Genomic DNA, 56402 nt, shown 5'->3' on the forward strand with positions numbered 1-56402 from the left:
CCTCGGCCAGTTCCGTGAGGGCCGTGAGGCTCTCGGGCGTGGACGCGACGACCAGGCCGCCCTTCGGCTCGTACTCGTAGGCGGGGCCGTGCTCCTGCGCCAGGTCGGTCCACAACCGGGCGGAGAGCAGGGCGAGTTCGAGTTCCGGGCCGGGCTCCTTGTCGGAGACGAGGAGGTTCCCCTCGCCCGCGCCGGTCGTACCGCCGGCCACCGGGCCCCGGTCCACCACGACGACGTCGAGTCCGGCCCGGGCGGCGTACAGCGCACAGGCGGCGCCGACCATGCCGGCACCCACGACCACGACATCACAGCTGGACTGCTTGGTCACGGCAGTAATATGTCACACACCACTCAGGGGTGAAATACCCCGAACGTCAGGGTCGTGGAAAACCTGGAGGTGGGCGGGGCGGCCGGGACGGCATCATGTCCTGGTCAAGGGGATCACCACGGGGGTAGGGCATGACCGTCCAGAACATCCTGCTGTCCGGCGTCGTCGGCTCGACCGCGTACGGGCTCGCCCGCGAGGGCTCCGACATCGACCGCCTGGGCATGTTCGCGGTGCCCACCGAGGAGCTGCACGGTCTGCACCGGCCGAAGGAGTCCCACGTCACGACCGCGCCCGACCGCACCCTGCACGAGGCGGGGAAGTGGTGCCGCCTCGCCCTCTCCGGCAACCCGACGGTGATGGAACTCGTCTGGCTGCCCGACGAGTTGTACGAGACACGGACCGGCCTCGGGGACGAACTGATCGGCATCCGGCGGTCGTTGCTCAGCGCCGGGCGGGTCCGTGACGCCTATCTCGGGTACGCCACCGAGCAGTTCAGGCGGCTTCAGAGGCGCGGGGACGGGTCGTTCCCGGCGGACACGCGGAAGCGGACCGCCAAGCACGCGCGGCATCTCAAGAGGCTCTGCCGGCAGGGGTTCGAGCTGTACAGCACCGGGCGGCTGACCGTCCGCGTCGAGGACCCGGAGAGCTATCACCGGTTCGGTGAGGAGGTCGCCGCCGACGCCGGCGCCGCCCTGCCGGTGCTGGAACACTTCGAGGAGGCGTTCGCCGCGACGCGTACGGTGTTGCCGGCGGAGCCGGACGAGCGGGCTGTCGAGGCGTGGTTGCGGAAGGTGCGGCGGGAGTTCTACGCCGGGTAGCCGGGGCCGGAAAACCGTGTGACCCGGTTGCCGCTTCCTCCCTACACTCACGTCTGTCGTCGCGCCGCCCACGGCAACGGGCGCGCGTTCACCGAGTCACGGAAGGGGAGTTGGCCATGTGTGAGCACACCGCTGTCGCCACTCCCCGCGCCCGGTACGAGGTGATCCTCGTGTCCTGGGGTGTCCGGTGCCCGCTGCGCGCCCGGCACCGGCCCCTGTGACGAAGCTCTGAGTACCGTCAACTTGCTCGCTTTCGTAGCAGTTTGACGTTCCGTCACGTCTGTTTCCGCAGGCGGGACTTCGTCCTTCCATCGCGCCGCCCCTCACTCGGACGCACCTCGAAAGGCCACAGGGCCATGCGCGACAACCTCGACCGCCAGCTGTCCGCCGTACGCAATCTCGGCATTCTCGCCCACGTCGACGCGGGCAAGACCACCGTCACGGAGCGGATCCTCTATGCCACCGGAACCACCCACAAGCGAGGGGAAGTTCACGACGGGACGACCGTCACCGACTTCGACCCTCAGGAACGCGACCGGGGCATCACCATCTTCGCGGCGGCCGTCAGCTGCGACTGGGACGGGCATCGGCTCAACCTGATCGACACCCCCGGGCACGTCGACTTCGCCGACGAGGTCGAGCGTGCCCTGCGGGTGCTGGACGGGGCGGTCGCCGTGTTCGACGCGGTGGCCGGTGTCGAGCCGCAGAGCGAGTCCGTGTGGCGTCAGGCGGATCGGCACGGGGTGCCGCGTATCGCCTTCGTCAACAAGCTCGATCGCGCGGGCGCCGACCTCGACAAGGCCGTCGCCTCGATCCGTGAACGCCTTCACCCGACGCCGCTGGTGGTCCAACTGCCCATCGGTTCGGAGGAGTTGTTCACCGGGGTCGTCGACCTCGTCCGACTGCGGGCGCTGACCTGGGCCGACGGTGACGACGGTGTCGTATCCGCCGAGATCCCCGGGGAGTTGCGGGACGAGGCGCTGCGCCGGCGGCGGCTGCTGGAGGAGGCCGTGGCCGAGCGGCATCCGGTGGCGCTGGAGGAGTTCTGCGAGCGGGGCACGGTGTCGGCGGCGACGCTGGTCGCCGCGCTGCGGGACCTGTCGTGCAGCGGGGACGGCGTGGTCGTGCTGTGCGGCTCCGCCTACCGCAACCGGGGCATCGAGCCGTTGCTCGACGCGGTGGTCTCGTACCTACCGTCGCCGGCGGACGTGCCGGCGGTGCGAGGGCTCCCGGTGGACGGCGGGCGGCAGGCGACGCGCGACGCGTCGCCCGCCGGAGGGCCCGGCACCGGCGAAGTGCCGGTGCCCGACCCCGTCTTGGCCCTCTCCGAGTCCCGCCCCGCCGACCCCTCCGCTCCGTTCGCCGCGCTCGTGTTCAAGGTCGCCGTCACGCCCACCGGGCGGCTGACCTACCTGCGGATCTACTCGGGGACCATCGAGAAGGGGGACGTCGTGCGGGACGCGACCGCCGGGCGCAGCGAGCGAGTCGGACGGATTCTGCGGGTGCAGGCCGATCGGCACGCGCAGCTGGAGCGGGCCGTCGCCGGGGACATCGTGGCCGTCGTCGGCGTCAAGTCCGCGCGGACCGGGGCGACTTTGTGCGCGCCGGACACTCCGCTGGTGCTGGAGCCGCCCGGCGTGGCGGAGCCGGTCGTGTCCGTCGCGGTCGAGGCGTGCCGGGGCGCGCAGACCGAGAAGCTGGCGTCCGCGCTGGCCCGACTCGCCGAGGAGGACCCGTCGTTGGCGGTGCGGACCGATCCGGAGACGGGTCAGACCGTGCTGTCCGGCATGGGGGAACTGCACCTGGAGGTCGCCGTGGAGAAGATCCGCGCAACCCTCGGGGTGGACGTCACCATCGGCCGCCCCAGGGTGACGTACCGCGAGACCGTCGGGCGAGGTGTGTCCGCAGTCGTGTACCGGCATGTCAAACAGGACGGCGGCGCGGGGCAGTTCGCCCAGATCGTGCTCGAAGTCGAGCCGTACGACGGGGAGTTCGCCTTCCGGTCGGCGGTCGTCGGCGGGCGGGTGCCGCAGGAGTACGTCCGTGCCGTCGAGGCCGGCTGCCGCGACGCCCTCGCCGAAGGGCCGCTCGGCGGGCACCGGGTGACCGGGCTGCGCGTCACGCTCACCGACGGGGCGACGCATGTGAAGGACTCGTCCGAGCAGGCGTTCCGTACGGCGGGCAGGTTCGGGCTGCGGGAGGCGCTGCGGGGCTGCTCGATGGTCCTGCTCGAACCGGTCGCCGAGGTCACGGTCACCGTGCCCGAGGCTGTCGTCGGCGCGGTCCTCGGGGACCTCGCCGCGCGGCGCGGGCGGGTCGGCGGGTCCCAGGTGCGGTCCGGTTCGGCGGTCGTCACGGCTACCGTTCCGCTCGCCGAACTCTTCGGCTACGCGGGGCGGTTGCGGGGGCGGACGCAGGGACGGGGCACGTTCACGGCCCGGCCCACCGGATACGCGCCGGCGCCGGCCGCTGTCGTGGAGGCCGGTAAGTAGGAGGGAGCGCCCCTCGCCCGGTCAACGGAAAATCGGATGTCACCCTATCGAGTGACATTTCGATTTCTGGGCACGTGTTCGAGGGGCGGTCCGTTGGCCGGGTGTCGGGAGATTTTCCCGGCACCCGGACCAGACGGAGGTAATGAGATGGGCCTTCTCCAGTGCAACCCGCAGAGCCCGCCGCCGACCCCAGGGCCGCACCGGTTCGTGTTGATGCACGAGGAGTTCGAGGGCGGTTCCTTCGACGACGAGCGGTACGAGGGGCTGAGGGCTGACCCGCCCGACGGGTGCAGGCCGATCGACGGGGTGTGCTTCGCCCTCGGCTGCGAGCGGCCCGGCCCGACGATGCTCGACGCGATCACCGAGACCCTCGCCGAGATCCGCCGTGAGCACGGACTCGTGATGAACAGTCTCGGGATCGAGCCGAAGGAGTGGATGGACGACGGGAAGGACGGGTTCGGGGCGCAGATCGTGGCCCACCTGCTGCTGATGGCCCGCTACCGCGCCGCGTCCCTCGGGTACGGACGCGCGGAGCTGGTGCGGCTGCTCGATGCGACGGGGGTGTGAGGCGCCGGTTCAGCAGTCCCGGAACTCCGGGGACTGGTTGAGCAGCTGGGAGCGGACGGAGGTGAAGCGGGCGTAGGTCTCCCCGGTGCGGGCGTCGGGGCGGAAGGCCGCGACGCGGTGGCAGTTCTGGAAGGCGAGGGCCACACCGAAGTGGCGCTCCAGGCTGGTGCGGATGGCGTCGCTGGCGAGGGCGCGCAGGAGCTGGCCGCGCTCGTGCTCGGAGGGGGGCGGGGTCTGGTTGTCGGTGAACTCGGCGGTGCCGCTGCCGAGGTCGGCGGCGAGGGAGGCGATCAGGTCGTAGGCGTAGGGGAGGGAGGTGCGGACGGTGTCCACGAAGTCCTCCTCGCGGACGTCACCGGCTTCGGCCTGGGCGAGGAGGGTGGGGGAGACGTCGAGAGACATGGGGGTCCTGTTCGAGAGAAGGGGGTGGGAGAACGAGGGTGTGAAAGAGCGGCGGGGCGAAGGAAGGGCGGGTGAAGAATGAGGGGGTGAGGGGGGAGGCCGCTCTACGGCGAGGGCGTGAGGGCGTGACGGCGTGACGGCGTGTCCCGGTCAGGCGCTCGGGAGTCTGCCCGGCACGTACTCCGGGTCCACCTGGGCCGCGAGGTCCCGTCCGGTCGCGGCGTTCGCCCAGGCGCGGGCGTTGCGGAGATGGAAGTCGACGGCGTGGCGGTGCAGCGCCGGCCAGTCCTTCGGGCGGGCGTCGACCTCGGCGCGCAGGACGTCCAGGGCGTGGCGGTTGGTGTCCTCCAGCTCGCCCTGGGGGGTGCCGCGTTCCGCGGAGCGTACCCAGGAGGAGTGGGTGAGGTAGGTGAGCAGGTGGTCGCCGGTCTGCTCCTTGAGGAAGAGGCGGTCGTCCTCGCCGGTCACCTTGTTGCCCACGACGGCCAGGGGGATGCCGAACTCCTGGGCGTGGTCCCGGTACTGCCGGTACACGGAGACGCCCCGCCGGGTCGGTTCGGCCACCAGGAACGTCATGTCGAACCGGGCGAACAGGCCCGAGGCGAAGGCGTCGGCGCCGGCGGTCATGTCGACGACGACGTACTCGCCGGGGCCGTCCACGAGGTGCCCGAGGTACAGCTCCACCGCGCCCAGCTTGGAGTGGTAGCAGGCCACCCCGAGGTCGCTCTCGTCGAACTCGCCGGTCACCATCAGGGGGACGCCGCCGACCCGCTGGACATGGCGGGCGTGGAGTTCGTCGTCACCGAGGAGGCTCAGCAGCCGGGAGCCGCGTCCGGGCGGGGTCGTCTTGACCATCGCCTCGCGGGACGGGATCAGGGGGTTGGTCCCGCGCAGGAGGTCCTTGATCTCGCCGATGTGCCCGGCGAGCGGGGGCGCGGTGAACGGCTCGGCGTCGGGGTCCAGCGCCTCGGCCAGGTGCTGGTTGATGTCACCGTCCACGGCGAGGACGGGGGCACCGGTTCGGGCCAGGTGTCGGGCGAAGAGGGCGGAGAGAGTGGTCTTTCCGCTACCGCCTTTGCCGACGAAGGCTATGCGCATTGCTGGTGGCTCTCTATGGGGCGGGGGTGGAGGGGCGAGGCGAGATGGGGGTGGAGGTGGAGGGCTTGCGCGGCGGGGTGGAGGGGAGGGGTGAGGCGGAGATGGAGGGCTTGCGCGGCGGGGCGGGGGTGGAGGGTCCGCGCGGCGGGGTGGAGGGGAGGGGCGGGGTGGAGGTGGAGGGCCTGCGCGGCGCGGTGGTGTCGAGGTTGGCCGGGGCGGGGGTCGTGGGTGTCGTCGGCGGGGTGGTGGGCGCCGGACGCGGGGATGCCGGGGGCGCCTGGCGGGTGATGCGGGGCCCGGGGCTCGGCGGGGTGGTGTGGGCCGGGGTGGGGCGTGGGGTGGGCCCGCGTCCGGCTGGCTCCCATCGCGGGGCTCGGTCGGGCAGGGCGTCCGGTGTGGGCCGCCCGTCGCCGTACCCCGCCCGCCGGGAGGCGCGGGTGTGGTCCGGCCCGCTCCTCGACCTCCTTGAGGAGGCCCGGCGTTTTGAAAATGGGTTTCATGTGACTAGGTTTTAGGAGGACGGATGAGGGCTGTCAAATCGAGGGGCGGGAGCGGCTGCGGGCACCCTTGTGATCGCACTGGCGTGCTAACTGCGTATGATGTGCAAGTGCGTGAATACTGCATAAGGTCGGCCGGACCGGAGGACCTCGACGAGGCGCGGGCTGTCATGCTCGACACGGTGTACCGGGACTTCGGTACCGGGTACGTGCCGAGATGGCACGGGGACATCATCGACCTGGCCGGCGCGTACCTGGTGCCGGCGCGGCACACGCTGCTGGTCGCGGTGGACGACGCGGGCGAGGTCGTCGCGACCGGCGCGCTCGACTCGCGCGGCCCCCTGCACCCGCCGAACCCCCGGCACCTCGCCGAGCGCTACCCCTCCGGGACGACCGCGCAGCTCAGGCGGATCTACACCCGGCGTGACCACCGCCGCAGGGGACTGGCCCGGCGCCTGGTCGCGGAGCTGCTCGACTTCGCGGCGGCGGACGGCGGCTACCGCTCCGTGTACCTCCACACCGACCCGTCGGTGGAGGGCGCCGAGGGCTTCTGGCGCTCGCTCGGCGAGGTGGTCCTCGACGAACGGAACCCCACCGAGGGCACGGCCCAGTCGGTCGTCCACTTCGAGGTCCCGTTCGACGCGGTCCGCCCGGGCAGGCCCCTCACGCACCAGGCCCGCACAGCCCAGCCCTCCACGGGCGGAACTCCGGCGAACCGGCCCACCGCGACCCTGGCCACCGCAAGCCGTGCCGACACGGACAGGGTCCCGGCGGGCCGAGCCTCCGCACCCCCGGTCCCCGCGGACCAGGCCCTCCCCGGCGGGGTCTCCACGAACCGGGCCCCCGCAGGCCAGATCCTCGCGGACCAGGACCTCGCGGACCGGGCCCTCGCGGACCGGGCCCTCGCGGACCGGGTCCCCGCGGACGAGGTCCCCGCAGGCCGCGTCCCTGTGGGCCAGGCCGTCCCCGGGAGGGTCTCCGCGGACCGGGCCCTCGCAGACCGGGCCCCCGCAGACCAGGCCCCCGCAGGCCGCGCCCCCGCGGACCCCGCCCCCACGGGCCGACCCCCCGCGAGCCGCCCCGCCCCCGGCCGGGCCCCCGCCAGGCCCCGCACAGCCGCTTCCCCGTCCCCCCTCCTGACAGACCGGTAGATCATGCGCATCCCCCACGGCCACCGCCTCCTCGTCGCCCTCTTCGCCCTGCCGCTGCTCGCGGGCTGCTTCGCGTCGGGCGGTGGCGACGATGACGACGCGTCCGGCGCGCAGGACGGTGCCCGCCTCCGGGTCGCCCTCGCCTTCCCGCCCACCGAGAAGCTCTCCCCGTACGGCGCCGACGCGACGATCCTCAGCAGGCTCGGGGTCACCGAAGGGCTGACCGCGCTCGACGCGAACGGGGCGCCCGCGCCGGCGTTGGCGCAGTCCTGGAAGCGGGTGGACGACCGGACCTGGGTGTTCACCCTCAGGGACGCCACCTTCCAGGACGGCACCCCGGTCACCCCCGCCGCCGTCTCCGGCTCACTCGGGCACGCCGCGCAGGCCAAGCCCGCCCCCACCGCGCTCACCGGAGTGACGCTGAGCGCCAAGGCCGAGGGTGCCGACGGCGTACGGATCACGACGACCGTCGCCGATCCCGTGCTGCCGTTGCGGCTGGCCAGTTCGAGTCTGGCGATCCTCGCGCCGAAGGCGTACGGCGCGCAGGGCGCGGCGAACCCGGTCGGGACGGCCACCGGGCCGTTCGAGATCACGAAGGTGAGCGGCACGACGGCCGCCACCCTGAACCGTTTCGACGACTACTGGGGCGGACGCGCCCAGGCGTCCGGCATCGACGCCCGCTTCATAGCCGACGGCACCGCGCGCGCCAACGCCCTGCGCACCGGCGAGGCCGACATCGCCGAGGCGATCCCCGTCGCGCAGGCCGCCACCCTCGACGCCGCGACCCGCAAGGAGACGGCGACGACCCGCACCACCAGCCTCCTGCTGAACAGCAGGACGGGCCCCTTCAAGGACCCGGCGCTCAGGGCCGCCGCCCGCGCCGCGGTCGACACCTCGGCGCTCGCGAAGGGCGTGTACGAGGGCCACGCGGACGCGGGCACCGGCATCTACGGCCCCGCCGTCACCTGGGCCGCAGGCAAGCGCGTCGCCCCCACCGGCCGGGCCACCCCCGGCAAGCCGAACGGCGCGGCCGTCACCCTCGCGACGTACGACAACCGCCCCGAACTCCCCGAGGCCGCGCAGGTGCTGAAGCAGCAGCTGGAGAAGGCCGGCTTCAAGGTCACCCTGGAGGTCAGGGAGTACTCGCGGCTGGAGAGCGACGCGCTGGCGGGCAAGTTCGACGCGTTCGTGCAGGCCCGCAACACCCTCCTGGACACCGGCGACCCGGTGGCGGTCCTGGCCAGCGACTACACCTGCGACGGCGGCTTCGACATCGCGCAGCTGTGCGACAAGAAGGTCGACCAGGCCGTCGCGGCGGCGCAGGGCATCGCCGACACCGGCAAGCGCCAGGACGCGGCGATGACGGCCGAGGCCGCGATCCTCGGCACGGACGCGGTCGTCCCCCTCGTCCACCAGCGGGTGATCACCGGCGTCGGCGCGAAGGTGCGCGGCGTCCTCCTCGACCCGTACGAGCGCACGCTCGTCGGCATCGGCACCCGGCGCTGACCGCGTGGCACGGGTCACGGCGCTCCTGTGGCGGGCGGCCCTCGCCGCGGGCCTGGTCTGCGGCATCGGCCTCCTGCCCTGGCTGACGGACACGGACCCGGCGCTGACCGTCCTCAAGGCCCGCGCCGTCGACCGCGAACCCACCCCGCAGGTCCTGGCGGACATCCGCGGGCAACTCGGCCTCGCCGACGGCCCGCTGCACCTCCTCGGCCAGTGGCTGTCCGGCCTCCCGCGAGGCGACGCCGGCCGGTCCTGGATCTCCGGCGAGGAGGTCACCCCGGCCGTCCTCCAGGCGCTCGGCGCGTCCCTGCTGCTGGTGACGGTCGCGCTGGCCGTCGCGGCGGCCACCGCCACCCTCGTCTGCGCGCCCACCCTCCGCCGGGGCGCCCGCCGCACCCTCGCCGGGCACGCCCCGGCCCGCTCCGGCTCCGCGATGCTCGCCGCGCTGCCGGAGTTCCTCACGGCGTCCGTGCTCGCCACGGTCGTAGGCGTCCAGCTCGGCTGGCTGCCCGCGCTCGGCTGGTACGGGCTCCAGTGGACGATCCTGCCCGCGCTCGCGCTGGGGCTGCCCGCCGGGGCCGTGCTCGGGCGGCTGCTGGACGACCTGCTGCCGGGCGCGTTCGCCGAACCCTGGGCGAAGGCGGCCACCGCGCGCGGGGTCCCCGGCGGGAGGATCGCCCGGCACGCGGTCCGGCGCAGCCTGCCCGGACTGCTGCCCAACCTGGGCCTGTTCGCGGTCGGGCTGACCGGCGGGTCGGTCGTCGTGGAGCAGATCTTCGACATCCCCGGCCTCGGCCGCACCACCCTCCAGGCGGCCCTCGCCCAGGACCTCCCGGTCCTCCAGGCGGGCACCCTCGCGCTGCTCCTGTTCGCCGCGCTCGTCACCGGCGCGGCCCGCCTCGCCGCCCGCCCCCTCCTCGGCCCCGCCCTGCGCGACGGCGCCCTCCCCACCCTGCACCGCCCCGACCCGCCCGCGCGCAGCCTCCCGCCGCTGCTGTACGGCGGACTCCTGCTCGCCGTCGTCGCGGCCGGACTGCCCCGCGACCCCCTCGCCGTCGACACCACCCGGCGCCTCCAACCACCGTCCGCCGCGCACCCGTTCGGCACCGACGCCCTCGGCCGCGACCTCCTCGCCCGGGTCGCGCACGGCGCGCTGGACACGCTGCTGCTGGCGGGCGGGATCAGCCTCGCCGCGTACGTCATCGGCGTCCTGCTCGGGCTCGTGCCGAGACTGTCGGCGCCGCTCGTGGACACCGTCAACGCCGTACCGCCCGTCCTCGCCGCGCTGCTGGTCGCCGCCGTGTGGGGGAGCGGCACGAGCACGCCCGCGCTCGCGGTGACCGCCGTCGCCTGGGCGCCCCTCGCCGCGCACACCTCCGCGCTGCTCGCCCAGGAGAAGGCCGCCGTCCACCTCGCCTCGACCCGCGCGCTCGGCGCCGGCCGCGGCCACCTCCTGCGGCGCGCGCTGCTGCCCGCGATCCTCCCGCCCGTCGCCCGGCACGCCGCCCTGCGGCTGCCCGGCAACGCCCTCGCGCTCGCCACCCTCGGCTTCCTCGGCCTCGGCGCCCAGCCCCCGTCCCCGGAATGGGGGCTGCTGCTCGCCGAGAACCAGCCGTACGCCGAGCGCGCGCCGTGGGCGGTCCTCGCGCCCGCCGCCGCGCTCGCCGTCCTCGGGGCGCTCGCGGTGACCGCCGGAGGGCTGCGCGGACGCCGGGCGAACGACCCCGGCGACGACCCGCAGATACCCGAACTCCCCGAACCCGTACGAGAGTTGGTGGCCACCCGATGAGCGTGACGACCAAGGCGCGGCTCTCCCCGCTGCTGCGCCTGCTGATCCTCACCCAACTCGCCTTCAACGTCGGGTTCTTCGCGGTCCTGCCGTTCCTCGCCGAACACCTCGGGACCGGCATCGGGCTCGCGGGCTGGCTCGTCGGGTTCGTGCTGGGGCTCAGGACGTTCAGCCAGCAGGGCCTGTTCGTCGTCGGGGGCGCGCTCACCGACCGGTACGGGGTGCGGCCCGTCGTCCTCGTCGGCTGCGTCCTCAGGATCGCCGGGTTCGCCTGGCTCGGGTACGCCGACCACATCGCGTCCGTCATCGGGGCCGTCCTGCTCATCGGGTTCGCCGCCGCCCTGTTCTCCCCGGCCGTCGAGAGCGAGGTCGCCCGCCAGGCCGTCCTGTGGGAGGAGGCCGGGAACGGCCCCCGCACCCGGGTCCTCGCGCTGCTGACCGTCGCCGGGCAGGCCGGGGCGTTCGTCGGGCCGCTCATCGGGGCGCTGCTGCTGTCCGTCGACTTCCGTACGGTGTGCCTGGCCGGGGCCGGGGTCTTCGTCCTCGTCCTCGCCGGACACGCGTGGCTGCTGCCGCAGCACATACCCGGACGCCAGAAGACGCGGGTCAAGGGCGGAGTCGGGCCGATGCTGCGCAACCGGCGCTTCCTCGCGCTGTGCTGTGCCTACGGGGCCTACCTCCTCGCCTACAACCAGCTCTACCTCGCGCTGCCCGCCGAGGTCGAGCGCGCGGCCGGGTCCCAGACGCCGCTGTCGTGGCTGTTCGCGCTCTCCTCCGCGCTCGTCGTCGCCGCGCAACTGCCCGTCACGCGGTGGGTGGGGGAGCGGCTCAGCCTCCGTACGTCCATGGCGGGCGGGCTCGCCCTGATCGCCGCCGGGTTCGCGGTCGTCGCCGCGGCGCTGCCCGCGCGGTGGGAGGGCAACACCGGGCTCCTGCCCGCCGCCGGGTTCGTCGTCCTGCTCACGCTCGGCCAGATGCTCGTCGCCCCGGCCGCACGCGCCTGGGTACCCGACCTCGCGGCCGAGGGACGGCTCGGGCTCTACACGGGCGCACTGTCCTCGGTGTCCGGCCTGATCGTCCTGATCGGGAGCTCACTGACAGGAACCCTGCTGGACACGGGGCTGCCCGCGGCGGTGCCGTGGCTGGTACTGGCGGCGGTCCCGCTGGCGGCGATCACGCTGCTGCCGCGCATGGAGAAGGCGACGGGGACGGAAGACGCCTCGCCTGCGGAGGCCCCGGCCCGCGTGGAGACTCCGGCGGGCGCGGAGACTTCGGCCCGCGTGGAGGGCGCTGACCACGTGGAAGACGCGGCGCGCGCCGAGATCCCGGTCCGCGCGGAGGCCGCCGTACGCGCGGACGGCGCCGCCGACACCGTCGTCCGCGCCGAACCCGTCGAAGAGTCCGCGTCGATTCCCAAGAACAGCCAAGGCGGGTGAAGCGGCGCGCGTGGGCGTGGCAGGATCCCGGGACATGAGCGCGTCGCCGGGGGTCCGCGGGTTGCGTGCCGCCGTGTTCGCGGCGGTGTGCGTGCTGCTGGCTGTCGGGGCGCACCTGGTGGCGGTGGGGGAGACGCCGCCGGCCGGGGTGCAGGGGCTCGGCTTCTGTGTCGTGTTCGGTGCCGGGTGGGTGCTCGGGGGGCGGGAGCGGAGTCTCGTCGGGATCGGTGGGGCGACGCTGGTGGCGCAGGGGGCGCTGCACGCGGGGTTCGGGGCGGTGGCGCGGGGCGCGGGCGGGATGACGGGCATGCGGATGACCGGCCTCATCCAGCCGCCGGGCCACGCGCGGACGCCGGTTCACCTCCGGATGCCGGTCCCCTTGAGCATCGCGGCCCACCCCCGCATGCCCGCTCACATGAACATGCCGGTCCCGCCCCACCTCGCTCACCACGCCACCCCCCACACCCTCGCCGCCCACTTCCTCGCCGCGCTCCTCACCTCCTGGTGGCTCCGGCGCGGTGAGGCCGCTCTGTGGTCGTTGCTGCGCCGGGCCGTCGCGCTGGTACCGGGGCTCGTCGCCTGGTGGCGTGGGCCCGTGCGGATCGCGGGTGCCCGCAGGGTCGTACGGCCGTGGCGGTGTCTCCCCGCGCCCCGGAGCCTTCTGTTGCGGCACGTCGTGCGGCGGAGAGGGCCGCCCGGGCCGGTTCCGTACCCGGCCTGAAGGAAACGACTCAATTCGTACGGAGATCAGTCAGCCATGTTCCGCACACGTACCGCGGCCCTCGCCGGCCTGCTCGCGGCGGGCGGTGTCCTCGCGGCGGCCGGCGCCGCGTCCGCGCACGTCACCGTCCACCCGGAGAGTTACGCCCAGGGAGCCACCGACGGCCTCCTGACGTTCCGCGTCCCCGACGAGGACGACAAGGCCAGTACCTCGCGGGTACAGGTCCTCCTCCCCACCGACCACCCCCTCCTCGGCGTCCTGGTCCACGCCCAGGACGGCTGGACCCCGAAGGTCACCACCACCAAGCTGAAGACCCCGGTCAAGACCGACGACGGGACCATCACCGACGCGGTCTCCGAGATCACCTGGACGGGAGGGAAGATCGCGCCGGGCCGGTTCGAGGACTTCGGCGTCGCCTTCGGACAGCTCCCCGAGGACGCGACGAAACTGGAGTTCAAGACCCTCCAGACGTACGACAGCGGCAAGGTCGTCCGCTGGATCGAGGCGGCCGGCCAGGGCGACGACGACCCGGAGAACCCGGCGCCGGTCCTGACCCTGACGTCCGGGAAGCCGGCGACACCTGTCGCGAAGAGCACCGCCGGCCACGACTCGACGGCCCGAGACCTGGGCATCGGCGGACTGGCGCTCGGCGCGGTCGCGCTGGGCGCGGGAGGCTTCGCGGTGGCGCGGTCGCGCTCGCCGAGGTCGTAGCCATGTGACGTCGTAGCCATGGGAAAGGCCCGGACTCCCCCCGCGGGGTCCGGGCCTTCTCGTACGGCGATCAGCGTGCCGCGAGCACCGGCCTCTCCTGGGACGCCAGAGCCGCCACGATCGGCTCCGAGATCACCATGACGGGCTCGGCGGCGGCGCGCGCCTCGACCGACGCCGCTTCGGCACCGCGCGGCACCGTCACCGTCACGGCCCCCGACGCCGGCTCCGGAGCCGTCCCCTCCTCGACCGCCTTCGCCGCCCCCGGCCGCGTCCGGAACAGCCACAGGACGTCCCGCCCGAACGACCAGATCAGCGCCGCCAGCGACGTACCGGCGATCGCCAGGTTCGCGGCGTACGGCAGGAGTTCGGAGCCGGCGAGGAGGAGGCAGACGCCCTGCGTCGCCGCGACGGTCTTGCGCGCCATGCTGTGCGGCAGCGCGGAGTTGAGCCACGGCCAGACGAACGCGGCGGCGACGAACACGTACCGCATCGCGCCCATCAGCAGCACCCACGGCCCGAGCTGGGTCGAGACGTACACGCTGAGCACCAGGATCAGGAACGCGTCGACCTCCATGTCGAACCGCGCGCCGAGCGGCGTCGAGGTCCCCGTCCGGCGGGCCACCTTGCCGTCGACGCCGTCCAGGATGAGGGCGACGGCGGTGAGGCCGACGAGGAGGGTGACCGGCGGCGCGGACTCGAAGGAGTCGGCGACCAGGGCCGTCACCCCGCCGACGAGGACCGCGCGGCCGAGGGTGACGCGGTTGGCGGGCCCGAACGTGCGGATTCCGGAGCGGTGGCAGGCGCCGGACAGCAGGGCCCAGGTGCCGAGGGCGAAGACGAGGCCGGTCGCCCAGCCCGCCGTACCCATGCCGATCACCGAGCCGAGCAGGGCCAGCAGCAGGAGCTGAGCGCCCGCTCCCAGAGCGGTCTCCTGCTGGACCAGCCTTGCTTCGTACGTGTTGTTCAGGGCCACCGCACATCCTCCGGCCGAGTGACAGAGTCGATCATCGCCGCGTACTGTGCGCGGCCTGTGCCACATCTCGGTACGTGAACCGGATGCCGATCGTTCAGGAGGTTTTCTATGAAGGGCGCCGCACGCGCGTTCTGGGTCAGCCGTCCGGGTGAGGGGGAACTGCGCGAGACGGCGCTTCCCGAGCCCGCCGAGGGCGAGGTGCTGGTGCGGACGCTGTGGTCCGGGATCAGCCGTGGCACCGAGACGCTGGTCTTCGGCGGCAAGGTCCCCGAGAACCAGCGCACGGCGATGCGCGCGCCGTTCCAGGAGGGCGACTTCCCGGCTCCGGTGAAGTACGGGTACCTCAATGTGGGCGAGGTCGAACAGGGCCCGGCGGACCTTCTCGGCAGGACGGTGTTCTGCCTGTACCCGCACCAGACCCGGTACGTCGTACCAGCTGAGAGTGTGATTGTCGTACCGCAAACCGTCCCCGCCGAACGCGCCATCCTCGCCGGCACCGTCGAAACCGCCGTCAACGCCCTCTGGGACGCCGCCCCCATGATCGGCGACCGTGTCGCGGTCATCGGCGGCGGCATGGTCGGCAGCTCGGTCGCGGCCCTCCTCGCCAAGTTCCCCGGCGTGAAAGCCCAGCTCATCGACGCCGACCCCGCCCGAGCCGCCACCGCCGCGCAGCTCGGCATCGACTTCGCCCTCCCCCAGGACGCGGCAGGCGACCTCGACCTCGTCATCCACGCCAGCGCCACCGAGGCCGGCCTCAACCAGGCCCTCGAACTCCTGCGCCCTGAAGGCACCGTCGTGGAACTCAGCTGGTACGGCGACCGCCGTATCGCGCTCCCGCTCGGCGAGGCGTTCCACTCCCGGCGCCTGACGATCCGCAGCAGCCAGGTCGGCACCGTCTCGCCCGCGCGCGCGAGCCGCACCTACGCCGACCGCCTCGCGCTCGCCCTCGACCTGCTCGCCGACCCGGCGCTCGACGCGCTGATCACCGGAGAGTGCGCGTTCGACGAACTCCCCGCCGTGCTCCCGAAGCTGGCCTCCGGCGAGATCCCGGCGCTGTGCCACCGGGTGCGCTACCCGGCGCCCTGACCGGCGTCGCACGCCTGACCTGAGAAAAGAGTGAGCGGCCGCTGAACAAGGGGAAGCGGCCGGCCGTACTACACGGCATCCCCCGGCGCGTACCGTCCGGGGGACCAGACGCGCCGCACCTGGAGGGTCGTCCGTTGTTCAGTGTCACCGTCCGCGATCACATCATGATCGCCCACAGCTTCCGCGGCGAGGTCTTCGGACCCGCGCAGCGCCTGCACGGAGCGACGTTCCTCGTGGACGCCACCTTCCGCCGCGAGCAGCTGGACGACGACAACATCGTCGTCGACATGGGACTCGCGAGCCAGGAACTGGGCGCCGTGGTCGCGGAACTGAACTACCGGAATCTGGACAACGAGCCGGATTTCGCGGGGGTCAACACATCCACCGAGTACCTGGCGAAGGTCATCGCCGACCGGCTCGCCGAGCGGATCCAGAAAGGGGCGCTCGGGGAGGGCGCGCGGGGCATCTCCGCGCTCTCCGTCACGCTGCACGAGTCGCACATCGCCTGGGCGAGTTACGAGCGTGCCCTGTGACCGACGTGACGATGGAGCGGACGCCGGTCCGGCTCGACAAGCCGGCGCTGACCTACGTGCCGAAGCAGCAGCCGGTGCAGCCGGTCGCCAGGAAGAACGGTGACCTGATCCCGATGTCCCTGCGGACCGTGCACTTCGTCCTGCCCGGCGGGGTCGACGACCCGAGCCGCCCCAGCGGCGGCAACGCCTACGACCGCCGCGTCTGCCTCGACCTGCCCGGCTTCGGCTGGCAGGTCCGCAAGCACCTCGCGGACGGCGCGTGGCCGCGCCCCGCCGCCGAGGACCGCGACGCGCTCGCGCGCAGCCTGCGCGACCTGCCCGACGGGTCGGTCGTCCTGCTCGACGGGATCGTGGCCTGCGGGGTCCCCGAGGTCGTCGTCCCCGAGGCCGAGCGGCTGCGGCTCGCCGTCCTCGTGCACCTGCCCCTCGGCGACGAGACGGGCCTCGCGCCCGAGGTCGCCGCCGAACTCGACGCCCGCGAACGGGCCGTGCTGCGCGCGGTGCCCGCCGTGATCGCCACCAGCGACTGGGCCGTCCGCCGCCTCGTCTCGCACCACGGCCTCGCCCCCGAGAAGGTGCACGTCGCCGCGCCCGGCGCCGACATCGCGCCGCTCGCCTCCGGCACGGACGGCGTCTCGCACCTGGTGTGCGTCGCCGCCGTCACCCCCCGCAAGGGCCAGCACCGGCTCGTCGAGGCCCTCGCCACCGTCACCGACCTGCCCTGGAGCTGCGACCTCGTCGGCGGCGTCGACCAGGACCCCGAGTACGTCGCCCACCTGCGCGAACTCATCGCCCGGCACGGCCTCGACGACCGGCTCCACCTGGTCGGCGCGAAGTCCGGCGCCGCCCTCGACGCCGCCTACGCCCGCGCCGACCTGATGGTCCTCACCTCGTACGCCGAGACGTACGGCATGGCCGTCACCGAGGCGCTCGCGCGCGGCATCCCCGTCCTCGCCACCGACGTCGGCGGCGTCCCCGAGGCCGTCGGCCGCGCCCCCGACGGCGGCGTCCCCGGCATCCTCGTCCCGCCGGAGAATCCGGCCGCGCTCGCCGCCGAACTGCGCGGCTGGTTCGGGGAGGCGGACGTGCGCCGCCGCCTCAAGTCCGCCGCCCGCGGCCGGCGCGCCGCGCTCGGCGGCTGGGCGTCCACCGCCAAGAGCCTCGCCGGCGTCCTCGGCCGGCTTCCCCGCGAGTCCTGGAGGGCCGCATGAGCAGCGCGGACGTCATCCCCGGCGCCGGGCCCGTCGCCGAACGCGCCACCGTACGGCTGCGCGAGTCCGGCCCCGACGACCCGCCCCGGTACGCCCCCGAGTGGCTCCAGCTCCGCGAACCCGCCGACGCGGGCGCGCGTGCGCTCGACCTCCTCGACCCGCTGCGGATCCGGCTCGCGAACCTCCCCCGGGGGAAGGCCGGGGTCGTCGTGCACGACCTCGGGTGCGGGACCGGGTCCATGGGGCGCTGGCTGGCGCCCCGGCTCGACGGGGCCCAGCACTGGGTCCTCCACGACCGGGACCCCTACCTGCTGCACTTCGCGGCCGTCGCCTCGCCCCGGGCCGCCGCCGACGGGAGCCGGGTGACCGTCGAGACGCGGCGCGGTGACGTGGCCCGGCTGACGCCGGACGCGCTCAGCGGGGCGTCCCTCGTCACCGCCTCCGCCCTCCTCGACGTGCTGACCCGCGAGGAGATCGGCGCGCTCGTCGACGCGTGCGTGGGCGCCGGATGCCCCGCGCTGCTCACGCTGTCCGTCGCCGGGAAGGTCGAGTTCACCGACCCCGACCCGCTGGACGCGGAACTCCAGGACGCCTTCAACGACCACCAGCGGCGCGACGGACTCCTCGGGCCCGACGCGGTGAACGTGGCCGCCGAGGCGTTCGGCGAGCGGGGCGCGACCGTCAAACTGCATCCCAGCGCCTGGCGACTCGGGCCCGCCGAGGCCGCGCTCACCGCCCAGTGGCTGCGGGGCTGGGTGGGGGCCGCCGTCGAGGAGCGGCCCGGACTCGCCGCTCGCGCGGAGGCGTATCTGGAGGCGCGGCTCGCGGCTGCCGCCGCCGGGGAGCTGACGGTGGCCGTCCACCACACGGACCTGCTGGCGCTGGCCCGGCCGGTGGGGAGCGCCTGATGAGTGAGGGTCCGGAGGGCGTCGGGGCGAGTGGGCGTCCCTTGCTGCGGGCCCTGCGGACCCACTTCGGGACGCTCGCCGGGGTCGTCATCATCGGGGTGCTGCTCTGGCGCATGGGCACCGGCGTCTTCCTCGACGGGCTGCGGCGGATCGACGCCGGGTCGCTGGTGCTCGCGCTGGCCATCGGCGGGGTGACCACCTTCTTCAGCGCGTGGCGCTGGGCGCTGGTCGCGCGGGGGCTGACGATCCGGCTGCCGCTCGGGGCCGCGTTCGGCGACTACTACCGGGCACTGTTCCTCAACGCCGCGCTGCCCGGCGGGATCCTCGGCGACGTCCACCGGGCCGTGCGGCACGGGCAGAGCGAGGGCGACGTGGGGCGGGGTGTGCGGGCCGTGTTCTGGGAGCGCGCCGCCGGACAGATCGCGCTCGCCGTCGTCGGGCTCGGCGTGCTGCTCGCCGTGCCGTCACCGGTCGCGGGGGAGGTGCGGCACGTGGTCCCCCTGGCCGCGCTCGCCGGAGTGGGAGCGCTCGCCGTCGCCCTCGCCGTCCGCATGAACCGGACGCCGTCCGCGCGGCCGTCCCGGCGAGCGAAGGCCGTACGGGGGCTGCTCGGCGAGGGACGCGAGGCGCTGCTGTCCCGCCGCAACGTGCCCGGGGTCGCGCTGTCCTCGGTGATCGTCCTCGCCGGGCACATCGGGACGTTCGTCATCGCGGCGCGGGTCGCGGGCGCGTCCACCTCCGTCGTGCGGCTGCTGCCGCTCGCCGTGCTGGCGCTGCTCGCGATGGGCGTGCCGCTCAACGTCGGTGGGTGGGGGCCCCGGGAAGGGGTCACGGCGTGGGCGTTCGGGGCGGCGGGGCTGGGGGCCGACATGGGGTTCTCGGTGTCGGTGGTGTACGGGGTGCTGTGCTTCGTGGCCGCGCTGCCGGGGGCCGGGGTGCTGGTGGCGCGGTGGTGGACGGGGATGCGCGCCACCCCCGTACCGGACATCGTCATCCCCGCCCAGGTGTCGTCCTACTCCTCCGAAATCCGCGAACTCAGCAGCGAGAAATACGCTCCGAAGGAATCCGCGAAGCTCGCCAGAAGCCGTTCGCCCTTTTCCGCGGAGCCCAGCGAAGGCCGGCCGATGACACCCGAATCGGTATAGGCGGACATTCCCGAGGTGAGGAGATGACGGCGGTCGTCGGCGGTGAAATCGGCGGACTCGTAGCCGGGCCTGACGACTTCCGGGTGCGCGTGCAGAAGGATGGACGTCTCGATTTCACCGGCGTGCATGTCGGTGAGGAGGGAGGTTTCGACCCCCGCCGCGACGCGGGCCTCCTCCCAGTCCTCCGGGGCCGGGAAGAGCGCGAGGTGCTCGCCGCGCGCGGACGCCTCCTGGACGACGTTGCCGAGGACATAGTTCCCGCCGTGCGCGTTGACCACGACCAGGCCCTCGACCCCGGAACGCCGCAGCGAGGCCGCGATGTCACGGACCACGGCGTGCAGGGTCACGGCGGAGATGCTGACGGTGCCCGGCCAGTCCGCGTGCTCGTGCGAGCAGGCGATGGTCACGGGCGGAAGGAGGTGCACGGGATGCCTGGCCGCGATCTCGCGCGCGATGGCGCAGGCGACGAGCGTGTCGGTGGCCAGCGGGAGGTAGGAGCCGTGCTGCTCGTAGCTGCCGACGGGAAGGACCGCGATCCTCGTTGAGACAGCAGCCCCTCGCGTCCGTACGTCATCGGTGGTGTCCGTCGGCAGTGCCGAGGCCACCGTCCCACGCCCCGCCGCCCGTATCTCCGGACCACTCATCGCTTTCCCGCCCTTTCGACTCCCCATCGGACTCTTAGGAACCAGATCATGACAGAAAAAATCGGTGTACTCGGCAAGAAGACCCCGCAGCGCACGGGCGTGGAACGCGTGGTGAATGCCCCTCTTCCTACCGTCTACGGCAAATTCCAGGCCGTCGGTTACATGGACCACGACCGCGGTGACGAACAAGTCGCCCTGGTCTACGGCGAGATCGGCACCGAGGACGTCCTCACCCGGCTGCACTCGGAATGCCTCACTGGTGACGCGTTCGGCTCGCAGCACTGCGAGTGCGGCGACCAACTCGACTCCGCCCTGCGCGCGGTGGTCGCCGAGGGCAGCGGGGTCGTCGTCTACCTGCGCGGCCACGAGGGCCGCGGCATAGGCCTGTTGGGCAAGCTGCGCGCGATGGCGCTCCAGGCGGAGGGCCTGGACACCGTCGAGGCGAACGTCGCCCTCGGCTTCCCCGTCGACGCCCGCGACTACGGCGTGGCCGCCGAGATCCTGCGCGACCTGGGCGTGAAGTCGGTGCGCCTGATGTCCAACAACCCGCGCAAGCGCGAGGCGTTGACGGACAACGGCATCGAGGTCGCCGAGGAGGTGCCGCTGCTGATCCCGCCGTGCGAGAACAACATCACCTACCTGCGCACCAAGCGCGAACGCCTCGACCACCACCTGCCGCACCTGGACGCCGTGGCCCACTGGTCCTGAACTCCCGCTGTCAGGACGGCAGTCGCAACTCCCCGGCCTCGGCAGACGGGCCGGGGCCGCCGCCCGCAAGGAGCCGTACGCTTGAACACGCATGCCTCGGTCGTCGTCATCGGCGGCGGGGTGATCGGCACCAGCGTCGCCTGTCACCTCGCCGCCGCCGGGGTCCGCGACGTGGTGCTCGTCGAACGCGACGAACTCGCCGCCGGGTCGACCTCGAAGGCCGCCGGAGGGGTCCGCGCCCAGTTCTCCGACGAGGTCAACATCCTGCTCGGCGCCCGGAGTCTGGAGGCGTTCGCCCGGTTCGGCGAGGACACCGGCCAGGACATCGGCCTGCACCGCACGGGCTACCTCTTCCTCCTCACCACCCCCGAGGAGGTCGCCTCCTTCGAGGCGGGCATCGCGCTCCAGAACTCCCTCGGCGTCCCGAGCCGCCTCATCGACCCGGCCGAGGCGCGGCGCCTGAACCCGCTGATCACGACCGACGGCCTGCTCGCCGCCGCGTACTCGCCCGAGGACGGGCACTGCACGCCCGAGTCCGTCGTCCACGGCTACGCGGCCGTCGCCCGCCACCACGGCGTACGCATCCTCCAGCGCACCGAGGTCACCGGCATCGAGGTGCGCGGGACCGCGATCACCGCCGTGCACACCGGCATCGGCCGGATCAGCACGAACACCGTGGTCTGCGCGGCGGGCGCGTGGTCGAAGGCGATCGGGGCGATGGTCGGGGTGGATCTGCCCGTTCAGCCGCTGAGACGCCAAGTCGCGGTCACGGAAGCCTTTCCGGGGCTGCCGCCCGGCCTGCCGATGACGATCGACTTCACCACCACCTTCTACTTCCACCCCGAGGGCCCCGGCCTCCTCGTCGGCATGTCCGACCCGGACGAACGCCCCGGCTTCGCGACCGACGCCCACGACCGGTGGATCCCGCGCCTGGCCGCCGCGATGGAACACCGGGCGCCCGCCCTGCTCGACCTGCGCCGCACGGGCGGCTGGGCGGGCCTGTACGAGGTCACCCCGGACCACAACGCGCTGATCGGCGAGGCGAGTTCGGTCTCCCGGTTCCTGTACGCCACCGGCTTCTCCGGCCACGGCTTCCTCCAGGGGCCCGCCGTCGGCGAGGTGATGCGCGACCTGGTCCTCGGCCGCGTACCCTTCGTGGACGTCACCCCCCTGAGCGCCGGCCGCTTCGCCGCCGACGCCCCGCGCCCGGAGGCCAACCGCGTATGACCGCCGTCCACTTGTGGCTCCGCCACGAACCCCGCGCCACCGAACGCCGCACCCCGGTCGTCCCCGCCGACGCCCGCCGCCTGACCGGGGCCGGTATCACCCTGACGGTCGAGGACTCGCCCCAACGGGTCTTCCCCACCGAGGAGTACGAGGCCGCCGGCGCCCGAGTCGCGCCCGCCGGCTCGTGGGTGTCCGCGCCGGGCGACGCGGTGATCCTCGGCCTGAAGGAACTCCCGGACGAACCTGCCGAGTTGACTCACCGGCATATCTTCTTCGGCCACGCCTACAAGCAACAGCCCGGAGCCCGCGCCCTGTTGACGCGGTTCGCCCGAGGCGGCGGCGCCCTCCTCGACCTGGAGTACCTCACGGACGACACCGGCCGACGGCTTGCCGCGTTCGGCTACTGGGCGGGTTACCTCGGTGCCGCCCTCGCCGTCCTCCACCACCGGGGGCGCCTCGCGGGCGAGTTGACGCCGACGGACGAGAAGTCGCTGCGGGAGCAGCTGAGTTCCGTACCCGGTGACGCGGACATCGCGGCTGTGGTCATCGGCGCGCTGGGCCGCAGCGGGCGGGGTGCGCGGGACGCCCTCGCGGCGGCGGGCGTGTCACCGACCACGTGGGACCTCGCGGAGACCCAGAACCTGGACCGCGAAGCCCTGTTGGGGCACGAGCTCCTCGTCAACTGCGTCCTCGCCACGACCCCCGTACCCCCGTTCGTCCGCCCCCAGGACCTCGACGACCCCGCCCGCCGGCTCCGCACGGTCGCCGACGTCACCTGCGACGTCGGCTCGCCCCTCAACGTCCTGCCGGTCTACGACCGCACGACCGAATGGGCCGACCCCGTACGCCGGTTGCGCGACGAGCCGCCGTTCGACCTGATCGCGATCGACAACCTGCCCTCGCTGCTGCCGCTGGAGGCGAGCACCGACTTCTCGGCCAGTCTGCTGCCGCACCTGCTCGGCTTCCGTACGGATGACGGGCCCTGGGCGCGCTGCCTGGCGCGTTTCGCGTCGGCGTCGAGTGAACCCGGCATCAAACAGGGCTAGTCGGGAAGGGTCACAGTCCCGGGAGTGACGTCGAGGCAAGGGGAGGCAACGGTGTCGCAGCACATACCCGCGAGCGGTACGGTCCACTGGATGGGCGCCGGCCTCTCCACGGGCAGCGGACTGACCGCGCTCACCGCGCAGGCGGACCGCGTCCGCCTGTGGCACCGCACCGCCGGCCGCGCGGCCGAGGCCCTCGACCGCCTCGGCATCGCCGACCGCGCCGAGCCGCGCGCCTACACCCTCGACGCCCTCGCCGCCGAACTCGCCCCGGGTGACGTGGTGGTATCGATGCTTCCGGCCTCCGACCACCCCGGGCTCCTCGCGGCTTGCCTCGCCGCACGCGCCCACTTCGCCTGCTCCAGCTACGTCTCCGACGAACTCGCCGCGCAGGCCGGGGCGGCGCGCGCGGCGGGCCTCACGGTCCTCGCCGAGGCGGGGCTCGACCCCGGCATCGACCACCTCTTCGCCCACAGCCTCGTCTCGCGGGCCCGCGCGGAGATCGGCGCGGAGAACAGGGCGACCTACTCCCTCACCTCCTGGTGCGGGGGCCTGCCCGCCGTCCCCAACGCCTTCCGCTACCGCTTCAGCTGGGCGCCCCTCGGCGTCCTGAGCGCCCTGCGCTCACCCGCCCGCCACATCGAGGCCGGCGCCGAGCGGGTGACCCCCCTGCCCTGGGAGGCGACCCGCGAACTCACCCTCGGCGGCGAGACGTTCGAGGCGTACCCCAACCGCGACAGCGTCCCCTTCGTCGCCCAGTACGACCTGCCGTCCGGCTGGCTCGCCGACACGTTCGTGCGCGGCACCCTCCGCCTCCAGGGCTGGCGGAATGCCTGGGAGTCCGTCTTCGCCGAGCTGAAGAAGGGCGACGACGTACGGATCGCCGAACTGGCGGGCGAACTGGCCCGCACCTACCCCACGACCCGCGCGGACCGCGACCGCGTCGTCCTCGGCGTCTCCCTGTCCGTCCGCAGCCCCAACGGCCGCACCTGGTCCGGCAGTTACCTCCTCGACCGGGTCGGCACCGCCGAGGAGTCCGCGATGGCCCACACGGTCTCCCGCCCCCTCGCCCTCGGCGTCCGCCGCATCCTCGACTCCTCCCTCCCACCGGGCCTGAGCCGCGCCGCCGAGACGGCGGTGCGGTCGGAGGAGTGGCTGAACGAACTCGCGGAGGAGGGGCTGGAGTTCACGATGCGGGTCGGTTAGCGCGCGAGCGCCTCGTGCACGAACCGCTTGATCTCCGGGTACAGCGCGTGCGACGAGCGCGGCCGGACCTGCGTCATGAACTGCACCGTCACATCGTGTTCCGGGTCGACCCAGAACGTCGTGGTCGCGACGCCGCTCCAGCCGTAAGTCCCCTTGCCCGCCGGGGCCTTGGTGCGGTCGGGGTCGATGACCACCGAGACGCCGAGGCCGAACCCCAGGCCGTCCTTGCTGGGTTCGTCGTGGGACGGGCGGCTGCCGTACGTGCGCATGTCGACGCCGCCGGGGAGATGGTTGCGGGTCATCAGGTCGACGGTTCCCGGCGACAGCAGCCGTACGCCGTCCAACTCGCCGCGCCCGCGCAGGAACTCGGCGAACCGGTGGACGTCGTGCGCGCCCGCCACCATGCCACCGGCGCCGGACAGGAACCGGGGCCGCCCGCCCCGCAGCGGCAGCCCGGCGACCGGTCTGATCCCCCCGTCCTCCGTCTCCCCGTACAGCTCCGACAACCGCTCGGCCTGCACGTCACTCACACAGAACCCGGCGTCGGGCATGCCGAGCGGACCGAACACCCGCTCCGCGAGGAACGCGTCCAGCGACTGGCCGGACACCACCTCGACGACCCGCGCGAGGACGTTGGTGGCCACCGAGTAGTTCCACTCGGTGCCGGGTTCGAACTGGAGCGGCAGCGAGGCGTACACGTCGACCGTGCCCGCGAGGTCCGTGCCGGGGGCCACCGAGGAGTCGAGGCCCGCCTCGCGGTAGAGGGCGTCCACGGGGTGCGTGCCGTAGAACGCGAACGTCAGCCCGGCGGTGTGGGTGAGGAGATGGCGGACCAGTATCGGGCCGTCCGCGGGGCGCGTCACCATCTCCCGCCCGCTGCCGCCGACGTACACGCGGGGCTCGGCGAACGACGGAATGTGCCGGGCCACCGGGTCGTCGAGCCCCAGCCTGCCCTCCTCGACCAGGAGCAGCGCCGCCACCGACGTCACCGGCTTGGTCATCGAGTACAGCCGCCAGAGCGTGTCCGGCTCGACCGGGAGTCCGGCGGCGACGTCGCGGTGCCCGTGCGTCGTGAGGTGGGCGACCCGGCCGCCGCGCGCCACGGAGACGAGGTAGCCGGGGAGGCGCCCCTTGGCCACCTCGTGCGCGATGTACCGGTCCATCCGGTCCAGCACCTTCGGATCCAGCCCGACCTCGCTCGGGTCGACCTCTTGCCGCAGCAGCGCCATCGTTCTCCTCCGGGGACGACTGTCGAGACGTACCGGCCGGCCTGCTCCGGAGCACCTCACTCCTCATCGTTCCGCAGGCGACGCCAGAGGGAACCCCTTTCGTGTGTGTGCCGGGTGTGGGGTGCGTCGCTTCTGATAAGGGTGGGGGAGAGAAGCGGGGCGGGTATGTCGTGTATGGGGTGTGATGTGTCAAGTCGCCATCGGCGCCTGTCAGCCCCGGCAGGATGACCATGCCGGGGCTGTGTGGGGTGTCGCCTCAGCGGGGCAGTACGTAGGCCCTGGCGAACCATGTTCCGATCTGTGCGCGGTGCACATGGCCTGCTACCCCTCGGTCACCTGGAGCGCCTGGAGAGTCCGGGTGGTCGCCGTGAACCGTGAGCGGTGGCTGACGGTCGCGTGCCTCACGGTGCTGGCCGTGTCGGGCGGGTCTCTGGTCTGGAGCATCGCGCACGGCGGCGGGTGATCCCCGCCCCCTGAAACGGCCGTCCGGGTCGACGCTGAGCCACCCTCGGTGCACCAGCCCGTCCGCAACCGGACCTGAGGTCAACCACTCACCCCGGCCACCCCCGCCAGTTCCCCGATGTCCGCCAGCATCCGCCCGCTGTCCGGCTCCCGCCCCGTGAACAGCCGGAACGCGTCGGCGGCCTGGAACACGGCCATCCCGCCCCCGTCGAGGGTCGCGCACCCCAACGCCCGGGCGACGCGCAGCAGTTCCGTCTCCAGGGGGCGGTACACCACCTCGGCGACCCACAACTCGGCGCGCAACAGCGAGGCGGGCAGCGGCAGTCCGGGATGCGCGGCCATCCCCGTGGGCGTCGCGTGGACCAGCCCGTCGGCGTCGGTGAGGAGCGCGGGCAGCGCGTCCGGGGTCGCGTACGCCGCGCGGCCCGCGCCGAAGTGGCCGTTCAGGGTGGAGGCCAGAGCGGCGGCGCGCTCGGGCACCGCGTCCACGACCGTCACCGTCCCCGCGCCCAGCGTCAGCGCGGCATGCGCGACGGCCGCACCCGCGCCGCCCGCGCCCAGTTGGACGACCCGCTCCAGGGGCACGTCCGGCAGGCCCCGGGCGAAGGACGCGGCGAACCCGGTGACGTCCGTGTTGTGGCCCACCGCCCGCCCGTCCTCCTCGAAGACGACCGTGTTGACCGCGCCCAGCGCCTCGGCCTGCGGCGACAGGGCGTCCAGGTGGTCCAGTACGACCTGCTTGCAGGGATGTGTGATGTTCAGCCCGTCGAACCCGAGGTCCCGCGCCGCGCGCACCAGCTCCCCCACCGCCTCGGGACCCGCCCCGAGCGCGTCGAGGTCGATCAGCCGGTACAGGTACCGCAGGCCCTGCCGGTCCGCCTCGCGCTCGTGCAGCGCGGGGCTGAGGGACGGGCCGATCCCGGAGCCGATCAGTCCGACGAGATACGAGTCCTTGGCCACGCGGACCTCCTGAGCGGTCACCGTAATGTACGAACCAGTACGTTAGCTATATCAGCCGGACGCCTCCGCCGGGAACCCCCGCCCCCCTGCCTTCTAGAATCTGCGCACTGTCCGCACTCCCGAAGGACTCCGATGACCAGCGTCGACGAACCAGCACGCCCCGGCGGACGGATCCGCGACGCGGCCCGCACCCGGGCGGAGATCCTCGACGTGGCCACCCAGGAGTTCGCGCGGGCGGGCTACGACGGCGCCCGCGTCGACGAGATCGCGGCCCGCACCCGCACCACGAAGCGGATGATCTACTACTACTTCGGCGGCAAGGAACAGCTGTTCACGGCGGTTCTGGAGCGCGCGTACGGCGTGATCCGCGAGGCCGAACAGCGCCTGGACGTCGACCACCTGGACCCGGTCGCGGCGATCCGCCGGCTCGCGGAGGTGACGTTCGACCACCACGAGGCGCACCCCGACTTCATCCGCCTGGTGACGATCGAGAACATCCACGGCGCCGAGCACATCGCGGCGTCCGAGAAGCTCGGCCGGATGGGCTCCCCGGCGCTCGACGTGATCCGCCGCATCCTCGCCGCCGGGCAGCGCTCGGGCCTGTTCACGGCGGACGTCGACGCCGTCGACCTGCACGCGATGATCAGCTCGTTCTGCTTCTTCCGGGTCGCCAACCGGCACACGTTCGGCGCCCTGTTCGGCCGCGACCTGGTCGACCCCGGGCGGCGCGAGCAGTACCGGGTGATGCTCGGCGACATGGTGATCGCGTACCTGACGGCGGAACGCGCGGCGGACTGAGCCCCGTACCCGGCTCCCCGCGACGACTGTCGGCGCGACCTCTTGACACCCGGGAAACCTGGGCGCAACATCCCTTCCCACCGAGACTAACTATCCAGTGGGTTAATTAAGCGCCCCACCAGCGCGCCCCGTCGAGCCCGCCCCACCCGGCCCGCGCCCTGCCCCGCCCCTTCCCACCGCTCGCCCCACGCCGTCGTGGAGCCCCCCGAAGGAGCCGCCGTGTCCGTCTCCACCCCTTCCCCCGCCCCGCCGGGCCAGCCGAGGAAGGCCGCCGCCGCGGCCTGGATCGGCAGCGCCCTGGAGTACTACGACTTCTTCATCTACGGCAGCGCCGCCGCGCTGATCTTCCCGGACGTGTTCTTCGACGAGTCCGACCCGGCGACGGCGACCCTGCTCTCGCTGGCGACGTTCGGCGTCGCCTACGCCGCGCGGCCGGTCGGCGCGCTGTTCCTCGGGCACTTCGGGGACCGGGCGGGCCGCAAGAAGATCATGGTCTTCACGCTGATGCTGATGGGCCTGTCGACGTTCCTGATCGGCTGCCTGCCCACGCGTGAACAGGTCGGTACCCTCGCGCCGGTCCTGCTCGTGCTGTGCCGGGTCCTCCAGGGCATCTCGGCGGCGGGCGAGCAGGCCAGCGCGGGGTCGATGACGCTGGAGCACGCGCCCTCGCACCGCCGGGGCTTCTTCACGAGCTTCACCCTGAGCGGCACCCAGGGCGGCCAGCTCATCGCCACCCTCGTGTTCATCCCGGTCGCGGCGCTCCCCGAGGACCAGTTGCTGTCCTGGGGCTGGCGCGTCCCGTTCTGGCTGAGCGTCGCCGTCGCCGTGGTCGGCTACGTCATCCGCCGCAAGCTCGACGAGACCCCGGCGTTCGAGCGGCAGGCCGCGACCGAGGGCGTCGTCAAGATGCCGCTGGTCGTCCTCCTGCGCGAGCACTGGGCGGACGTCCTGCGGGTGATCGCGGGCGCCCTGGTCGCCTCCGTCAGCACGATCTTCACGGTCTGGGCCCTGTCGTACGCGACCAGCGACGCGGTCGGCATGAGCCGTACGTCGATGCTGTGGGTCGGCGCGCTCGCCAACCTCGTCGCCCTCGCGGCGATCCCCCTGTGGGCCACCCTCTCCGACCGGATCGGCCGGCGCCCGGTGTTCCTGGCCGGCGCGGCGGGCAGCGCGGTCATGATGTTCCTGTACCTGTGGGCGATCTCGACCGGCTCGTACCCCCTGGTCATGCTGCTCGGCATCCTCACCTTCGGCGTCGTCTACAGCGCCGCGAACGGTGTCTGGCCGTCCTTCTACGGCGAGATGTTCACGACCCGCGTCCGCCTCTCGGGCATGGCGATCGGCACCCAGATCGGCTTCGCCATCGCCGGTTTCGCGGTCACGTTCGCGGCCGAGATCGCGGGCCCGGACGGCGACGACTGGTCGTCGGTCGCCGTCTTCACCGCGGCCCTGTGCCTCCCGCCGGTCCTCGCGGCCCTCACCGCCCGCGAGACGGCGAAGACCCCGACCGAAGAACTGGGCCTCCGCGCCCCGGGAGAACGACCTCGACGCGAATCGATCTCAGCCTGACCCGAAGTCCCCGGCCGTTCCGGGGACTTCGCCGTGTATACCGGTTCAGCCGGCCTTCTTCGCCGGAATCCCGTACGCCCGCTCCACCCGCAGCCGGACCACGAGCCGCCGGTCCCGGACCATCGCGGCACGGTAGTCGTCCCAGTCGGGGTGCTCCCCCTGGACCGCGCGGTAGAGGCGGATCAGCTCCTCGACCGTGTCGTCGGCGGGATCCTCGGCGACGGGGGTCAGATCGGCGGTGCCTTCCACCACCGTGTAGGCCCAGCGGTCGGCGCTGGTCACGTGGTAGCTGGTGCGGGGGTCGCGCAGGAGGTTGCGGGTCTTGGCACGGTCGGCGGTGACGGAGATCCGCACCACGCGCTCGTCGGGGTCGTAGTGATGGGTGACGTTCGAGAGCTGGGGCCGGCCGTCGCGCTTGAGCGTGACGAGCACACCGCCCCGGGTGTCGGAGAGCAGGGCGAGGAGGGCGTCGTCCGGTGTGTCCTGAGTCATGTCCGTGGTCAACCGCGGTCTGTGAGGGGCGCATTCCCGCAGGGGCGAGTAGACACTGTCTACGACTGGCTGGTAGACAGTGTCTATGTCCGCCGAACAGCCCTCACCCGACCTCCGCGCCCGTCTCGTCGACACCGGCGTGGAACTCCTGGCCCGCGAGGGCGTCCAAGCGCTCACCCTGCGCGAGATCGCCCGCCGGGCCGGCGTCTCGCACGGCGCGCCCCGGCGCTACTTCCCCACCCACTTGGAGCTGCTCTCCGCGATCGCCCGCCGGGGGTTCACCGAACTCGCCGCGCGAGCCGAGGAGGCGACCGGGGTTCCGGCGGACCGCTCGCGCGTCGAGCAACTCGCCCGGATCTACCTGGAGTTCGCCCTCGACAACCCTGGCATGTACGAACTGATGTTCCGTCACGACCTGCTGGAGAGCGGCCACTTGGGCCTCCGGGACACCAGCCTCCCGCTGTTCTCCGTGCTGGTGGAGTCGGTGGGCCGGGTACGCCCCGACGCCGACCCCGCAGCCGTCGCCGCCGCCCTCTGGGCCAACCTGCACGGCATGGCCCAGCTGTGGACCTGGGGCAGCCTCCAACTCGCCACCGGCACCGAGGACTTCGGCCCGCTGCTGCGGACCGTGCTGGACGCGCACCTGGGGGCGGCGTGAGGACGAGCCGCTCCCTGACCCTCGCCGCGAGCGTCGCCGGCGCCATGGTCGTCGCCCTCGACGGCACCTGCCTGACCGTCGCCCAGCCCACCCTGCGAAGGGAGTTGGGGGCGAGCCTCGACCAGGCGCAGTGGACGAGCACCGGCTATCTCGTCGCCGTCGCCGGCCTGCTCGTGTTCGCCGGACGCCTCGGTGACCGCTACGGACACCGCCATACGTTCGCGGCCGGCATGCTCGGCTTCGGCGCCGCGTCCGCAGGGCTCGTCGTCGCCCCGAGCATCGCCTGGGTCATCGGACTCCGCGTCGCACAAGGCGTGTTCGGCGCCCTGCTCCAGCCGGCCGGCCTCGGCATGCTGCGCGCCGCGTACCCGCCGGACCGCCTGCGCACCCCGCTCGCCATACGCACCGCCGCCATCGGCGTGGCCGCCGCGACGGGCCCGGTGGTGGGCGGGGCGCTGGCGACGGCATACGGCTGGCGCGCGGTGTTCGTCCTCACGCTCGCCCCGACTCTGGTGTTCGGCCTGCTCGCGCTGGTGGACCGGGACACCGACGCCCCGCGCCCGTCCACGCCCCTCGACCTGCCCGGCGCCCTGCTCCTGGCGGTCGCCCTGGCATCGCTGGTCCACGCGCTGGTCGCCCTTACCCCAGGAACCGCAGCCCTCGGCATCGCCGCCGCGCTCGCCTTCGTCCTGCACGAACGCCGGACCCCAACTCCCTTGCTTCCGCCGGACGTTGTGCGCTCACCTGTCGTCGCCGGTGGACTCGCGGTCCTCATAACAGCATCAGCCTCGCTCAACGGGGGCCTGTTCGCGTGCGTCTACCTCCTCCAGGGAGACCTCGGCCTGACGCCCCTTCACAGTGCGCTGCTCAGCCTGCCGTTGGCGGTGACGCTGATCGGTTCGGCACCTGCGTGCGCGGTGTTGCTGAAGAGGGCGGGCAGCCGTCGTACGACCGCCGGGGCCCTGGCGTTGCTCGCGGCCGGGCTGCTGGTGCTGGCGGGGGCCTCGGCGCAGGCCGTGTTCTGTGTCGGGTTCGCTCTGGTAGGTGCCGGGTTCGGGGCGGTGATGGTGGCGGGGACGCATGCCGTCGTGAAGGAAGCGCCAGTGGCGTTCGCGGGGGTGGCGGGCGGGTTGCAGCAGACGGCGATGAACGTGGGGCCGGTGCTGGGGGTGGCGGTGGCGACGGTGTTGATGGGGTCGGCGCGGGTACCGCTGGTGATGCTTGCGGGGGTGACGGTGCTTACGGTGCCGGTGTGCCGGATGCTTCCGGGGGTGACCGGAGCGGTGAACAGTGAGCCCACTGCGGTCACTGCCGGCTCACCGTCCGCGTGATGCCCGTGACCACCGTCGTCGCCAGGATCCAGCCCGTCACGATCAGGACGTACGACAGGGTCTGGTAGACGCCCGTCGGCTTGAACGCGCCCTCCTGGCCGAAGGAGATGACCGGGAGGAGCAGGTCCAGGGTGTAGAAGACGGGGTTGAAGTCCGGGGACTCGGCGGGCTTCAGCGGGGCCGGGTGGTGGAGGGCGAACGTGATCGAGCCGATCGCCAGGAGGGAGAGAAGCCAGCCGCCCGCGCGCAGGGGGCGGAAGCCGTAGCCGACCGTCGTGTCCTGGACGTGGCCCCAGAGGCGGCCGTACCAGGGGAGGGTGCGGCGGTGGCGGCGCTGTTTGGCGAGCTGGACCAGGCGGGCCGAGGTGTCGTCGCCGGTTCTGCGGTAGGCGGCGGTCAGCTGCTCGTACGCGTGCGGGTCGAACGGCGTGAACGAGTCGTCGCGGTCCAGCATCGGCAGCCGGGACTCCGCCGGGGCGTGCGGGGTCAGGAACGTGTACGTCAGGTCCAACAGGCGGACCTGGTCCGGGAGTTTCTCCGGGGACAGGTTCAACTGGCCTATCTCCGTGGCCCGGAGGTTCAGCATCCCCTCGATCGGGGCGCCCCTGCGCAGCCACAACTCGCCGATCACGCAACTGCTCGCGCGCAGCGCCGTCCCGCCGGGGTTCGACAGCGTGCAGTCGAGGAGGTCGATCCGGCCCGGTACGCGGGCGCCGCGCAGGTCGATCCGGCCCTGTGCGCGCAGGCGGCGGGCGACGATGTTGGCGCCCACCTCCATCGTCTCGGCCTGGACGACGTTCGCGCCCGGGTGGGCGAGGTCCGCGCCCTCCAGGTCGACCGAGCCGGTGACCCGGGCGCCGTCCAGGCGGATCATGCCCCGCGCCTTCAGGCCCCTCGCGCACAGGTCGTCGTCCACGGAGAGCTGGTTGAGGCCCAGCGCCGGCAACCCGCTGTCGTCGCCGGTGACTTCGGCGTGGTCCAGGAAGAGCGCGCCCGCGATCTGGGTGCCGCCCAGGCGGACCGGGCCGGAGATACGGCACCGGGTCAGACGCAGGCTGCCGTCGATCCGGGCGCGGGCCGCGGCCAGGCCGGGGAGGGCGCTGTCCCGGAGGTTCAGGTACTGCAACTGGGCGCCCGCGAAACGCGGAGTCCGGTCGAGGCGGCAGTAGTTGAGGCGGATCACCTGCTCGACGGTCGCGTACCGCAGGTCCAACTCCCCGGTGATCCGCGCCCCCATGAGCTTCAGTGCGGGCACCTCGCCGGGTTCGGCGGGGCCGTTGAGCAGCAGCGCGCGCAACACCCTGGCACGCACGGACCGTTCGGGCCCCCAGACCCCGTCCTCACCCTCGCCCTCGTCACGGAAGTCCACGGTCGCCCCCGTGACGAAGGCCCGCCAGACGCGTCGCTCGGCCGGTGTCAGCTCGTTGATCTCCATCGATCGCGACTCTGACGGGCCTGGTGGCGGGGTGTCAACGGGGGGTGGATCACACGGGGGTGGTGTGGGCCGGGGTGGTCAGGCGCCGGGGTGCCGCGCCCTGTGAGGGTGGGTCGCCGGAGGTGGTGTGGGCTGTGGTGGGGGTGGAGGGACGTCGGGGGTGGTGCGGGCTGGGGGCGGAGGGACGTCGGGGGTGTCGCGCCGGGGCCGACGCCGGGGCGCCGCGAGCCGCGACGACGGGTTGCCGGGGGTGCTGCGGGTGGCAAGGGCGGGTTACCGGGGGCGGCTGCGGGTCGCGAGGGGGCGAACTACCGGGGTGGCAGCCGCCGGGGTTCGGCGCCATCACCGCGCGCCGCCTCCGCCAGCCGCACCCGCCCGCTGAACGCCGACCGTGCTCACCCCGGCCGCGCGCCGTACCCCGCCCGCCGAATGCCAACCCCGCTCACCCGGCCGCGTGCCGCACCCTGCCTGCTGCACTCGGCCGCGCGCGTCGTGCCCCGCGTGCCGAACGCCGACCGTGCTCACCCCGGCCGCGCGTCGTACCCCGCCCGCCGAATGCCAACCCCGCTCACCCGGCCGCGCCCGCCGCACCACCCCCTCAAGCCCGCGTGTTCCACTCCGCGATCGCCGGCCACCCGTGCTCCACCGACAACCGGCTCACCGTCCCCGTCGCCAACTGGAACAACCGTCCCTCGGAGGCGGGCAGCCCCAGTCGTCGGGCTGTCAGGACGCGCAGGAAGTGGGCGTGGGCGACCAGGATCACGTCACCCTCCTCCAGGGCGGGGACGACGCGTGACAGGACCCGGTCCGCGCGGGAACCGATCTCCTCCGGCGACTCCCCGGGGTGCCCCTCGGGACCGGGCGGGACCCCGTCGGTCCACAGGTACCAGTCGGGGCGGGTCTTGTGGATGTCGATGGTGGTGATGCCCTCGTAGCCGCCGTAGTCCCACTCGTGCAGGTCGGGTTCGGTGGACGCGCCGGTGATTCCGGCGAGTTCGGCGGTGCGGACGGCGCGGGCCAGCGGGCTGGTCAGCGCGAGGGCGAAGGTGCGGCCGGAGAGGAGCGGGGCGAGCGACTTGGCCTGCTGCTCACCCTGGTCGGTGAGGGGCAGGTCGGTCCAGCTGGTGTGCCGGCCCGACGCGCTCCACTCCGTCTCTCCATGGCGGACCAGGAACAAGTCCCCCATGGCCGGACCTACTTGCTCTCGACGGCGTGCCCGCCGAACTGGTTGCGCAGCGCCGAGATCATCTTCATCTGCGGCGAGTCGTCCTGCCGGGACGAGAACCGCGCGAAGAGGGACGCCGTGATCGCCGGGAGCGGTACGGCGTGGTCGATGGCGGCCTCGACCGTCCACCGCCCCTCGCCGGAGTCCTCGGCGTACCCGCGCAGCTTGTCGAGGTGCTCGTCCTCGTCGAGGGCGTTGACCGCGAGGTCGAGCAGCCAGGACCGGATGACGGTCCCTTCCTGCCAGGACCGGAAGACCTCGCGCACGTCGGTGACGGAGTCGACCTTCTCCAGCAGCTCCCAGCCCTCCGCGTACGCCTGCATCATGGCGTACTCGATGCCGTTGTGGACCATCTTGGAGAAGTGCCCGGCGCCGACCTTGCCGGCGTGGACGTACCCGTACGGCCCCTCGGGCTTGAGGGCGTCGAAGACCGGCTGCACCTTCGCGATGTGCTCGGCGTCGCCGCCGACCATCAGGGCGTAACCGTTCTGGAGACCCCACACGCCGCCGGAGACGCCCGCGTCGACGAAGCCGATGCCCTTGGCGCCCAGCTCCTCCGCGTGCTTCTCGTCCTCGGTCCAGCGGGAGTTGCCGCCGTCGACGACCGTGTCACCGGCCTCCAGGAGGTCGCTCAGCTCGTCCACGACGGACTGCGTGGGGCCGCCGGCCGGGACCATCACCCAGACCACGCGCGGCGCTTCGAGCTTCTCCACCAGCTCCGACAGGCTTGCCACATCGGAGAGTTCGGGGTTGCGGTCGTACCCGACGACGGTGTGGCCCGCGCGGCGGATGCGCTCGCGCATGTTGCCGCCCATCTTGCCGAGACCGATCAGTCCGAGCTGCATGGCTACTTCACATCCTTGAGTTCACGGTAGGCGGCGACGAGCGCGGCCGTGGAGGCGTCGAGTCCGGGCACGTCGGCGCCCTCGGTGAGGGCCGGCTCCACGCGCTTGGCGAGGACCTTGCCCAGCTCCACACCCCACTGGTCGAAGGAGTCGATGTTCCAGATCGCGCCCTGGACGAACACCTTGTGCTCGTACAGCGCGATGAGCTGGCCCAGCACGGACGGCGACAGCTCACCGGCGAGGATCGTCGTCGTGGGGTGGTTCCCCTGGAAGGTGCGGTGCGCGACCTGCTCCTCCGGGACGCCCTCCGCGCGGACCTCGTCGGCCGTCTTGCCGAACGCCAGCGCCTGTCCCTGCGCGAACAGGTTGGCCATCAACAGGTCGTGCTGCGCCTTGAGTTCGTCGCTCAGCTCGCCGACCGGACGCGCGAACCCGAGCAGGTCGGCCGGGATCAGCTTCGTGCCCTGGTGGATCAACTGGTAGTACGCGTGCTGCCCGTTGGTGCCGGGCGTGCCCCACACCACGGGACCGGTCTGCCAGGACACCGAACGGCCCTCGCGGTCAACGGACTTGCCGTTGGACTCCATGTCCAGCTGCTGCAAGTAGGCGGTGAACTTGGAGAGATAGTGCGAGTACGGCAGCACCGCGTGCGACTGCGCGCCCAGCACGTTCCCGTACCAGACCCCCAACAGGCCCAGGATCAGCGGCGCGTTGGCCTCGGCGGGCGCCGTCCGGAAGTGCTCGTCGACCAGGTGGAACCCGTCGAGCATCTCCCGGAACCCGTCCGGGCCGATCGCGATCATCAGCGAGAGCCCGATCGCGGAGTCGTACGAGTAGCGCCCGCCGACCCAGTCCCAGAACTCGAACATGTTCGCCGTGTCGATCCCGAAGTCCGCGACCTTCTCGGCGTTCGTCGACAGCGCCACGAAGTGCTTCGCGACCGCCTTCTCGTCGCCGTCCAGGCCCCTGAGCAGCCAGGATCGCGCCGAAGTGGCGTTGGTGATCGTCTCGATCGTGGTGAACGTCTTCGAGGCGACGATGAACAGCGTCTCCTCGGGGTCGAGGTCCCGCACGGCCTCGTGCAGGTCGGAGCCGTCCACGTTGGACACGAACCGGAAGGTCAGGTCCCGTGAGGTGAACGCCCGCAGCGCCTCGTACGCCATCGCGGGACCGAGATCCGAGCCGCCGATGCCGATGTTGACGACGTTGCGGATGCGCTTGCCGGTGTGCCCGACCCACTCGCCCGACCGCACCTGAGAAGCGAACGCGGCCATCTTGTCGAGCACCGCGTGCACGGCCGGTACGACGTTCTCCCCGTCGACCTCGATCACCGCACCGCGCGGCGCCCGCAGCGCGGTGTGCAGCACCGCCCGCTGCTCCGTGATGTTGATCTTCTCGCCCCGGAACATCGCGTCCCGCAGCCCGAACACGTCGGTCGCGAGAGCGAGTTCACGCAGCAGGGCGAGCGTCTCGTCGGTGACGAGGTGCTTCGAGTAGTCGATCCGCAGATCGCCCACCCGGACGACGTACCGCTCGGCGCGCCCGGGGTCGGCGGCGAACAGCTCACGCAACCCGGGCCGTTGAGCCGAGTGCGCCAACAGCGCGTCCCACTCGGGCCGTTCGGTGAGCAGAGGGGTCTCAGACATGTGCGGGGATCTCCTTGGTGCCCTCGCCGCGCAGGGCGACGGCGTACATCTCGTCCGCGTCGAGGCGACGCAGTTCCTCGGCGATGAGTTCGGAGGTGGTGCGCACCTTCAGCGCGAGGGTGCGGGACGGCTGGCCCGGCAGCGACAGCGTCGCGAGGGGGCCCTCGGGACGGTCGATGACGACCTCGCCGTCGGCGGTGCCGAGCCGGACGGCCGTGACGACCGGCCCCGCGGTGACCACGCGGTCGATCGTGACCTTGAGGCGCGCCTCAAGCCAGCGGGCCAGCAGCTCTGCCGCCGGGTTGTCGGCCTCGGCCTCGACGGCGCCGGAGACGATCGGCACCCGGGCCTGGTCGAGGGCCGCCGCGAGCATCGAGCGCCAGGGCGTCAGGCGGGTCCAGGCGAGGTCGGTGTCGCCGGGGGCGTACGACTTCACGCGCGTGGACAGCGTCTGGAGGGGGTTCTCGACGGCGTACAGGTCGGTGATCCTGCGCTGCGCGAGCGCGCCCAGCGGGTCCTTCGAGGGGTTGTCGGGGGCGTCGACCGGCCACCAGACGACGACCGGCGCGTCCGGCAGCAGCAGCGGCAGGACCACCGAGTCGGCGTGGTCGGACACCTCGCCGTAGGTGCGCAGCACGACGGTCTCGCCGGCGCCCGCCTCGGAGCCCACCCGGACCTCGGCGTCGAGCCGGGACTGGGTGCGCTCGCGCGGGGTGCGGGCCTGGCGCTTGATGACGACCAGGGTGCGCGAGGGGTGCTCGTGCGAGGCCTCCTCGGCCGCCTTGATCGCGTCGTAGGCGTTCTCTTCGTCCGTGACGATGACCATCGTCAGGACCATCCCCACGGCGGGGGTGCCGATGGCGCGGCGACCCTGCACCAGCGCCTTGTTGATCTTGCTTGCCGTGGTGTCGGTGAGGTCGATCTTCATGGCCTGCGCCAGCTCCGTCCGTCTCGTGCGAGCATCTCGTCGGCTTCCTGGGGGCCCCAGCTGCCGGACGCGTACTGGGCGGGCTTCCCGTGCGTCGCCCAGTGGTCCTCGATCGGGTCGAGGATCTTCCAGGACTCTTCCACTTCCTGGTGGCGGGGGAAGAGGTTGGCGTCACCGAGCAGCACGTCCAGGATCAGCCTTTCGTACGCCTCGGGGCTGGACTCCGTGAAGGATTCGCCGTACGCGAAGTCCATCGTGACGTCCCGGATCTCCATCGAGGTACCCGGGACCTTCGACCCGAACCGTACCGTCATGCCCTCGTCGGGCTGGACCCGGATCACGATCGCGTTGGAGCCCAGCTCCTCCGTGGCGGTGGAGTCGAACGGCGAGTGCGGTGCCGTCTGGAAGACGACCGCGATCTCGGTGACGCGGCGGCCCAGGCGCTTCCCGGTGCGCAGGTAGAACGGGACCCCGGCCCAGCGGCGGTTGTCGACGTTCAGCTTGATCGCGGCGTACGTGTCCGTCGTGGAGGCCGGGTCGATGCCGTCCTCCTGGAGGTAGCCGCTGACCTTCTCGCCGCCCTGCCAGCCCTCGGCGTACTGGCCGCGCACGGTGTGCTCGCCGATGTTCTCCGGGAGCTTCACGGCCTTGAGGACCTTCAGCTTCTCGGTGAGCAGCGAGGCCGCGTCGAACGCGGCCGGCTCCTCCATCGCGGTCAGCGCCATCAGCTGGAGCAGGTGGTTCTGGATGACGTCACGGGCCGAGCCGATGCCGTCGTAGTACCCGGCGCGCCCGCCGATGCCGATGTCCTCGGCCATCGTGATCTGCACGTGGTCGACGTACGACCGGTTCCAGATCGGCTCGAACATCTGGTTCGCGAACCGCAGCGCCAGGATGTTCTGGACGGTCTCCTTGCCCAGGTAGTGGTCGATCCGGAAGACCTGGTCCGGGTCGAACACGTCGTGCACGATCCGGTTCAGCTCCTCGGCCGACGCCAGGTCGTGCCCGAACGGCTTCTCGATGACCGCCCGCCGCCAGGAACCCTCCGGCGGGGTCGCGAGCCCGTGCTTCTTCAGCTGCTGGACGACCTCGGGGAAGAACTTCGGCGGTACGGAGAGGTAGAAGGCGTAGTTGCCGCTCGTACCCCGCGCCGCGTCCAGCTCGTCGACGGTCTGCCGCAGCTGCTTGAACGCGGTGTCGTCGTCGAAGGCCCCGGGGATGAACCGCATGCCCTCCGCGAGCTGCTGCCACACCTCCTCGCGGAACGGCGTACGCGCGTGCTCGCGCACCGAGTCGTGCACGACCTGCGCGAAGTCCTGGTCCTCCCAGTCCCGGCGGGCGAACCCGACGAGCGAGAAGCCCGGCGGGAGCATCCCGCGGTTGGCGAGGTCGTAGACGGCCGGCATCAGCTTCTTGCGCGACAGGTCACCCGTCACCCCGAAGATCACCAGCCCGGACGGCCCCGCGATCCTCGGCAGCCGCCGGTCCCGGGGGTCCCGCAGCGGGTTCTCCCAGTCGGCCACAGTGTCCACGGCGTTCATTCCGAGTCCGCTCCCTTGCTTCCCTTGCTCTTCAGCGACTTCTCGACCGCGCTCAGCAGGTCCTCCCACGCGACCGCGAACTTCTCGACACCCTCCTGCTCCAGTCGGGTGACCACCTCGTCGTACGACACACCCAGCGCCGCCACCGAATCCAGGTCGGCGCGGGCCGCCTCGTACCCGCCCGTGACCGTGTCACCGGTGACGACCCCGTGGTCGGCGACCGCGTCCAGTGTGGCCTGCGGCATGGTGTTGACCGTGCCGGGCGCGACCAGTTCGTCCACGTACAGGGTGTCCTTGTAAGCAGGATCCTTCACGCCGGTCGAAGCCCACAGCGGACGCTGGCGGTGCGCGCCCGCGCTCTGGAGGGCCGCGAACCGCTCGGAGGCGAAGACCTTCTCGTACGCCTCGAAGGCCAGCCGCGCGTTCGCGAGCGCCGCCTTCCCCTTCAGGGCGAGGGCCTCTTCGGTGCCCAGCGCCGTGAGCTGCCTGTCGATGTCGGAGTCGACGCGGGAGACGAAGAAGGAGGCCACCGAGTGGATCGTCGACAGGTCGAGACCGGCCGCGCGCGCCTTCTCCAGACCGGCGAGGTAGGCGTCCATGACCTCGGCGTACCGCTCCAGGGAGAAGATCAGCGTCACGTTCACGCTGATCCCGAGGCCCACGACCTCCGTGATCGCCGGGAGGCCCGCCTTCGTCGCCGGGATCTTGATCATCACGTTCGGCCGGTCCACCAGCCAGAACAACTGCTTCGCCTCGGCGACGGTCGCCGCCGTCTCGTGCGCCAGACGCGGGTCGACCTCGATCGAGACCCGGCCGTCCCGGCCGCCGCTCGCCTCGTACACCGGCCGCAGCACGTCCGCCGCGTCCCGTACGTCGGCCGTCGTCATCATCCGTACGGCCTCGTCGACCGTGACACCGCGTACGGCGAGGTCGGTGAGCTGCTCCTCGTAACCCTCGCCGGAGCCGATCGCGGCCTGGAAGATCGAGGGGTTGGTGGTGACGCCGACGACGTGCTGCGTGGCGATCAGCTCGGCCAGGTTGCCGGACGTCAGACGCTTCCGCGAGAGGTCGTCCAGCCAGATGGAGACGCCCTCAAGGCTCAGGCGTTCCAGGGGTGTTGCGGTCACTTCGATCATCTTCTTTCTGGCGTTCCGATCAACCACGCGCGGCGGCGAGGGATTCCCTCGCGGCTGCGGCGACGTTCTCTGCGGTGAAGCCGAACTCGGTGAACAGGGTCTTAGCGTCGGCGGAGGCACCGAAGTGCTCCAGCGACACGATGCGTCCGGCGTCGCCGACGTACCGGTACCAGGTCAGGCCGATGCCGGCTTCTACGGCGACACGGGCCTTGACGTCGGCGGGGAGCACGGCCTGCTTGTACTCCGGGGTCTGCTCCTCGAACCACTCCACCGACGGCATCGAGACCACGCGGGTGGGCGTGCCCTCGGCCTCCAGCAACTCCCTTGCCGCGACGGCGAGCTGGACCTCGGAGCCGGTCGCGATCAGGACGACCTCCGGAGTGCCGCTCGCCTCGGCGAGGATGTAACCGCCCTTCGCCGCATCGGGGTTGGGCGCGTACGTCGGAACTCCCTGGCGGGTCAGGGCGAGCCCGTGCGGGGCCGGGTGGGTGGAGTGGCGCTTGAGGATCTCCGCCCAGGCGATCGACGTCTCGTTGGCGTCGGCGGGGCGGACGACGTTCAGGCCCGGGATCGCGCGCAGCGAGGCCAGGTGCTCGACCGGCTGATGGGTCGGGCCGTCCTCGCCGAGGCCCACCGAGTCGTGCGTCCACACGTACGTCACCGGGAGCTGCATCAGCGCGGACATGCGGACCGCGTTGCGCATGTAGTCGGAGAAGACGAGGAACGTGCCGCCGTAGATACGGGTGTTGCCGTGCAGGGCGATGCCGTTCATCTCGGCGGCCATCGAGAACTCGCGGATGCCGAAGTGCACGGTCCGGCCGTACGGGTCGGCCTCCGGGAGCGGGTTGCCCTTGGGGAGGAACGAACTCGCCTTGTCGATGGTCGTGTTGTTCGAGCCCGCCAAGTCGGCCGAGCCGCCCCAGAGTTCGGGGACGACCGGGCCCAGCGCCTGGAGGACCTTGCCGGAGGCGGCGCGGGTCGCGACCGACGTGCCCTCCTCGAACACCGGCAGCGCGTCCTGCCAGCCCTCGGGGAGCTGACCCGCCACGACCCGGTCGAACAGGGCGGCGCGCTCCGGGAGTTGCGTGCGCCACTCCGCGATCCGCTTGTCCCAGGCGGCGTGCGCCTCGGCGCCCCGGTCGAGGGCCCGGCGGCTGTGGGCGAGGACCTCGGGGGCCACCTCGAAGGAGAGCGAGGGGTCGAAGCCGAGCAGGCGCTTGGTCGCGGCGACCTCGTCGGCGCCGAGCGCGGAGCCGTGCGAGGCTTCCGTGTCGCGGGCGTTGGGGGCGGGCCACGCGATGATCGTACGCAGGGCGATGATCGAGGGGCGGCCGGTCTCGGCCTGGGCCGCCTTCAACGCCGTGTACAGGGCGGGGACATCGACGTCGCCCTCGTCGGTCGGCGCCACGCGCTGGGTGTGCCAGCCGTACGCCTCGTACCGCTTCAGGACGTCCTCGGAGAACGCCGTCGCCGTGTCGCCCTCGATCGAGATGTGGTTGTCGTCGTAGACGAAGACGAGGTTGCCGAGCTTCTGGTGGCCGGCGAGGGAGGACGCCTCGGCGGAGACGCCCTCCTCCAGGTCGCCGTCCGAGACGATCGCCCAGATCGTGTGGTCGAAGGGGGAGGTGCCCTCGGGGGCCTCCGGGTCGAAGAGGCCGCGCTCGTAGCGGGCCGCCATCGCCATGCCGACCGCGTTCGCGACGCCCTGGCCGAGGGGGCCGGTGGTGGTCTCGACGCCCGCCGTGTGGCCGTACTCCGGGTGGCCCGGGGTCTTCGAGCCGTGCGTGCGGAACGACTTGAGGTCGTCGAGTTCGAGTTCGTATCCGGCAAGGAAGAGCTGGGTGTAGAGGGTCAGCGAGGTGTGGCCCGGGGACAGCACGAAGCGGTCGCGGCCCGTCCACTCCGGGTCCGCCGGGTCGTGCCGCATCACCTTCTGAAAGATCGTGTACGCGACCGGGGCCAGGCTCATCGCCGTGCCCGGGTGGCCGTTGCCGACCTTCTGCACCGCGTCCGCCGCGAGCACGCGGGCGGTGTCCACGGCGCGGCGGTCGAGGTCGGTCCACTCCAGGGCCTTGGGTGTCTGCGCGCTCATCGTCAGAGATCCCTCTTCAAGAAGTCACTTGTGCGACCGGTAACACGGCCGTTACGCGTCCAAAGCTAAAAGTCGGACTTTTACTGCGGAAGGGCTGTGTGTGTCAGCCTGTGGTGAAAGTGGGACACGGAGATCACGAACGAGGCGGCGCGAGCGGGACATGGCGGACAGAACCATCCAAGGCGGCGAGGGTGACGGGCCGGTGGCCGGAATCCGAACGTTCCCCTTCCCCGCCGACCTCAGCGTCGCCGGGGTGGGCATGCAGGTCGGGCCCATGAACGCCGGGCGCGCCTGGCACGCCGCCGAGGCCCGCCTCGACCGGGTCCACCGCATCGACTTCCACGTCGTCCTGCTGTTCGACGACGGGCCGGTACGGCACATGGTCGACTTCACCGAGTACGAGGCGCACGCCGGGGACATCCTGTGGATCCGGCCCGGCCAGGTCCACCGCTTCTCCCGCGTCCCCGACTACCGGGGGACCGTCCTCGCGATGCAGCCGGGGTTCCTGCCCCGCGCGACCGTCGAGGCGACGGGGCTCTACCGCTACGACCTCCCGCCCCTCCTGCGCCCCGACCCGGAGCGGCTCGCCGCACTGCGGGGTTCCCTCGCGCACCTCCGCCGCGAGTACGAGGACGCCGAGACGCTGCCGCTCAGCCTCCATACGGCCGTGCTGCGGCACTCCCTGACCGCGTTCCTCCTGCGTCTCGCCCACCTCGCGGCCACCAGCTCCGCCGAGGCGGAACGCCGGATGGACACGACGTTCACGCTCTTCCGCGACGCCGTCGAACGGGACTTCGCGACGAACCACAGCGTCAGCGCGTACGCCGACGCCCTCGGCTACTCCCGGCGCACCCTCGTCCGCGCCGTCCGCGCCGCGACCGGTGAGACCCCCAAGGGGTTCATCGACAAGCGGGTGATCCTGGAGGCGAAGCGGTTGCTGGCCCACACGGACCTCCCCATCGGCCGCGTGGGAGCCGCCGTCGGCTTCCCCGACCCCGCCAACTTCTCGAAGTTCTTCCACCAGCACACGGACACGACACCGGCGGCGTTCCGGGCGGAGCTGCGTTAGCGGAGATCGGTCACACGGGTACCCGGCGCCGGCCTCGTCCTCGCGGGGCGGGGGAGGGCACGGTGATCTGGCTCGCGGTCAGGCGCGCACGCCACACGGCGTCACTCCGGTGCCTCCAGGACGCGGTCCAGCGTTCGGCGGCCCAGTTCGCTCATCGGTGGGTTGGTTTCGGCGTAGTACCAGACGAGGCCCATGGCCTGCTGGAAGGCCCAGGCCCTGCCGCGTTCCCAGTCCAGGTCGTCGCAGGAGAGGGTGGAGCGGAGGACTTCCCGGGGGCCTGGTTGGAGGAGGTGCCAGGCGCTGATCAGGTCCAGGGCGGGGTCGGCCGGGGCGTAGCCGCCGGTGTCCAGGACGCCGGTGAGGCGGTTGGCCGTGACCAGGACGTTGCCGGGGATCAGGTCGCCGTGGGTCATGGCGTCGGGGGCGGTGCGGGGGAGGTCGCGGAGGCGGGACCACAGGCGGCGTAGGCGGGGTACGTCGAGGAGGGACTCGCTCTCCTTGAAGCACGTCTCCATCCAGGCGTCGTGGTCGGGGAGGTGGCCGCCTCGGTTGTCGCCGGTGAAGTGGCGGCCCCGGGTGTCGGCGTTCCGCAGGGTTCCGATGAACGCCGCGAGGTCTTCGGCGAAGGCGTTCGAGCCGCTGGGGTCGGCGTCGGAGGCGATCGTTCCCGGGAGCCAGGTCTGGACCGACCAGGGCATGGGGTAACCCGCGCCGGGTCTGCCGAGGGCGACGGGTTCCGGGACGGGGAAGCCGGAGACCTGTGCCAGTTCGGCGCTCGCCCGGGATTCCCGTTCCAGGGTCGCCCGTGCCTCGGCGGCGCCGGTGAGGCGGAGCGGGAAGCGTGCGGAGAGGCCGGTTCCGATGCGGAAGATGGCGTTGACCGTGCCGGTCGACGGCAGGGGGCGGACCGACTCGTCGCCCCACTGCGGGAACTGCTCCCGGATCAGGGCCGCGACGGTCTCGGTGGTCACGTCCACCTGGTCGTCGTGCATGGTCATGTGTACGGGGCCCTCCGGATCGACTGGGACGGCAGCCAGTATTCATCCGTCAGGGGGCCCGGATCGACCGAGATTTCCCGGGCGCCAAGGGGTGCCAAGCGTGTCAAGGGGTGTCAAGGGGTGCCCGGCCGGGGCTCGCGTCGGCCGGACACCTCGTACCGTCCTACCAGGTCACGAACATCACCGACCTGAAGTGGTCGGGGGCGTTCGTGCCCGGGTCCATGAAGGTCACGGTCTCGTCGGCGTGGCAGTCCGGGCCCCGGTAGAGGATGGCGCGGCGGTCGGTGTGGTTGACCGCGTGGTTCGCCTCGGCCAACGTGTTGTAGCAGTGATCGTCCTGGGGGTCGGGCAGGTCGGATCCCGGCGGCCACCCCCCGTTCGCGTAGTAGTAGGCGAAGGAGCCTCGCGCGGCCTGGGCGGGTGTCGTGAACGCGGTGCACAGGGCCGTGGCGGCGACGGCCACGGCCAGCGTCTTGCGGAGATGCTTCATGAACTCGCTCTCTCGGGGGACGTCCTGCGGAGGGCCAGTGTGTTCGCCCCGACACGACCGCAGGACGGCCGTCACCCGGATGGCCGCAGGAGAAACGATCCCGCCTCACCCGTCCGGGTGACGCCGGTCAGTGTCCGAAGTCGAACCAGTTGACGTTCACGAAGTCGTTCGGCTGGCCGCTCGTGAAGGTGAGGTACACGTCGTGCGTGCCGGTGACGGAGGAGATGTTGGCGGGGACGGTCCTCCAGGTCTGCCAACTGCCCGTGCTCGCCAGGGAGAAGCTGCCGATCGGCGTGGAGGTCCGGCTGTCCAGGCGTACTTCGACCAGGCCGCTGACGCCGGACGGCGCGCCGCTCGCGACGCGGGCGTAGAACTGCTTCGCCGGGGTCGAGCCGAAGGCGACGTTCTTGTACTGCGCCCAGTCCCCGTTCGCGAGGGAGCCGATGTTCTGGCCGCCCCCGGTGTCGGAGGTGGTCTCCGTGGTGGTGCCGGACTGCGTGTCGTAGGACTCGGCCTGGATGGGGGCGTAGGCGTCACGGGAGCCCGAGGGAGGGGGAGTCGTGGTGCCGCCGCCGCTCGACTGGAGGACCTGGACGTAGTCGACGAGCATCGGGTGGCCCGGCACGGTGCCGCTGTCGAGGCCGCCGCCGTACGCGTCGGGGAAGGCGCCGCCCATCGCGACGTTCAGGATGATGAAGAAGCCGTGGTTGGTGGCGTTGGCCCAAGTCGTGGCGTCCACCTGGTTTGCCGTCACCGTATGGAAGGTGACGCCGTCGACGGAGAAGCGGATCGCCTCGGGGGTGACCGAACGGTCCCATTCCAGCGTGTAGTTGTGGAAGCCGGACTGGCACGTGGTCGAAGGGCAGGCGACGTTGTTGCCGATGCCGGTCGTCTCGTTGCAGGGCCCGCCGGGGTTGGTGCCGCAATGGACGGTCGCCCAGACCCGGTTGAGGCCCTGGACGTTCTCCATGATGTCCAGCTCGCCGACACTGGGCCAGTTCTGGTAGTTGCCCCGGTACGGGGCGCCCAGCATCCAGAAGGCGGGCCAGTAGCCCTCGGCGGCGGTGCCGGTGACGTTCGGCATCTGGATGCGCGCCTCGACGCGCAGCTTGCCGCCCGCCGGGGGCTGGAAGTCCGTACGGTTCGTCTCGATCCGCCCCGACGTCCACCTTCCGGCGGAGTCCCGCAGCGGCGTGATGCGGAGGTTGCCGCCGCCGTCGAGGGAGACGTTCGCGGTGCTGTTGGTCATCGTCTCGACCTCGCCGGTACCCCAGTTCGCGGGGCCGCCGGGGTACGAAGTGCCGGTGCTGTACTGCCAGTTCGCGGTGTTGACGCCGGTTCCGGCGGCGCCGTTGAAGTCGTCGAGGAAGACCTGGGACCACCCCGACGGCGGGGTCGGCGCCGAGGCGCCCGCGGGGAGGGTGGCCGCCGTCGCGAGGGCGGCGACGAGGCCGAGCGTGGAGAGGACGGCGAGCAGGGCGCGGCGGCGTCTGCGGACGGGGATACCGGAGGTTGCGGTCATGGGGGACCTCTCGGGTACGGGGTGTGGGGAGTGCGGGTGCCGAGAGAGCCGCTGAGAGCGCTCTCAAGGTGCCGACAATGTCCACCCTGCCCCGGGGGCCGTCAAGAGTTGAAGCGAGGAATTGCCGTACAAGGAAGGCGAGTTCACCCGATGAAGCCGGTTATGTAACTACGCCGGCCGCCACCCCAGCGCCCGCGATATCCCCCGCGCCGCCACCCGCACGGCCGGCGCCAGCACCCCCACCTGGGCGCCCTGTCGGGGCACGACCACCGACACGGCGGCCACCACCTCGCAGCCGGGGCCCCGCACCGGGGCCGCCACGGAGAGGGCGTCGTCCGTGACCTGACGGTCGCTCACCGCCACGCCCGTGCGCCGGACTTCGGCGAGGACGCGGCGCAGGGCGGTGGGATCGGTGATCGTGCGGTCGGTGAACGACTTCAACGCGCCGGTGCAGTACGCCTCCTGGAGGTCCACATCGCCGTGCGCCAGCAACACCAGCCCCACGCCGGTGACATGGAGCGGCCAGCGCGCGCCCACCCGGATGTGGACGCCCACCGAGGACCGCCCGCTGAGCCACTCCGTGTAGACGACGTCGTGACCGTCACGGACGGCCAACTGGACGTTCTCGTGGGTGGCTTCGTAGAGGTCCTCCAGATAGGGGAGGGCGATCTGGCGCAGGGCGAGGCCGCGCGGCGAGAGCGCGGCGATCTCCCAGAGGCGCAGGCCGACGTGGTAGGCGCCGGACCCGTCCCGCTCCAGCGCGCCCCACGCGGTGAGCGCGCCGACGAGGCGGTGGGCGGTGGTGAGGGTCAGCCCGGCCCGCCGGCTGATGTCCGTGAGCGTCAGCGCCGTATGGTCGTGGTCGAACGCGGCGAGGACGGACAACAGCCGGTCGGGCGCGGATCGTTCGGTCATGGCCTCACTCAACTGGGCAGTGTCTGGGGGCGGTCCGTGAAGTCAGGCGCTCGATGAGCGGCCGTCGATGGCCTGCACGGCGATCACCGGTCAGGCGAGGTCCTCGCCGGCCATCCGCAGCAGCAGTCCGTGCAGCACCTCGCGCTCGGCCGATGTCAGCGGCCCCGTCAGCTCGTTGGTGACCCTGAGGCCCGCCTCGTCCGTGTCCCGCAGGAACGCGCGGCCCGCCTCGGTGAGCACGACGGTACGGCTGCGCCGGTCGTCGGGGGAGGGGCGGCGCTCGGCGAACGCGAGCCGCTCCAGGTCGTCGACCAGGCCGACGATCGCGCTCGGGTCGTAGCCGAGACGCGCGCTCAACTCCCGTTGCAGGGCGCCCTCGCAGCCCGCGAGGTAGCGCAGCACCGCGTAGTGGCGCAGGCGCACGCCGGACTCCTGGAGGAACGCGTTGAACAACTGGCCCGAGCGCAGGCCGAGTCGGTACAGCAGATAGCCCGTGTCGGCGTGCAGGCCGCGCATCCAGGGCTCGTTCGCGTCGATCGGAGGGGTGGTCGCGGTGTCGGGCCGGCTGGCGATGGCGTGCTCCTCGGGCTCGGGGTGGTGCGTGGTGTGCGATTCCAGCATGAACCATCTGTAGGTCGGCAACAACTATTGACGGCAACAATCATTGCTCCTAGCTTCTATCTCCACGCCGCCCCTACCGGCGCGGTGCCCCCGCCGCTCCCCCCGCTCCCACCGAAGGGACTCTTCCGTGCCCCGTATCGATCTCACCGGCAAGGCCGCCGTCGTCACCGGCGCCGGCCGTGGCCTCGGACTCGCCTACGCCCGCGCGCTGGCCGCCCACGGCGCGTCCGTGGTGGTCAACGACGTCGACGAGGAGGCCGCCGAGAGCGCGGTGAAGTCCATTGCCGACGCGGGCGGGACCGCCGTCGCCGAGGTGGTGCCCGTCGGGACCGGCGAGGCCGCCGAGCGGATCGTCGGGCGGGCCGTCGAGGCGTTCGGGCGGCTCGACGTGCTGGTCACCAACGCCGGGATCCTGCGCGACAAGGTGCTGTGGAAGATGACGGACGACGACTTCGACGCCGTGATCTCCACGCATCTGCGGGGCACCTTCACCTGCGCCCGCGCCGCCGCCGTCCACATGCGGGAGCGCGGCGAGGGCGGGACGCTGATCCTCGTCGGCTCGCCCGCCGGGCAGCGGGGCAACTTCGGGCAGACCAACTACGCGGCGGCCAAGGCCGGGATCGCCGCGTTCGCCCGGACCTGGTCGATGGAGCTGGCCCGCGCGAACATCACCGTCAACGCGATCGTGCCCGTGGCGGCGACCGCGATGACCGAGACGATCCCCGCGTTCGCGCCGTACGTCGAGGCGCTCAGGCGCGGCGAGCCGCTGCCCGGGTTCCTCCGCAAGGGCGAGGGGTTCGGGACGCCCGAGGACTGCGCGGCGCTCGTCCCGTTCCTCGCCTCCGACGCGGCGCGCGGGATCACCGGGCAGGCGATCGGCATCGGCGGCGACAAGGTGACGCTGTGGTCGCATCCGCAGGAGGTGCGGGCGGCGTACGCGGACGGCGGCTGGACGCCGGAGACGCTCGCGGAGGCGTGGGGTACGTCGGTCGGGGCCCAGCCGGAGACGGTGGGGATCCCGGCGCCGAAGGCGGGGGAGGCGTGAGCGCGCGCCCGGCGATGGACGTCGACGCCCTCACCGCCATCGACGTCCACACCCACGCCGAGGTCTCCTCCCAGGGCAACGTCTCCCTCGCCGACGACCTCCACGACGCCTCCGCCGCCTACTTCAAGGTCGAGGGCAAGCGGAAGCCGACCCTGGAGGAGACGGCCGCCTACTACCGCGAACGCGGCATGGCCGCCGTCATCTTCACCGTCGACTCGGAGTCCGCGACCGGCACCGCCCCCGTCCCCAACGAGGAGGTCGCCGAGGCCGCCGCCGCGAACGCCGACGTCCTGATCCCCTTCGCGTCGATCGACCCGTTCCGGGGAAAGGCGGGCGTGAAGCAGGCCCGGCGGCTCATCGAGGAGTACGGGGTGAAGGGGTTCAAGTTCCACCCCAGCATCCAGGGCTTCTTCCCCAACGACCGCGCGGTGGCCTACGCGTTGTACGAGGTGATCGAGGAGGCCGGCTGCATCGCCCTCTTCCACACGGGCCAGACCGGCATCGGCGCCGGCGTCCCCGGGGGCGGCGGCATCCGCCTCAAGTACTCCAACCCCCTGCACGTGGACGACGTCTCGGCCGACTTCCCCGACCTGAAGATCATCCTCGCGCACCCCTCCTTCCCGTGGCAGGACGAGGCGCTCGCGGTCGCCACCCACAAACCCGGCGTCCACATCGACCTCTCGGGCTGGTCGCCGAAGTATTTCCCGCCCCAACTGGTGCAGTACGCCAACACGTTGCTGAAGGACAAGGTCCTCTTCGGCTCCGACTTCCCCGTCCTCACCCCCGACCGCTGGCTCGCCGACTTCGCGAAGCTGCCGATCAAGGACGAGGTCAGGCCGAAGATCCTGAAAGAGAACGCCGCCCGCCTGCTGACGATCTAGAGGGGCCGCAGATGCGCAACGAGGGACTGGGCTCCTGGCCCGCCCGCCGGGCCCGGAAGACCCCGCACCGCACCGCCCTGGTCCACGGCGACACGCAGTACTCGTACGCCGCCCTGCACGACCGCGCCACCCGCCTCGCCCACGCCCTGCGCACGCGGGGCCTCAGACGCGGTGACCGGCTCGCCTACCTCGGCCCGAACCACCCCTCCTACCTGGAGGCCCTGTTCGCGGCCGGCACGCTCGGCGCGGTCTTCGTCCCGCTCAACACCCGCCTCGCAGGACCGGAGATCGCCTACCAGCTCGCCGACTCCGGCGCGAAGACGCTGATCTACTCACCCGCTCACGCCGGCCTGGTCGCCGGACTCCCCGGCGCCACCGACGTCCGGACGTACCTCGAAGTCGGCGAGGAGTACGAACAGGCCCTGGAGCAGGCGCCGTTCGAGCCGATCGACGAACCCGTCACCGCCGACGACACCTGCGTCATCATGTACACCTCGGGGACGACCGGACGCCCCAAGGGCGCCATGCTCACCCACGGCAACCTCATCTGGAACGCCGTGAACGTCCTCGTCGACACCGACCTCATCGCCGACGAACGGGCCCTGGTCTCCGCCCCGTTGTTCCACACGGCGGGTCTCAACATGCTGACCCTGCCGGTCCTCCTCAAGGGCGGGACCTGCGTCCTGGTCGAGGCGTTCGACCCCGACGCGACCTTCGCGCTGGTCGCCCGGCACCGGATCACGTTCATGTTCGGCGTGCCGACGATGTTCGACCTGATGGCCCGTCACCCCGGCTGGCCCGACGCCGACCTGACCTCCCTGCGGCTGCTCACCTGCGGCGGCTCGCCCGTGCCGACCCCCCTCATCGCCGCCTACCAGGAACGGGGGCTGACCTTCCTCCAGGGGTACGGGATGACCGAGGCGTCGCCCGGGACGCTCTTCCTCGACGCCGAACACGCCATCAGCAAGGCCGGTTCGGCGGGGGTGCCGCACTTCTTCAGCGATGTCCGGGTCGTCCGGCCGGACCTGGCGCCGGTCGGCGTGGGGGAGACCGGGGAGGTGGTGGTGCGCGGGCCCCATGTCATGCCCGGCTACTGGGGGTTGCCCGAGGAGAGCGCGGCCTCCTTCACCGACGGCTGGTTCCGCAGCGGGGACGCGGCGACCGTCGACGAGGACGGGTACGTCCACATCGTCGACCGGATCAAGGACATGATCATCTCCGGCGGGGAGAACATCTACCCCGCCGAGATAGAGGACTTGATCCTCACGCACCCCGGTGTCGCCGAGTGCGCGGTCATCGGCGTCGCCGATCCGAAGTGGGGCGAGGTGCCGCGCGCGGTCGTCGTCCCGCGCGACGGGGCCAGCCCCGATCCCGAGGCCATCATCGCGGGGCTCGCGGGGCGGCTCGCCAAGTACAAGATCCCCCGGTCCGTGGTGCTCGCGGACGAACTCCCGCGCACCGCCTCCGGAAAACTCCTCAAGTCCCGGGTGCGCAAGCGCTACGGCAACAGTTTCGGCAACAGCGAAGGAACGTCATGACCATCACCGTCAACGGCCTCGACGAACTGAAGAAGCTCGCCGGGAGCGACCTGGGCACCAGCGAGTGGATCGAGGTGACGCAGGGGCGGATCGACACGTTCGCCGACGCGACCGGCGACCACCAATGGATCCACGTCGACGTGGAGAAGGCGACGGCGGGGCCGTTCGGGGCGCCGATCGCGCACGGCTATCTCACGCTGTCACTCTTCATACCCCTGTTCTCCGGGCTGCTGGACGTCGAGGGCGTCACCACCAAGGTCAACTACGGCCTGAACAAGGTGCGTTTCCCCGCCCCGGTGAAGGCCGGCTCCCGCATCCGCCTCGCCGCGCGGCTCGCCGATGTGACGGATGTGGCAGGTGGGGTGCAGATCACGGTCGACGGGACACTCGAGATCGAGGGGGGCGCGAAGCCGGCGGCCGTGGTGCAGGGGGTGCTCAGGTTCCTGGCGTGAAGACCCGTGAACGCGCTCCCCACGGGGCCTCACGGGCCGTAGTCCAATGGGCGTAAGGCCAGTCCCCTCGGATATCCGGCAGGGTCGTGAGGCGGTTACGCTGTGGCCCCACAATGCCCCTCCGCTAGGAACAGACCGTGACCACTCCATCAAGAAGCACCGCGTCAACGGCTCGTGAGCCGATGGTCTCCGGCGCACCGCGCCTCGACGCTCCCGCCGACCCGAAGAACGCCAGGGGAGTGCGCCGGGCTCTCGCTTCCACACGGTCCGCCAAAGGCGCGGGGGTGACCTTCCAGTCCTCCATCTGACCGCACCGCCATGACCGAACCCGCCCTCCCGCTGCGCCAGCTCGTGCTCAAGGTGCACAGCCGGTGCGACCTCGCCTGCCGTCACTGCTACGTGTACGAGCACGCGGACACGAGCTGGTCGGTCAAGCCCCGGGTGATCGCCGAGGAGACCGTCTCCAGGGTCGCCCGGCGGCTCGCGGAACACGCGCGAACGCACCGGCTCGCCTCCGTCCAGGTCATCCTCCACGGAGGCGAGCCCCTGCTCGCCGGAATCCCCCGCCTGCGCCACGTCTGCGAGCAACTCACCGGCGCCTTACGGGGAGTTGCCGAACTCGACCTCCGTATCCACACCAACGGCGTCCAGTTGACGACCCGTCACCTGGACCTGTTCGCCGAGTACGGCGTCCGCGTCGGCGTCTCCCTCGACGGCGACCGCGCCGCCAACGACCGCTTCCGGCTCTACCGCGACGGCCGCAGCAGCCACGACAAGGTCCTCGCCGCGCTCGCCCTGCTCGACGAGCACCCCCACCTCTACGCCGGAATCCTCTGCACGGTCGACGTCCGCAACGACCCGGTCGCCGTCTACGACGCCCTCGCCGCCCTCACCCCGCCCCGCATCGACTTCCTTCTCCCGCACGCCACCTGGGACACCCCGCCGCACCGCCCCGAGGGCCGCGCGACCCCCTACGCGGACTGGCTCCTCGCGGTCCACGCCCGCTGGAGCGAGCGGGGCCGCCCCATGCCGGTGCGGCTGTTCGACTCCGTGGTCAGCACCCTCGGCGGCGGCCCGAGCCACACCGAGGCGATGGGCCTGGACGCGGCGGACGTCGTCGTGATCGACACCGACGGCGGCTACGAGCAGGCCGACTCCCTGAAGACCGCGTACGACGGCGCCCCCGCCACCGGCCACCACGTCGCCCTGCATTCCTTCGACGACGTCTCCCGCCACCCCGGCCTGGCCGCCCGGCGAGAGGGCCTGGCCGGGCTCAGCGAGCAGTGCCGCGCCTGCCCGGTCGTCCGCTCCTGCGGCGGCGGCCTCTTCGCGCACCGCTACCGCTCCGACGGCACCGGCTTCGACAACCCCTCCGTGTACTGCGCCGACTTGAGGGAACTGGTCGACCGACTCGCCGCCCGTACCGGCGCGGACGCCACCCGTCCCGTCCCCGGCTTCGACGCCCTCGCCGACGGCACCGACGACGGCACGGCCGTCCGCGCCCTCACCGAAGCCCGAACGGCGGTCACCCTGGCTCTCCTGGGCGAGCTGGAGTCCGAACTCCCGCACCCCGCGAGCCCGTTGTGGACGGACGCCCGGCAGCGCGCCGCCGATCCGCACACCCTGGCCGCCGTCCTGGCCCACCCCTACACCCGCCCCTGGATCCTCGGCTGCCTCGACGGCACCGCCTCACCGGACCACCTCGCCGCCCTCGTCGCACCCGCCCCCCGACTCCGCCTGCGCTGCGGCGGCCTGGACATCGCCCTCGACGACCGCGACCCCCACCGCGACTGCTTCGGCGCCACCCCGCACCCCGGCCTCACCCCCGACGACACCACCCGCTGGGAGCAAGTCCTCACGAAAGCCTGGGAGTTGATCGACCGCGCCCTGCCCGGCACCGCCGCCGCGATGGCCGCCGAGGTCAGGACGGTCACCCCCCTCACCGCACCGCCCCGCACCGCCGACGCGGGCCCGGCCGCGCTCGGCGCCCGCCTCGACGACGAACCCGCCGACGTGGCCGCCCAGTTGGTGCACTGCTTCCGCCTCGGCGTCCTGGACGCCCTGCTCGACGTGTGCGAACTGTACGACGAGGAGGACCCGCACATCGGCGCGCTCCTCGCCGACACCTACGCGGGCGCCGCCACCGACGAGATCCTCGGCACCTCCCGAGTCCGGGACCAACTGGGCGAGTTGGCCGAGCACCCCGCCCTCACCCCCCTCGGCCGCAGGTTCGCCGACGGCATCCGGCGGTCCCGGTGAGCGCCGGCCCGGCCCGGCTGGAGACCGGGGCCACCGTCCTGGTGCACGCCTCGCTGCGCCGGATCGGCATGGACCCCGGCGTGGTCCTCCGGGCGCTGCTGGACGCCGTCGGGCCCGAAGGGACGGTCGTCGTGCCGACGTTCACCGCCGGGAACTCCGACACCTCACCGGCGTACCGGTGGCAGACGCTCGGCATGACGGAGCGTCAGATCGCCGAACACCGGGCGAGGATGCCCGCGTTCGACCCCGCGACCACGGCCTCGCAGGGCATGGGGCGGCTCGCGGAAGCCGTACGCCGGTCCGCGCGGGCCGTGCGCAGCGCGCATCCGCAGACCTCGTTCGCCGCGATCGGCGCGCGGGCACGGGAGTTGATGGCGGGGCACGACGAGGAGTGCCACCTGGGGGAGCGCTCGCCGCTCGCCAGGCTGGAGGCGGCCCGCGCCCAGGTCCTGCTGCTCGGCGTGGGGTTCGAGGTGTGCAGCGCCTTCCACCTCGGGGAGGCGCGGGTGCCGGGGGTGGCGCGGCGGACGTACCGGTGCGTGGTGCGGCGGGGCGGGGCGCGGACCTGGGTGTCGTACGAGGACGTCGCCCACGACGACCGGGACTTCGGGGAGCTGGGCGCCGCGTTCGAGGCCGACACGGGGGTGGTGCGGCGCGGGCGCGTCGGGGGCGGGGAGGCGGCGCTGTTCCCGCTCGACGCCGCCGTCGCGTACGCCAGGACGTGGCTGGCCGGAAATCGCGCACACGGGGTTTCCACAGACCCGTCACAAGACGCGGCCCGCTCCCTACACTGAGTTTCCGGGTGGGGCACGGGGATCGGGGGAGCGTGTGCAGCCTACGGAGCCGGTGGGGGGCGAGGCGGGCGGGCCGTACTTCTTCCTGAGTTACGCCCATGTGCCGCGCGGCGGGTCCGACCGGGCCGACCCGGATCTGTGGGTGCACCGGCTCTTCCGCGACCTGTGCGACGTCGTCCTCAACCTGACGACCGTGTCCGCGTCGGGCGCCGGGTACATGGACCGGTCGATGCGCGCGGGGGAGGCGCTGAGCGACGACCTCGCCCGCTCGCTCGCGCAGTGCCGGGTGTTCGTGCCGCTGTACTCGCCGCGCTACTTCATCAGCCCCTGGTGCGGGCGGGAGTGGACCGTGTTCGGCCGCAGGCCCGGCTCGATGCCCGGCGCGGTGGTGCCCGCGCTGTGGGCGCCGGTGCCCGAGCGCCGGCTGCCGCCCTGCACCCGGGGCGTCCCCCATCCCGAGCACGAACACACCCAGCGCTACCGGGAGTTCGGGCTGTACGGGCTCGCCAAGTTACGGTCGTTCCGCAGCGACTACGAGAAGGACGTCCACACGCTCGCCCGGCGGATCGTCGCGGCCGGGGACGCCACCGCCGTCCCGCACGGAGACGGCGACCGCGACAGCCTGGACGCCGCGCGGGACGCGTTCGCGCACGCGGCACACCCGAGCCCCGCCGAGCCGCCGCCCCGGCCGACCACCCGGCGCCGCCTGCGCATCAGCGTCGCCGCGGCCTCCCGCACGACCCTGCCCGAGGGCCGCGACCCCGCCTACTACGGGCGCACGCCGCTCGACTGGCGGCCCTACCACCCCGTATCGCCGTACCCGCTCGGCAAGCTGGCGTCCGACATCGCCGAGCGGCTCGACTTCCAGCCGGACGTACGGGAGTTCGACCACCGGGCCGGGCCGGCCGACGGGCCCGAGGTGCTGCTCCTGGACCGCTGGCTGCTGCGCGACCCCGAACACCGGTCCAGGCTGGGCGAGTTCGACGCCGCCGACCGGCCCGCGACCGGCGTCGTCGTCCCCTGGAACGGCGCCGACCGCGACGACGACGCGGACGGCCGCAGCGTCGCCGCCGAGGTCGAGGCCGCGCTCCCGCGCCGCACCCGCCGCCAGCGCCAGGCGGGCCGTCCGCCCGTCCTCGGCCCCGACCCGGCCACGTTCAGCCGCCAGCTCCCGCGCGTCGTGCACTGGGCGGCGACCGAGTACCTCAGACGCGCCCCCGCCCGCACACCGCCCGGCGAGGGCCCGCGCCGTTTCCGGCTGGGCGACATGG

The 56402-nt window shown here is 72.5% G+C and carries 50 protein-coding genes and 2 pseudogenes (2 of these 52 only partly in view); 31 read left to right on the top strand and 21 right to left on the bottom strand.

All coding sequences use genetic code 11. The features are described from left to right. Positions 1 to 328, bottom strand: the 5' end (the start) of a protein-coding gene (locus PV682_RS05645; protein ID WP_319724629.1) for an NAD(P)/FAD-dependent oxidoreductase. The gene continues 827 nt to the left of window position 1, outside the view; the window shows 328 of its 1155 coding nt (coding positions 1-328); it begins with the start codon at positions 326 to 328; its stop codon lies off the left edge, out of view. A 131-nt stretch (positions 329 to 459) separates the two neighbouring features. On the opposite strand from PV682_RS05645, the gene PV682_RS05650 reads away from it, so the two are divergent. From PV682_RS05650 to PV682_RS05660, 3 genes are all read left to right on the top strand, one after another. Next, entirely contained in the window at positions 460 to 1146 is a 687-nt protein-coding gene (locus PV682_RS05650) for a nucleotidyltransferase domain-containing protein (RefSeq protein ID WP_319724630.1), read from the top strand. A 356-nt stretch (positions 1147 to 1502) separates the two neighbouring features. Beyond that, positions 1503 to 3638: an elongation factor G gene (locus PV682_RS05655; RefSeq protein ID WP_319724632.1), complete on the top strand. Its 2136-nt coding sequence runs from the start codon at positions 1503 to 1505 to the stop codon at positions 3636 to 3638. 147 nt (positions 3639 to 3785) lie between these two features. Continuing rightward, a complete protein-coding gene (locus PV682_RS05660) occupies positions 3786 to 4205 on the top strand; it encodes a hypothetical protein (protein ID WP_319724634.1) in 420 nt (139 codons plus the stop codon). 9 nt (positions 4206 to 4214) lie between these two features. Here PV682_RS05660 and PV682_RS05665 read toward each other — a convergent pair whose 3' ends face one another. Together PV682_RS05665 and PV682_RS05670 are read right to left on the bottom strand one after the other, a co-directional pair. Next, positions 4215 to 4607 (bottom strand): SCO5389 family protein, encoded by a 393-nt coding sequence (locus tag PV682_RS05665; protein ID WP_055719229.1) that lies wholly within the window; start codon positions 4605 to 4607, stop codon positions 4215 to 4217. Positions 4608 to 4757: 150 nt separating this feature from the next. Next, the gene (locus PV682_RS05670; RefSeq protein ID WP_319724637.1) at positions 4758 to 5705 is read right to left on the bottom strand and encodes an ATP-binding protein; all 948 of its coding nucleotides are present in this window, start codon (positions 5703 to 5705) and stop codon (positions 4758 to 4760) included. 607 nt (positions 5706 to 6312) lie between these two features. Here PV682_RS05670 and PV682_RS05675 point away from each other — a divergent pair. From PV682_RS05675 to PV682_RS05700, 6 genes and pseudogenes are all read left to right on the top strand, one after another. Beyond that, positions 6313 to 6837 (top strand): annotated as a pseudogene (locus PV682_RS05675) (GNAT family N-acetyltransferase); the annotation flags it as partial. 519 nt (positions 6838 to 7356) lie between these two features. After that, complete coding sequence (locus tag PV682_RS05680; protein WP_319724639.1) at positions 7357 to 8859, top strand: ABC transporter substrate-binding protein; 1503 nt, start codon at positions 7357 to 7359, stop codon at positions 8857 to 8859. Between the two features lie 4 nt (positions 8860 to 8863). Then, positions 8864 to 10648, top strand: a complete 1785-nt coding sequence (locus PV682_RS05685) for an ABC transporter permease subunit (RefSeq protein ID WP_319724641.1) — start codon at positions 8864 to 8866, stop codon at positions 10646 to 10648. Further along, entirely contained in the window at positions 10645 to 12084 is a 1440-nt protein-coding gene (locus tag PV682_RS05690; protein WP_319724643.1) for an MDR family MFS transporter, read from the top strand. The genes PV682_RS05685 and PV682_RS05690 overlap by 4 nt, the downstream gene beginning before the upstream one ends. A gap of 34 nt (positions 12085 to 12118) precedes the next feature. After that, positions 12119 to 12805 (top strand): hypothetical protein, encoded by a 687-nt coding sequence (locus PV682_RS05695; protein WP_319724644.1) that lies wholly within the window; start codon positions 12119 to 12121, stop codon positions 12803 to 12805. Positions 12806 to 12841: 36 nt separating this feature from the next. Further along, complete coding sequence (locus tag PV682_RS05700; RefSeq protein WP_319724645.1) at positions 12842 to 13516, top strand: YcnI family protein; 675 nt, start codon at positions 12842 to 12844, stop codon at positions 13514 to 13516. Positions 13517 to 13586: 70 nt separating this feature from the next. On the opposite strand, the gene PV682_RS05705 is transcribed toward PV682_RS05700, so the two are convergent. Further along, positions 13587 to 14489 (bottom strand): CDP-alcohol phosphatidyltransferase family protein, encoded by a 903-nt coding sequence (locus tag PV682_RS05705; RefSeq protein ID WP_319724647.1) that lies wholly within the window; start codon positions 14487 to 14489, stop codon positions 13587 to 13589. 108 nt (positions 14490 to 14597) lie between these two features. Here PV682_RS05705 and PV682_RS05710 point away from each other — a divergent pair, with 108 nt between their 5' ends. The 5 genes and pseudogenes from PV682_RS05710 to PV682_RS05730 all read left to right on the top strand — a co-directional run. After that, on the top strand, positions 14598 to 15575 hold the full coding sequence (locus PV682_RS05710) for a zinc-dependent alcohol dehydrogenase (protein ID WP_319724648.1): 978 nt from the start codon (positions 14598 to 14600) through the stop codon (positions 15573 to 15575). 134 nt (positions 15576 to 15709) lie between these two features. Further along, entirely contained in the window at positions 15710 to 16108 is a 399-nt protein-coding gene (locus PV682_RS05715; protein WP_319724649.1) for a 6-pyruvoyl trahydropterin synthase family protein, read from the top strand. Beyond that, positions 16105 to 17319 carry a glycosyltransferase family 4 protein gene (locus tag PV682_RS05720; protein WP_319724651.1) on the top strand — a complete coding sequence of 405 codons (1215 nt, stop codon included), beginning with the start codon at positions 16105 to 16107 and terminating at the stop codon, positions 17317 to 17319. Before PV682_RS05715 ends, PV682_RS05720 begins: the two co-directional genes overlap by 4 nt. Beyond that, positions 17316 to 18227: a methyltransferase domain-containing protein gene (locus PV682_RS05725; protein ID WP_319724652.1), complete on the top strand. Its 912-nt coding sequence runs from the start codon at positions 17316 to 17318 to the stop codon at positions 18225 to 18227. The genes PV682_RS05720 and PV682_RS05725 overlap by 4 nt, the downstream gene beginning before the upstream one ends. Before the next feature lie 113 nt (positions 18228 to 18340). Continuing rightward, positions 18341 to 19093: pseudogene (locus PV682_RS05730) on the top strand (lysylphosphatidylglycerol synthase transmembrane domain-containing protein); the annotation flags it as partial. 146 nt (positions 19094 to 19239) lie between these two features. Here PV682_RS05730 and PV682_RS05735 read toward each other — a convergent pair. Beyond that, entirely contained in the window at positions 19240 to 20016 is a 777-nt protein-coding gene (locus tag PV682_RS05735) for a creatininase family protein (protein ID WP_319724653.1), read from the bottom strand. Between the two features lie 48 nt (positions 20017 to 20064). Between PV682_RS05735 and ribA the strand changes: the two genes are divergently transcribed. The 4 genes from ribA (at position 20065) to PV682_RS05755 (ending at position 24200) form a co-directional block, all read left to right on the top strand. Next, the gene (ribA, locus tag PV682_RS05740; protein ID WP_319724654.1) at positions 20065 to 20724 is read left to right on the top strand and encodes a GTP cyclohydrolase II; all 660 of its coding nucleotides are present in this window, start codon (positions 20065 to 20067) and stop codon (positions 20722 to 20724) included. 81 nt (positions 20725 to 20805) lie between these two features. Beyond that, positions 20806 to 21951, top strand: coding sequence for an NAD(P)/FAD-dependent oxidoreductase (locus PV682_RS05745; RefSeq protein ID WP_319724655.1), 1146 nt, complete (start codon positions 20806 to 20808; stop codon positions 21949 to 21951). Then, positions 21948 to 22997, top strand: coding sequence for a saccharopine dehydrogenase (locus PV682_RS05750; protein ID WP_319724656.1), 1050 nt, complete (start codon positions 21948 to 21950; stop codon positions 22995 to 22997). The genes PV682_RS05745 and PV682_RS05750 overlap by 4 nt, the downstream gene beginning before the upstream one ends. Positions 22998 to 23087: 90 nt before the next feature. After that, positions 23088 to 24200, top strand: coding sequence for a saccharopine dehydrogenase C-terminal domain-containing protein (locus tag PV682_RS05755; protein WP_407705612.1), 1113 nt, complete (start codon positions 23088 to 23090; stop codon positions 24198 to 24200). On the opposite strand, the gene PV682_RS05760 is transcribed toward PV682_RS05755, so the two are convergent. Further along, the gene (locus PV682_RS05760; protein WP_319724658.1) at positions 24197 to 25429 is read right to left on the bottom strand and encodes a serine hydrolase domain-containing protein; all 1233 of its coding nucleotides are present in this window, start codon (positions 25427 to 25429) and stop codon (positions 24197 to 24199) included. The genes PV682_RS05755 and PV682_RS05760 overlap by 4 nt on opposite strands. Before the next feature lie 313 nt (positions 25430 to 25742). Between PV682_RS05760 and PV682_RS05765 the strand changes: the two genes are divergently transcribed. Continuing rightward, positions 25743 to 25892, top strand: a complete 150-nt coding sequence (locus PV682_RS05765) for a hypothetical protein (RefSeq protein WP_319724659.1) — start codon at positions 25743 to 25745, stop codon at positions 25890 to 25892. 80 nt (positions 25893 to 25972) lie between these two features. Here PV682_RS05765 and PV682_RS05770 read toward each other — a convergent pair whose 3' ends face one another. Beyond that, positions 25973 to 26851 carry a shikimate dehydrogenase gene (locus PV682_RS05770; protein WP_319724661.1) on the bottom strand — a complete coding sequence of 293 codons (879 nt, stop codon included), beginning with the start codon at positions 26849 to 26851 and terminating at the stop codon, positions 25973 to 25975. Positions 26852 to 26983: 132 nt separating this feature from the next. Between PV682_RS05770 and PV682_RS05775 the strand changes: the two genes are divergently transcribed. After that, positions 26984 to 27649: a TetR/AcrR family transcriptional regulator gene (locus PV682_RS05775; RefSeq protein WP_319724663.1), complete on the top strand. Its 666-nt coding sequence runs from the start codon at positions 26984 to 26986 to the stop codon at positions 27647 to 27649. Positions 27650 to 27868: 219 nt separating this feature from the next. Continuing rightward, positions 27869 to 29218: an MFS transporter gene (locus PV682_RS05780; protein WP_319724665.1), complete on the top strand. Its 1350-nt coding sequence runs from the start codon at positions 27869 to 27871 to the stop codon at positions 29216 to 29218. 45 nt (positions 29219 to 29263) lie between these two features. Here PV682_RS05780 and PV682_RS05785 read toward each other — a convergent pair whose 3' ends face one another. Next, a complete protein-coding gene (locus tag PV682_RS05785; RefSeq protein ID WP_319724667.1) occupies positions 29264 to 29710 on the bottom strand; it encodes a PPOX class F420-dependent oxidoreductase in 447 nt (148 codons plus the stop codon). 85 nt (positions 29711 to 29795) lie between these two features. Here PV682_RS05785 and PV682_RS05790 point away from each other — a divergent pair, with 85 nt between their 5' ends. Further along, positions 29796 to 30368, top strand: coding sequence for a TetR/AcrR family transcriptional regulator (locus PV682_RS05790; protein WP_319724669.1), 573 nt, complete (start codon positions 29796 to 29798; stop codon positions 30366 to 30368). A gap of 44 nt (positions 30369 to 30412) precedes the next feature. Then, complete coding sequence (locus PV682_RS05795) at positions 30413 to 31699, top strand: MFS transporter (protein WP_407705613.1); 1287 nt, start codon at positions 30413 to 30415, stop codon at positions 31697 to 31699. Here the strand turns inward: PV682_RS05795 and PV682_RS05800 are convergent. From PV682_RS05800 to tkt, 8 genes are all read right to left on the bottom strand, one after another. After that, positions 31674 to 33134, bottom strand: coding sequence for a membrane-associated oxidoreductase (locus PV682_RS05800; protein WP_319724672.1), 1461 nt, complete (start codon positions 33132 to 33134; stop codon positions 31674 to 31676). The genes PV682_RS05795 and PV682_RS05800 overlap by 26 nt on opposite strands. A 598-nt stretch (positions 33135 to 33732) precedes the next feature. After that, a complete protein-coding gene (locus tag PV682_RS05805; RefSeq protein WP_319724673.1) occupies positions 33733 to 34320 on the bottom strand; it encodes a histidine phosphatase family protein in 588 nt (195 codons plus the stop codon). Between the two features lie 8 nt (positions 34321 to 34328). Further along, a complete protein-coding gene (gene gnd, locus PV682_RS05810; protein ID WP_319724675.1) occupies positions 34329 to 35204 on the bottom strand; it encodes a phosphogluconate dehydrogenase (NAD(+)-dependent, decarboxylating) in 876 nt (291 codons plus the stop codon). Positions 35205 to 35206: 2 nt separating this feature from the next. Then, positions 35207 to 36850 (bottom strand): glucose-6-phosphate isomerase, encoded by a 1644-nt coding sequence (pgi, locus tag PV682_RS05815; protein WP_319724677.1) that lies wholly within the window; start codon positions 36848 to 36850, stop codon positions 35207 to 35209. Beyond that, complete coding sequence (opcA, locus tag PV682_RS05820; RefSeq protein WP_055722106.1) at positions 36843 to 37778, bottom strand: glucose-6-phosphate dehydrogenase assembly protein OpcA; 936 nt, start codon at positions 37776 to 37778, stop codon at positions 36843 to 36845. Before opcA ends, pgi begins: the two co-directional genes overlap by 8 nt. Then, positions 37775 to 39319, bottom strand: a complete 1545-nt coding sequence (gene zwf / locus PV682_RS05825) for a glucose-6-phosphate dehydrogenase (RefSeq protein ID WP_319724680.1) — start codon at positions 39317 to 39319, stop codon at positions 37775 to 37777. The genes opcA and zwf overlap by 4 nt, the downstream gene beginning before the upstream one ends. Further along, positions 39316 to 40455: a transaldolase gene (gene tal, locus PV682_RS05830; RefSeq protein WP_319724682.1), complete on the bottom strand. Its 1140-nt coding sequence runs from the start codon at positions 40453 to 40455 to the stop codon at positions 39316 to 39318. Before tal ends, zwf begins: the two co-directional genes overlap by 4 nt. A 19-nt stretch (positions 40456 to 40474) precedes the next feature. Next, entirely contained in the window at positions 40475 to 42547 is a 2073-nt protein-coding gene (tkt, locus tag PV682_RS05835) for a transketolase (protein WP_319724684.1), read from the bottom strand. A gap of 160 nt (positions 42548 to 42707) precedes the next feature. On the opposite strand from tkt, the gene PV682_RS05840 reads away from it, so the two are divergent. Then, on the top strand, positions 42708 to 43616 hold the full coding sequence (locus tag PV682_RS05840; protein ID WP_319724686.1) for a helix-turn-helix domain-containing protein: 909 nt from the start codon (positions 42708 to 42710) through the stop codon (positions 43614 to 43616). 101 nt (positions 43617 to 43717) lie between these two features. On the opposite strand, the gene PV682_RS05845 is transcribed toward PV682_RS05840, so the two are convergent. The 5 genes from PV682_RS05845 to PV682_RS05865 form a co-directional block, all read right to left on the bottom strand. Beyond that, positions 43718 to 44614, bottom strand: coding sequence for an aminoglycoside phosphotransferase family protein (locus tag PV682_RS05845; protein WP_319724688.1), 897 nt, complete (start codon positions 44612 to 44614; stop codon positions 43718 to 43720). A 163-nt stretch (positions 44615 to 44777) separates the two neighbouring features. After that, a complete protein-coding gene (locus tag PV682_RS05850; RefSeq protein WP_319724690.1) occupies positions 44778 to 45104 on the bottom strand; it encodes a hypothetical protein in 327 nt (108 codons plus the stop codon). 127 nt (positions 45105 to 45231) lie between these two features. Further along, positions 45232 to 46626, bottom strand: a complete 1395-nt coding sequence (locus tag PV682_RS05855; RefSeq protein WP_319724691.1) for a glycoside hydrolase family 16 protein — start codon at positions 46624 to 46626, stop codon at positions 45232 to 45234. 168 nt (positions 46627 to 46794) lie between these two features. Continuing rightward, positions 46795 to 47541, bottom strand: a complete 747-nt coding sequence (locus PV682_RS05860; protein ID WP_319724693.1) for an IclR family transcriptional regulator — start codon at positions 47539 to 47541, stop codon at positions 46795 to 46797. Positions 47542 to 47631: 90 nt separating this feature from the next. Beyond that, positions 47632 to 48057, bottom strand: a complete 426-nt coding sequence (locus PV682_RS05865; RefSeq protein WP_109362089.1) for a MarR family winged helix-turn-helix transcriptional regulator — start codon at positions 48055 to 48057, stop codon at positions 47632 to 47634. A 232-nt stretch (positions 48058 to 48289) separates the two neighbouring features. Between PV682_RS05865 and PV682_RS05870 the strand changes: the two genes are divergently transcribed. The 7 genes from PV682_RS05870 to PV682_RS05900 all read left to right on the top strand — a co-directional run. After that, entirely contained in the window at positions 48290 to 49207 is a 918-nt protein-coding gene (locus tag PV682_RS05870) for an SDR family NAD(P)-dependent oxidoreductase (protein WP_319724695.1), read from the top strand. 14 nt (positions 49208 to 49221) lie between these two features. After that, positions 49222 to 50088, top strand: coding sequence for an amidohydrolase family protein (locus PV682_RS05875; protein ID WP_319724871.1), 867 nt, complete (start codon positions 49222 to 49224; stop codon positions 50086 to 50088). Positions 50089 to 50099: 11 nt separating this feature from the next. Then, a complete protein-coding gene (locus PV682_RS05880) occupies positions 50100 to 51626 on the top strand; it encodes an acyl-CoA synthetase (protein WP_319724697.1) in 1527 nt (508 codons plus the stop codon). Continuing rightward, on the top strand, positions 51623 to 52078 hold the full coding sequence (locus tag PV682_RS05885; protein WP_319724699.1) for a MaoC family dehydratase: 456 nt from the start codon (positions 51623 to 51625) through the stop codon (positions 52076 to 52078). The genes PV682_RS05880 and PV682_RS05885 overlap by 4 nt, the downstream gene beginning before the upstream one ends. Positions 52079 to 52396: 318 nt before the next feature. Next, positions 52397 to 54337: an FxsB family cyclophane-forming radical SAM/SPASM peptide maturase gene (locus tag PV682_RS05890; RefSeq protein WP_319724701.1), complete on the top strand. Its 1941-nt coding sequence runs from the start codon at positions 52397 to 52399 to the stop codon at positions 54335 to 54337. Beyond that, entirely contained in the window at positions 54334 to 55131 is a 798-nt protein-coding gene (locus tag PV682_RS05895) for an aminoglycoside N(3)-acetyltransferase (RefSeq protein ID WP_319724703.1), read from the top strand. Before PV682_RS05890 ends, PV682_RS05895 begins: the two co-directional genes overlap by 4 nt. A gap of 34 nt (positions 55132 to 55165) precedes the next feature. Next, positions 55166 to 56402 carry the 5' portion of a TIR-like protein FxsC gene (locus tag PV682_RS05900; RefSeq protein ID WP_319724705.1) on the top strand. 245 nt of this gene lie beyond the right edge of the window, so the window shows 1237 of its 1482 coding nt (coding positions 1-1237); its start codon is at positions 55166 to 55168; its stop codon lies off the right edge, out of view.

This window comes from Streptomyces niveiscabiei, from assembly GCF_033794345.1.
In the GTDB taxonomy this organism is placed as follows: Bacteria; Actinomycetota; Actinomycetes; order Streptomycetales; family Streptomycetaceae; genus Streptomyces; species Streptomyces niveiscabiei.

Excerpts from the sequence above, each read along its gene's own strand:
- PV682_RS05750 (WP_319724656.1), top strand. The coding sequence starts at position 21,948 with ATGACCGCCGTCCACTTGTGGCTCCGCCACGAACCCCGCGCCACCGAA.
- PV682_RS05665 (WP_055719229.1), bottom strand. The coding sequence starts at position 4,607 with ATGTCTCTCGACGTCTCCCCCACCCTCCTCGCCCAGGCCGAAGCCGGT.
- zwf (WP_319724680.1), bottom strand. The coding sequence starts at position 39,319 with ATGAACGCCGTGGACACTGTGGCCGACTGGGAGAACCCGCTGCGGGAC.
- PV682_RS05775 (WP_319724663.1), top strand. The coding sequence starts at position 26,984 with ATGACCAGCGTCGACGAACCAGCACGCCCCGGCGGACGGATCCGCGAC.
- PV682_RS05875 (WP_319724871.1), top strand. The coding sequence starts at position 49,222 with ATGGACGTCGACGCCCTCACCGCCATCGACGTCCACACCCACGCCGAG.
- PV682_RS05860 (WP_319724693.1), bottom strand. The coding sequence starts at position 47,541 with ATGACCGAACGATCCGCGCCCGACCGGCTGTTGTCCGTCCTCGCCGCG.
- PV682_RS05790 (WP_319724669.1), top strand. The coding sequence starts at position 29,796 with ATGTCCGCCGAACAGCCCTCACCCGACCTCCGCGCCCGTCTCGTCGAC.
- PV682_RS05700 (WP_319724645.1), top strand. The coding sequence starts at position 12,842 with ATGTTCCGCACACGTACCGCGGCCCTCGCCGGCCTGCTCGCGGCGGGC.
- PV682_RS05805 (WP_319724673.1), bottom strand. The coding sequence starts at position 34,320 with ATGGGGGACTTGTTCCTGGTCCGCCATGGAGAGACGGAGTGGAGCGCG.
- PV682_RS05695 (WP_319724644.1), top strand. The coding sequence starts at position 12,119 with ATGAGCGCGTCGCCGGGGGTCCGCGGGTTGCGTGCCGCCGTGTTCGCG.
- PV682_RS05850 (WP_319724690.1), bottom strand. The coding sequence starts at position 45,104 with ATGAAGCATCTCCGCAAGACGCTGGCCGTGGCCGTCGCCGCCACGGCC.
- PV682_RS05710 (WP_319724648.1), top strand. The coding sequence starts at position 14,598 with ATGAAGGGCGCCGCACGCGCGTTCTGGGTCAGCCGTCCGGGTGAGGGG.
- ribA (WP_319724654.1), top strand. The coding sequence starts at position 20,065 with ATGACAGAAAAAATCGGTGTACTCGGCAAGAAGACCCCGCAGCGCACG.
- PV682_RS05880 (WP_319724697.1), top strand. The coding sequence starts at position 50,100 with ATGCGCAACGAGGGACTGGGCTCCTGGCCCGCCCGCCGGGCCCGGAAG.
- PV682_RS05865 (WP_109362089.1), bottom strand. The coding sequence starts at position 48,057 with ATGCGCGGCCTGCACGCCGACACGGGCTATCTGCTGTACCGACTCGGC.
- PV682_RS05840 (WP_319724686.1), top strand. The coding sequence starts at position 42,708 with ATGGCGGACAGAACCATCCAAGGCGGCGAGGGTGACGGGCCGGTGGCC.
- PV682_RS05795 (WP_407705613.1), top strand. The coding sequence starts at position 30,413 with ATGGTCGTCGCCCTCGACGGCACCTGCCTGACCGTCGCCCAGCCCACC.
- PV682_RS05785 (WP_319724667.1), bottom strand. The coding sequence starts at position 29,710 with ATGACTCAGGACACACCGGACGACGCCCTCCTCGCCCTGCTCTCCGAC.
- PV682_RS05800 (WP_319724672.1), bottom strand. The coding sequence starts at position 33,134 with ATGGAGATCAACGAGCTGACACCGGCCGAGCGACGCGTCTGGCGGGCC.
- PV682_RS05845 (WP_319724688.1), bottom strand. The coding sequence starts at position 44,614 with ATGACCATGCACGACGACCAGGTGGACGTGACCACCGAGACCGTCGCG.
- opcA (WP_055722106.1), bottom strand. The coding sequence starts at position 37,778 with ATGAAGATCGACCTCACCGACACCACGGCAAGCAAGATCAACAAGGCG.
- PV682_RS05655 (WP_319724632.1), top strand. The coding sequence starts at position 1,503 with ATGCGCGACAACCTCGACCGCCAGCTGTCCGCCGTACGCAATCTCGGC.
- pgi (WP_319724677.1), bottom strand. The coding sequence starts at position 36,850 with ATGTCTGAGACCCCTCTGCTCACCGAACGGCCCGAGTGGGACGCGCTG.
- PV682_RS05690 (WP_319724643.1), top strand. The coding sequence starts at position 10,645 with ATGAGCGTGACGACCAAGGCGCGGCTCTCCCCGCTGCTGCGCCTGCTG.
- tal (WP_319724682.1), bottom strand. The coding sequence starts at position 40,455 with ATGATCGAAGTGACCGCAACACCCCTGGAACGCCTGAGCCTTGAGGGC.
- PV682_RS05765 (WP_319724659.1), top strand. The coding sequence starts at position 25,743 with ATGGCCTGCTACCCCTCGGTCACCTGGAGCGCCTGGAGAGTCCGGGTG.
- PV682_RS05660 (WP_319724634.1), top strand. The coding sequence starts at position 3,786 with ATGGGCCTTCTCCAGTGCAACCCGCAGAGCCCGCCGCCGACCCCAGGG.
- PV682_RS05725 (WP_319724652.1), top strand. The coding sequence starts at position 17,316 with ATGAGCAGCGCGGACGTCATCCCCGGCGCCGGGCCCGTCGCCGAACGC.
- PV682_RS05855 (WP_319724691.1), bottom strand. The coding sequence starts at position 46,626 with ATGACCGCAACCTCCGGTATCCCCGTCCGCAGACGCCGCCGCGCCCTG.
- tkt (WP_319724684.1), bottom strand. The coding sequence starts at position 42,547 with ATGAGCGCGCAGACACCCAAGGCCCTGGAGTGGACCGACCTCGACCGC.
- PV682_RS05890 (WP_319724701.1), top strand. The coding sequence starts at position 52,397 with ATGACCGAACCCGCCCTCCCGCTGCGCCAGCTCGTGCTCAAGGTGCAC.
- gnd (WP_319724675.1), bottom strand. The coding sequence starts at position 35,204 with ATGCAGCTCGGACTGATCGGTCTCGGCAAGATGGGCGGCAACATGCGC.
- PV682_RS05760 (WP_319724658.1), bottom strand. The coding sequence starts at position 25,429 with ATGGCGCTGCTGCGGCAAGAGGTCGACCCGAGCGAGGTCGGGCTGGAT.
- PV682_RS05735 (WP_319724653.1), bottom strand. The coding sequence starts at position 20,016 with ATGAGTGGTCCGGAGATACGGGCGGCGGGGCGTGGGACGGTGGCCTCG.
- PV682_RS05650 (WP_319724630.1), top strand. The coding sequence starts at position 460 with ATGACCGTCCAGAACATCCTGCTGTCCGGCGTCGTCGGCTCGACCGCG.
- PV682_RS05670 (WP_319724637.1), bottom strand. The coding sequence starts at position 5,705 with ATGCGCATAGCCTTCGTCGGCAAAGGCGGTAGCGGAAAGACCACTCTC.
- PV682_RS05755 (WP_407705612.1), top strand. The coding sequence starts at position 23,088 with ATGGGCGCCGGCCTCTCCACGGGCAGCGGACTGACCGCGCTCACCGCG.
- PV682_RS05885 (WP_319724699.1), top strand. The coding sequence starts at position 51,623 with ATGACCATCACCGTCAACGGCCTCGACGAACTGAAGAAGCTCGCCGGG.
- PV682_RS05680 (WP_319724639.1), top strand. The coding sequence starts at position 7,357 with ATGCGCATCCCCCACGGCCACCGCCTCCTCGTCGCCCTCTTCGCCCTG.